General features: G+C 71.5%; 49 protein-coding genes, 1 tRNA gene and 2 pseudogenes (1 of these 52 cut by a window edge). 21 read left to right on the forward strand and 31 right to left on the reverse strand.

Going from position 1 to position 56218, the window contains the following annotated elements:
- A partial coding sequence (clpB, locus tag ACFO0B_RS15670; protein WP_378613175.1) for an ATP-dependent chaperone ClpB occupies positions 1 to 2489 on the reverse strand: 2489 nt, incomplete at its 3' end.
- Between the two features lie 203 nt (positions 2490 to 2692).
- Between clpB and ACFO0B_RS15675 the strand changes: the two genes are divergently transcribed.
- Positions 2693 to 3853 (forward strand): FAD-binding oxidoreductase, encoded by a 1161-nt coding sequence (locus tag ACFO0B_RS15675; protein WP_378613176.1) that lies wholly within the window; start codon positions 2693 to 2695, stop codon positions 3851 to 3853.
- 12 nt (positions 3854 to 3865) lie between these two features.
- Positions 3866 to 4657 carry an FAD-binding oxidoreductase gene (locus ACFO0B_RS15680; RefSeq protein ID WP_378613177.1) on the forward strand — a complete coding sequence of 264 codons (792 nt, stop codon included), beginning with the start codon at positions 3866 to 3868 and terminating at the stop codon, positions 4655 to 4657.
- 4 nt (positions 4658 to 4661) lie between these two features.
- Here the strand turns inward: ACFO0B_RS15680 and ACFO0B_RS15685 are convergent, their stop codons facing one another.
- The 5 genes from ACFO0B_RS15685 to dnaK all read right to left on the reverse strand — a co-directional run bounded on the left by ACFO0B_RS15685 (position 4662) and on the right by dnaK (position 10267).
- Positions 4662 to 5831: a globin domain-containing protein gene (locus ACFO0B_RS15685; protein WP_378613179.1), complete on the reverse strand. Its 1170-nt coding sequence runs from the start codon at positions 5829 to 5831 to the stop codon at positions 4662 to 4664.
- 313 nt (positions 5832 to 6144) lie between these two features.
- Positions 6145 to 6549 (reverse strand): heat shock protein transcriptional repressor HspR, encoded by a 405-nt coding sequence (locus ACFO0B_RS15690; RefSeq protein ID WP_378613180.1) that lies wholly within the window; start codon positions 6547 to 6549, stop codon positions 6145 to 6147.
- On the reverse strand, positions 6549 to 7718 hold the full coding sequence (gene dnaJ, locus ACFO0B_RS15695; protein WP_378613181.1) for a molecular chaperone DnaJ: 1170 nt from the start codon (positions 7716 to 7718) through the stop codon (positions 6549 to 6551). The genes ACFO0B_RS15690 and dnaJ overlap by 1 nt, the downstream gene beginning before the upstream one ends.
- A gap of 24 nt (positions 7719 to 7742) precedes the next feature.
- Positions 7743 to 8423: a nucleotide exchange factor GrpE gene (gene grpE / locus ACFO0B_RS15700; RefSeq protein WP_378613182.1), complete on the reverse strand. Its 681-nt coding sequence runs from the start codon at positions 8421 to 8423 to the stop codon at positions 7743 to 7745.
- Entirely contained in the window at positions 8420 to 10267 is a 1848-nt protein-coding gene (gene dnaK, locus ACFO0B_RS15705) for a molecular chaperone DnaK (protein ID WP_378613183.1), read from the reverse strand. Before dnaK ends, grpE begins: the two co-directional genes overlap by 4 nt.
- A 234-nt stretch (positions 10268 to 10501) precedes the next feature.
- On the opposite strand from dnaK, the gene ACFO0B_RS15710 reads away from it, so the two are divergent.
- Positions 10502 to 11134, forward strand: a complete 633-nt coding sequence (locus ACFO0B_RS15710; RefSeq protein ID WP_378613184.1) for a maleylpyruvate isomerase family mycothiol-dependent enzyme — start codon at positions 10502 to 10504, stop codon at positions 11132 to 11134.
- Positions 11135 to 11218: 84 nt separating this feature from the next.
- A complete protein-coding gene (locus ACFO0B_RS15715; protein ID WP_378613185.1) occupies positions 11219 to 11668 on the forward strand; it encodes an SRPBCC family protein in 450 nt (149 codons plus the stop codon).
- On the opposite strand, the gene ACFO0B_RS15720 is transcribed toward ACFO0B_RS15715, so the two are convergent.
- From ACFO0B_RS15720 to ACFO0B_RS15735, 4 genes and pseudogenes are all read right to left on the reverse strand, one after another.
- The gene (locus tag ACFO0B_RS15720) at positions 11665 to 13191 is read right to left on the reverse strand and encodes a dynamin family protein (protein WP_378613186.1); all 1527 of its coding nucleotides are present in this window, start codon (positions 13189 to 13191) and stop codon (positions 11665 to 11667) included. The genes ACFO0B_RS15715 and ACFO0B_RS15720 overlap by 4 nt on opposite strands.
- Before the next feature lie 4 nt (positions 13192 to 13195).
- Entirely contained in the window at positions 13196 to 15043 is a 1848-nt protein-coding gene (locus tag ACFO0B_RS15725) for a dynamin family protein (protein WP_378613187.1), read from the reverse strand.
- Between the two features lie 73 nt (positions 15044 to 15116).
- On the reverse strand, positions 15117 to 15599 hold the full coding sequence (locus ACFO0B_RS15730; protein ID WP_378613862.1) for a hypothetical protein: 483 nt from the start codon (positions 15597 to 15599) through the stop codon (positions 15117 to 15119).
- A gap of 2232 nt (positions 15600 to 17831) precedes the next feature.
- A pseudogene (locus ACFO0B_RS15735) lies at positions 17832 to 17930 on the reverse strand (hypothetical protein); the annotation flags it as partial.
- A 276-nt stretch (positions 17931 to 18206) separates the two neighbouring features.
- Here ACFO0B_RS15735 and ACFO0B_RS15740 point away from each other — a divergent pair.
- The 5 genes from ACFO0B_RS15740 to ACFO0B_RS15760 all read left to right on the forward strand — a co-directional run bounded on the left by ACFO0B_RS15740 (position 18207) and on the right by ACFO0B_RS15760 (position 26938).
- Entirely contained in the window at positions 18207 to 19985 is a 1779-nt protein-coding gene (locus ACFO0B_RS15740) for an Hsp70 family protein (protein ID WP_378613188.1), read from the forward strand.
- Complete coding sequence (locus ACFO0B_RS15745; protein ID WP_378613190.1) at positions 19978 to 22734, forward strand: LuxR C-terminal-related transcriptional regulator; 2757 nt, start codon at positions 19978 to 19980, stop codon at positions 22732 to 22734. The genes ACFO0B_RS15740 and ACFO0B_RS15745 overlap by 8 nt, the downstream gene beginning before the upstream one ends.
- A gap of 50 nt (positions 22735 to 22784) precedes the next feature.
- Positions 22785 to 23936, forward strand: coding sequence for a hypothetical protein (locus ACFO0B_RS15750; RefSeq protein ID WP_378613191.1), 1152 nt, complete (start codon positions 22785 to 22787; stop codon positions 23934 to 23936).
- Positions 23937 to 24139: 203 nt separating this feature from the next.
- Positions 24140 to 25495, forward strand: a complete 1356-nt coding sequence (locus tag ACFO0B_RS15755) for a S1 family peptidase (RefSeq protein ID WP_378613192.1) — start codon at positions 24140 to 24142, stop codon at positions 25493 to 25495.
- 111 nt (positions 25496 to 25606) lie between these two features.
- Positions 25607 to 26938 (forward strand): S1 family peptidase, encoded by a 1332-nt coding sequence (locus tag ACFO0B_RS15760; protein ID WP_378613193.1) that lies wholly within the window; start codon positions 25607 to 25609, stop codon positions 26936 to 26938.
- 326 nt (positions 26939 to 27264) lie between these two features.
- On the opposite strand, the gene ACFO0B_RS15765 is transcribed toward ACFO0B_RS15760, so the two are convergent.
- On the reverse strand, positions 27265 to 27996 hold the full coding sequence (locus ACFO0B_RS15765; protein ID WP_378613194.1) for a hypothetical protein: 732 nt from the start codon (positions 27994 to 27996) through the stop codon (positions 27265 to 27267).
- Between the two features lie 468 nt (positions 27997 to 28464).
- Between ACFO0B_RS15765 and ACFO0B_RS15770 the strand changes: the two genes are divergently transcribed.
- On the forward strand, positions 28465 to 31824 hold the full coding sequence (locus ACFO0B_RS15770; RefSeq protein ID WP_378613195.1) for a (Fe-S)-binding protein: 3360 nt from the start codon (positions 28465 to 28467) through the stop codon (positions 31822 to 31824).
- Positions 31825 to 31888: 64 nt separating this feature from the next.
- Here the strand turns inward: ACFO0B_RS15770 and ACFO0B_RS15775 are convergent, their stop codons facing one another.
- From ACFO0B_RS15775 to ACFO0B_RS15785, 3 genes are all read right to left on the reverse strand, one after another.
- The gene (locus ACFO0B_RS15775; protein WP_378613196.1) at positions 31889 to 33034 is read right to left on the reverse strand and encodes an acyl-CoA dehydrogenase family protein; all 1146 of its coding nucleotides are present in this window, start codon (positions 33032 to 33034) and stop codon (positions 31889 to 31891) included.
- Positions 33034 to 34263 (reverse strand): acyl-CoA dehydrogenase family protein, encoded by a 1230-nt coding sequence (locus ACFO0B_RS15780; protein WP_378613198.1) that lies wholly within the window; start codon positions 34261 to 34263, stop codon positions 33034 to 33036. Before ACFO0B_RS15780 ends, ACFO0B_RS15775 begins: the two co-directional genes overlap by 1 nt.
- A gap of 78 nt (positions 34264 to 34341) precedes the next feature.
- Positions 34342 to 34887, reverse strand: a complete 546-nt coding sequence (locus ACFO0B_RS15785) for a YdcF family protein (protein WP_378613199.1) — start codon at positions 34885 to 34887, stop codon at positions 34342 to 34344.
- Between the two features lie 231 nt (positions 34888 to 35118).
- Here ACFO0B_RS15785 and ACFO0B_RS15790 point away from each other — a divergent pair, with 231 nt between their 5' ends.
- Both ACFO0B_RS15790 and ACFO0B_RS15795 read left to right on the forward strand, forming a co-directional pair.
- Positions 35119 to 36441, forward strand: coding sequence for a UDP-glucose dehydrogenase family protein (locus tag ACFO0B_RS15790; protein ID WP_378613200.1), 1323 nt, complete (start codon positions 35119 to 35121; stop codon positions 36439 to 36441).
- Between the two features lie 147 nt (positions 36442 to 36588).
- Positions 36589 to 37926, forward strand: coding sequence for an Hsp70 family protein (locus ACFO0B_RS15795; protein WP_378613201.1), 1338 nt, complete (start codon positions 36589 to 36591; stop codon positions 37924 to 37926).
- A 188-nt stretch (positions 37927 to 38114) separates the two neighbouring features.
- Here ACFO0B_RS15795 and ACFO0B_RS15800 read toward each other — a convergent pair whose 3' ends face one another.
- Both ACFO0B_RS15800 and ACFO0B_RS15805 read right to left on the reverse strand, forming a co-directional pair.
- On the reverse strand, positions 38115 to 38555 hold the full coding sequence (locus ACFO0B_RS15800) for a hypothetical protein (protein ID WP_378613202.1): 441 nt from the start codon (positions 38553 to 38555) through the stop codon (positions 38115 to 38117).
- On the reverse strand, positions 38552 to 38755 hold the full coding sequence (locus ACFO0B_RS15805) for a hypothetical protein (protein ID WP_378613203.1): 204 nt from the start codon (positions 38753 to 38755) through the stop codon (positions 38552 to 38554). Before ACFO0B_RS15805 ends, ACFO0B_RS15800 begins: the two co-directional genes overlap by 4 nt.
- 206 nt (positions 38756 to 38961) lie before the next feature.
- Between ACFO0B_RS15805 and ACFO0B_RS15810 the strand changes: the two genes are divergently transcribed.
- Positions 38962 to 40257 (forward strand): hypothetical protein, encoded by a 1296-nt coding sequence (locus tag ACFO0B_RS15810; RefSeq protein WP_378613204.1) that lies wholly within the window; start codon positions 38962 to 38964, stop codon positions 40255 to 40257.
- On the forward strand, positions 40254 to 40820 hold the full coding sequence (locus tag ACFO0B_RS15815) for a GNAT family N-acetyltransferase (protein ID WP_378613205.1): 567 nt from the start codon (positions 40254 to 40256) through the stop codon (positions 40818 to 40820). Before ACFO0B_RS15810 ends, ACFO0B_RS15815 begins: the two co-directional genes overlap by 4 nt.
- 461 nt (positions 40821 to 41281) lie before the next feature.
- On the opposite strand, the pseudogene ACFO0B_RS15820 reads toward ACFO0B_RS15815, so the two are convergent.
- The 3 genes and pseudogenes from ACFO0B_RS15820 to ACFO0B_RS15830 form a co-directional block, all read right to left on the reverse strand.
- Positions 41282 to 42541, reverse strand: a pseudogene (locus ACFO0B_RS15820) (YibE/F family protein); the annotation flags it as partial.
- Between the two features lie 315 nt (positions 42542 to 42856).
- Positions 42857 to 44104 (reverse strand): pyridoxal phosphate-dependent aminotransferase, encoded by a 1248-nt coding sequence (locus tag ACFO0B_RS15825; protein ID WP_378613206.1) that lies wholly within the window; start codon positions 44102 to 44104, stop codon positions 42857 to 42859.
- Positions 44105 to 44191: 87 nt separating this feature from the next.
- Positions 44192 to 45199, reverse strand: coding sequence for an XRE family transcriptional regulator (locus ACFO0B_RS15830; RefSeq protein ID WP_449289793.1), 1008 nt, complete (start codon positions 45197 to 45199; stop codon positions 44192 to 44194).
- Here ACFO0B_RS15830 and ACFO0B_RS31525 point away from each other — a divergent pair.
- The gene (locus ACFO0B_RS31525; protein WP_449289794.1) at positions 45185 to 45589 is read left to right on the forward strand and encodes a hypothetical protein; all 405 of its coding nucleotides are present in this window, start codon (positions 45185 to 45187) and stop codon (positions 45587 to 45589) included. The two genes, ACFO0B_RS15830 and ACFO0B_RS31525, sit on opposite strands and share 15 nt — an antisense overlap.
- A 191-nt stretch (positions 45590 to 45780) precedes the next feature.
- On the forward strand, positions 45781 to 46239 hold the full coding sequence (locus tag ACFO0B_RS15835) for a hypothetical protein (RefSeq protein WP_378613208.1): 459 nt from the start codon (positions 45781 to 45783) through the stop codon (positions 46237 to 46239).
- On the opposite strand, the gene dcd is transcribed toward ACFO0B_RS15835, so the two are convergent.
- On the reverse strand, positions 46240 to 46803 hold the full coding sequence (dcd, locus tag ACFO0B_RS15840) for a dCTP deaminase (RefSeq protein ID WP_378613209.1): 564 nt from the start codon (positions 46801 to 46803) through the stop codon (positions 46240 to 46242).
- A gap of 143 nt (positions 46804 to 46946) precedes the next feature.
- Between dcd and ACFO0B_RS15845 the strand changes: the two genes are divergently transcribed.
- Both ACFO0B_RS15845 and ACFO0B_RS15850 read left to right on the forward strand, forming a co-directional pair.
- Positions 46947 to 47720 carry an SDR family NAD(P)-dependent oxidoreductase gene (locus tag ACFO0B_RS15845; RefSeq protein WP_378613210.1) on the forward strand — a complete coding sequence of 258 codons (774 nt, stop codon included), beginning with the start codon at positions 46947 to 46949 and terminating at the stop codon, positions 47718 to 47720.
- Positions 47720 to 48571 carry a deoxyribonuclease IV gene (locus tag ACFO0B_RS15850; protein WP_378613211.1) on the forward strand — a complete coding sequence of 284 codons (852 nt, stop codon included), beginning with the start codon at positions 47720 to 47722 and terminating at the stop codon, positions 48569 to 48571. The genes ACFO0B_RS15845 and ACFO0B_RS15850 overlap by 1 nt, the downstream gene beginning before the upstream one ends.
- On the opposite strand, the gene ribH is transcribed toward ACFO0B_RS15850, so the two are convergent.
- Positions 48543 to 49013: a 6,7-dimethyl-8-ribityllumazine synthase gene (gene ribH / locus ACFO0B_RS15855; RefSeq protein ID WP_378613212.1), complete on the reverse strand. Its 471-nt coding sequence runs from the start codon at positions 49011 to 49013 to the stop codon at positions 48543 to 48545. The two genes, ACFO0B_RS15850 and ribH, sit on opposite strands and share 29 nt — an antisense overlap.
- A 283-nt stretch (positions 49014 to 49296) precedes the next feature.
- Between ribH and ACFO0B_RS15860 the strand changes: the two genes are divergently transcribed.
- A tRNA-Gly gene (locus tag ACFO0B_RS15860) sits at positions 49297 to 49370 on the forward strand.
- Positions 49371 to 49610: 240 nt separating this feature from the next.
- Here ACFO0B_RS15860 and ACFO0B_RS15865 read toward each other — a convergent pair.
- From ACFO0B_RS15865 to ACFO0B_RS15875, 3 genes are read right to left on the reverse strand one after another with little or no spacing between them, the layout of a single operon-like run.
- On the reverse strand, positions 49611 to 49796 hold the full coding sequence (locus ACFO0B_RS15865; RefSeq protein WP_378613213.1) for a hypothetical protein: 186 nt from the start codon (positions 49794 to 49796) through the stop codon (positions 49611 to 49613).
- A 41-nt stretch (positions 49797 to 49837) separates the two neighbouring features.
- On the reverse strand, positions 49838 to 50257 hold the full coding sequence (locus tag ACFO0B_RS15870) for a nitroreductase family deazaflavin-dependent oxidoreductase (protein ID WP_378613214.1): 420 nt from the start codon (positions 50255 to 50257) through the stop codon (positions 49838 to 49840).
- Between the two features lie 2 nt (positions 50258 to 50259).
- Positions 50260 to 50664, reverse strand: a complete 405-nt coding sequence (locus ACFO0B_RS15875) for a VOC family protein (RefSeq protein ID WP_378613215.1) — start codon at positions 50662 to 50664, stop codon at positions 50260 to 50262.
- A gap of 109 nt (positions 50665 to 50773) precedes the next feature.
- Between ACFO0B_RS15875 and ACFO0B_RS15880 the strand changes: the two genes are divergently transcribed.
- A complete protein-coding gene (locus ACFO0B_RS15880; RefSeq protein ID WP_378613216.1) occupies positions 50774 to 51082 on the forward strand; it encodes a hypothetical protein in 309 nt (102 codons plus the stop codon).
- Here the strand turns inward: ACFO0B_RS15880 and ACFO0B_RS15885 are convergent.
- The 5 genes from ACFO0B_RS15885 to ACFO0B_RS15905 all read right to left on the reverse strand — a co-directional run bounded on the left by ACFO0B_RS15885 (position 51079) and on the right by ACFO0B_RS15905 (position 55086).
- Entirely contained in the window at positions 51079 to 51576 is a 498-nt protein-coding gene (locus tag ACFO0B_RS15885; RefSeq protein ID WP_378613217.1) for a flavin reductase family protein, read from the reverse strand. The two genes, ACFO0B_RS15880 and ACFO0B_RS15885, sit on opposite strands and share 4 nt — an antisense overlap.
- Positions 51569 to 52084 (reverse strand): NADPH-dependent FMN reductase, encoded by a 516-nt coding sequence (locus ACFO0B_RS15890; RefSeq protein ID WP_378613218.1) that lies wholly within the window; start codon positions 52082 to 52084, stop codon positions 51569 to 51571. The genes ACFO0B_RS15885 and ACFO0B_RS15890 overlap by 8 nt, the downstream gene beginning before the upstream one ends.
- Before the next feature lie 19 nt (positions 52085 to 52103).
- Positions 52104 to 52310 (reverse strand): hypothetical protein, encoded by a 207-nt coding sequence (locus ACFO0B_RS15895; RefSeq protein ID WP_378613219.1) that lies wholly within the window; start codon positions 52308 to 52310, stop codon positions 52104 to 52106.
- A 124-nt stretch (positions 52311 to 52434) separates the two neighbouring features.
- A complete protein-coding gene (sfnG, locus tag ACFO0B_RS15900; protein ID WP_378613220.1) occupies positions 52435 to 53547 on the reverse strand; it encodes a dimethylsulfone monooxygenase SfnG in 1113 nt (370 codons plus the stop codon).
- Between the two features lie 147 nt (positions 53548 to 53694).
- Complete coding sequence (locus ACFO0B_RS15905) at positions 53695 to 55086, reverse strand: styrene monooxygenase/indole monooxygenase family protein (protein WP_378613221.1); 1392 nt, start codon at positions 55084 to 55086, stop codon at positions 53695 to 53697.
- 97 nt (positions 55087 to 55183) lie between these two features.
- Between ACFO0B_RS15905 and ACFO0B_RS15910 the strand changes: the two genes are divergently transcribed.
- Positions 55184 to 55672, forward strand: a complete 489-nt coding sequence (locus ACFO0B_RS15910; protein ID WP_378613223.1) for a GAF domain-containing protein — start codon at positions 55184 to 55186, stop codon at positions 55670 to 55672.
- On the opposite strand, the gene ACFO0B_RS15915 is transcribed toward ACFO0B_RS15910, so the two are convergent.
- Positions 55662 to 55817 (reverse strand): hypothetical protein, encoded by a 156-nt coding sequence (locus ACFO0B_RS15915; protein ID WP_378613224.1) that lies wholly within the window; start codon positions 55815 to 55817, stop codon positions 55662 to 55664. The genes ACFO0B_RS15910 and ACFO0B_RS15915 overlap by 11 nt on opposite strands.
- Positions 55814 to 56218: the end of an acyl-CoA dehydrogenase family protein gene (locus tag ACFO0B_RS15920; RefSeq protein WP_378613225.1), read on the reverse strand. Its footprint extends 804 nt past the window's final position; only the last 405 of its 1209 coding nucleotides appear in the window; its start codon lies beyond the right edge, outside the window — the gene reads right to left on this strand; its stop codon occupies positions 55814 to 55816. The genes ACFO0B_RS15915 and ACFO0B_RS15920 overlap by 4 nt, the downstream gene beginning before the upstream one ends.

A 56218-nucleotide genomic window follows, 5' to 3' on the forward strand; every position in this document is an offset into this window, starting at 1 on the left:
GCGACCTCGCCGGCGAGCAGCTCCTTGGCGAGCGTGTCGCCGATGGCCTGCTGGATCAGCCTGCGCAGCGGCCGCGCGCCGTAGACCGGGTCGTAGCCGCGCACCGCCAGCCAGAAGCGGGCGGAATCGGTGACCTCCAGCGTGAGCCTGCGCTGGGCCAGCCGCTTCTGCAGCTGCTCCAGCTGGATGTCGACGATGTGCTGCAGCTGCACCTCGTCCAGCGCGTGGAACATGACCACGTCGTCCAGCCGGTTCAGGAACTCCGGCTTGAACGCGGAGCGCACCGCGTTCATGACGAACTCCCGCTCACCGCCGGCACCCAGGTTGGAGGTGAGGATGAGGATGGTGTTGCGGAAGTCCACCGTGCGGCCCTGGCCGTCGGTGAGCCTGCCCTCGTCCAGCACCTGCAGCAGGATGTCGAAGACGTCCGGGTGCGCCTTCTCGATCTCGTCGAAGAGCACCACCGTGTACGGCCGCCTGCGCACCGCCTCGGTGAGCTGGCCGCCCTGGTCGTACCCGACGTAGCCGGGCGGCGCACCGACCAGCCTTGCCACCGCGTGCTTCTCGCTGTACTCGCTCATGTCGATCCGGATCATGGCCCGCTCGTCGTCGAACAGGAAGTCCGCCAGCGCCTTCGCGAGCTCGGTCTTGCCGACGCCGGTGGGGCCCACGAACAGGAACGAGCCGGTGGGGCGGTCCGGGTCGGCGACGCCTGCCCTGGCGCGGCGCACCGCGTCGGAGACGGCCTGCACCGCGTCCAGCTGGCCGACGACCCGCCTGCCGAGCTCGTCCTCCATCCGGAGCAGCTTCTGGGTCTCGCCCTCCAGCATCTTCCCGACCGGGATGCCGGTCCACGCGGAGACCACCTCGGCGATGTCGTCCGGGCCGACCTCCTCCTTGAGCATCAGCTCACCGGTGCCCGCCGCGGAGCTCTGCTCGGCCTCGATCAGCTCCTTCTCCAGCGCCGGGATCCGGCCGTAGCGCAGCTCGGCGGCCTTGCCGAGGTCGCCGTCGCGCTCGGCCCGCTCGGACTCGCCGCGCAGCGACTCCAGCTCCTCCTTGAGCGTGCGCACCCGGTCGATGGCGTTCTTCTCGTTCTGCCACCGGGTGGTGAGCTGGTTGAGCTTCTCCCGGTCGTCGGCGAGCTCGGAGCGCAGCTTCTCCAGCCGCTGCTTGGAGGCCTCGTCGGTCTCCTTGCCCAGCGCGACCTCCTCGATCTCCAGGCGCCGCACCGCGCGCTCCACCTCGTCGATCTCCACCGGGCGGGAGTCGATCTCCATCCGCAGCCGCGATGCCGACTCGTCGACCAGGTCGATCGCCTTGTCCGGGAGGAACCGGGAGGTGATGTAGCGGTCGCTCAGCGTCGCCGCCGCCACCAGGGCGGAGTCGGTGATCCGGACACCGTGGTGCACCTCGTAGCGCTCCTTGATGCCGCGCAGGATGCCGACGGTGTCCTGCACCGACGGCTCGCCGACCAGCACCTGCTGGAAACGCCGCTCCAGCGCGGCGTCCTTCTCGATGTGCTTGCGGTACTCCTCCAGCGTGGTCGCGCCGACCAGCCGCAGCTCGCCGCGGGCGAGCATGGGCTTGATCATGTTGCCCGCGTCCATGGCGGACTCGCCGGTCGCGCCCGCGCCGACGATGGTGTGCAGCTCGTCGATGAAGGTGATGATCTGGCCCGCGCTGTTCTTGATGTCCTCCAGCACGGCCTTGAGCCGCTCCTCGAACTCGCCGCGGTACTTCGCGCCTGCGACCATGGCGCCGAGGTCGAGCGAGACCACGGACTTACCGCGCAGCGACTCGGGGACGTCGCCCGCGATGATCCGCTGGGCCAGCCCCTCGACGATGGCGGTCTTGCCGACGCCGGGCTCGCCGATCAGCACCGGGTTGTTCTTGGTGCGGCGGCTGAGCACCTGGACGACGCGCCGGATCTCGGTGTCCCGGCCGATCACCGGGTCGAGCGTGCCGGAGCGGGCCAGCGCGGTGAGGTCGGTGGAGTACTTCTCCAGCGCCTGATAGGTACCCTCCGGGTCCGGGCTGGTGACGCGGGCGCTGCCACGCACGGCCGTGAAGGCCTCGCGCAGCGCCTCCGGGGTGGCGCCGCGGCCGGTGAGCAGCTTGCTCACCTCGGAGTCGCCGGAGGCCAGCCCGACCAGCACGTGCTCGGTGGAGACGTACTCGTCGCCGAGCTCGGTGGCGAGCCGCTGCGCCGCGGTGATCGCGGCCAGCGCCTCCCGCCCGAGCTGCGGTGCGGTGGTGGCGCCGGTCGCCCGTGGCAGCCGGTCGACGATCAGCTGCGCCTCGCGCCGCACCCCGGCCGGGTCCACCCCGACCGCCTGCAGCAGCGGGGCGGCGATACCGTCGGTCTGGTCGAGCAACGCCACCAGCAGATGCCCCGGACGGATCTCCGGGTTGCCCGCGGCGGATGCGGACTGCAGCGCGGCGGTCAGCGCGGCCTGGGTCTTGGTGGTGGGATTGAACGAGTCCACGGTCACCTTCCTGCCTGTAGTTCTGAGGTTGCCTGGTTCAACGCGCAAAAGGTTGAGTCTGTTCCGCTCAACTCTAGATTTTTCCGCGGCTGCGCGCATCCCCCGCTGGCCGCATCCGCCTGCCGCCGCCCGCCCGGCACACCGATGACCGGTTTTCGGGGATACTCGTGGCGAGACAGTTCGAAGAAAGGACTCCCCACGTCGTGGATGCGCGTTCTGCTGCGCTGGTCCGCGCCAACTTCCGGGCGGTGCTCGACGCACCGCACGGTGCCGAGCGGTTGATCAGCGCGTTCTACGGTCACCTGTTCGCGGAGAACCCCGCGCTGCGGGAGCTCTTCCCGCCGACGATGGAGATGCAGGCCAAGCGCGTCACCACCGCCGTGCTGTTCGTGCTGGACAACCTGGAGCACTGGGACCGGGCCCAGGCCTTCCTGGAGCAGCTGGCCAGGGACCACAGGAAGTACGGCGTCGAGGCCGCGCACTACGACCTGGCGGGCCGCGCGCTGCTCGCCGCGCTGCGCACCTACCACGGCCGGGACTGGACCGTCGGGCTGGAGGAGGGCTGGACCGACGTCGCCATCCTGATCTCCGCCTCGATGGCGATCGGGGCCAACTCGGACAAGTCGCAGCCGTACTGGGAGGCGACCGTGGTCGGGCACCGGCGGGTGCTGGAGGACCTGGCCATCGTGCGGCTGCAGTCGGACAGCCCGATCCCGTACCTGGCCGGGCAGTACGTCCCGGTGATGCTGCCGCAGCGGCCCAAGATGTGGCGCTACCTCTCCCCCGCCATCCCGTCGAACCCGTACGGCGAGATCGAGTTCCACGTGCGCAAGGTGCAGAGCGGCTGGGTCAGCACGGCGGTGGTGAACGAGACCGCGGTCGGTGACCGCTGGCAGATCGCGGGCCCGCTCGGCAACCTGCACATCGACCGGGAGAGCGGCCGCGACGTGCTGCTGATCGGCGCGGGCACCGGCATCGCGCCGCTGCGCGCGCAGCTGATCGAGATGAGCCGCAGCGGGGTGAACCCGCGGGTGCACTTCTTCATCGGCGGCCGCTACCCGTGCGACCTCTACGACGTGGAGAACATGTGGCAGCTCTCGCAGAGCAACCCGTGGCTCACCGTCGTCCCGGTCTGCGAGCAGAAGACCAATCCGTGGTGGTACCCGCACGCGCCGAGCGAGGAGCCGTACGGCATGCACCGGCGGCTGATCGGTAACCTCGGGGCGGTCGTGGCGAGCTTCGGCGCGTGGGCCGATCGGCAGATCCAGATCGCGGGCTCGGCCACGATGATCGCCGACACCCGCCGCGCCCTGATGGCCGTCGGTACCCCGGAGTCGATCATCCAGAGCGACCCCGTCGGCTAACGGAAGAGAGACATGGACATCGATCCGAGCCCGCTGGACGGCCCCGACCCGCGCGCGGTCGGCGACGGTGAATGGTCGGCGACCGTGGTCGGGCACCACCGGCTCCGGCACGACGTCGCGGTGATCCGGCTGATCGGCGAGTTCGTCCCCTTCCGGGCGGGGCAATCGGTGCAGCTCCGGGTTCCGCAGCAGCCGACGGTGAGCAGGCGGTACTCGCCCGCGCTCCCGCCCTCGCTCGACGGCAAGCTGGAGTTCCACGTGCGCACCGTGCCCGGCGGCTGGCTGAGCGGGTCGATCGTCGCCGACACCCAGCCCGGCGACGAGTGGCGGATCAGCGCCCCGATGGGCAGCTTCACCGTCGACCCGGCGGGCGACGAGGTGGTGATGATCGCTGGCGGCACCGGGCTGGCCCCGATGCGCTCGCAGCTGCTCGAGCTGGCGCGCGCCGAGCAGCCGCCGCGCACCTACCTGTTCGTCGGCGGGCGCTCCCCGCGCGACCTCTACGCCGACGACATGCTCTTCCTGCTCGCCACCGAGCTGCCCTGGCTCACCGTGATCCCGGTCGTCGAGCGCCCGGACGACCCGAGCTGGCCGGACGAGTGGTTCGAGCGCTCCCGGGTCGACATCGGCTTCCCGGCCGAGGAGCGGCTGCACGGCACGCTGGCCGACGTGATCGGCTCGCACGGCGCCTTCGACCGGCATCAGGTGCTGGTCTGCGGCTCGCCGGGGATGACGAGGGCGACCGTGGAGAAGCTGATCGACATCGGCACGCCGGTGGAGCGCATCCAGTACGAGGGGCTGTAGCCGCTCAGAAGAGCGGGTCGTGCCGGATGTGGTCGGCCGGGGTGCCCGCCGCCATCAGCCGGAACTTGCTGGTCTGCACCATCGAGGGCGGGCCGGCGATCTGCACGTCCCGGTCGGTCCACAGGGTGTAGTTCGCCACCACCTTGCCCACCTGACCGGTGAGCCGCGGCTCCAGCCCGGGCAGGTCGCGCTCCGGGTCGGTGGGGCCCTCGTACCACCAGGGGTTCTCGTCGCTCTCGGTGATCGGGGTGACGGTGAGCCACTTGTTCGCCATCGCCAGCTGGCTCAGCGTCTCCAGGTCGTAGAGATCGCACGGGTGGTGCCCGCCGACGAAGAGGTGCACCTTGGGGTTGGTGCGGCGCTGCGCCATCGCCATGAGCTGGGCGCGCAGCGGGGCCAGCCCGGTGCCGCAGGCCACCATGAGCATGGCGCGCTTGGTGTTGCGCGGCAGCCCGAGCCCGCCGAGCGGGGAGCCGAGCAGCCACTGGTCGCCGACCGCGGTGTTGGTCACGATGGCCGGGCTGACCCAGCCGCCGGAGACCGAGCGCACGTGGAACTCGACCTCGCCGCTCGCGTTCGGCGGCACCGCGGGCGAGAGGTAGCGCCACATCCGCGGCCGGGAGGGGATCTGCACGCTCAGGTACTGCCCCGCCGCGTACTGCATGGGCTGGTCGAGCTGCACCCGGACAACGGCGAGGTTGCGCAGCACCTCGCGGCGCTCCACAACGACCCCGCGCCAGGCCGACGGCGTCGTCTCCTTGGCGGCCGCGCCGATCATCGTGTTCGCGATGACCTCGAGCCCGCCGTCCCAGGCCTGCTCGACCTCGTCGGTCCACAGCTCGGTGCCGGTGTACTGCCGCAGCGCCTTCTTCATGGAGTAGCCGACGGCGATGTAGTGCTCCGGCCGGACCCCGTACTTGCGGTGGTCACGACCGAGCTGAGCGAGGAACGGCTGGAGTTTCTCCGGCTCGTCCAGTTTGTCCAGGGCATAGGTGATGGCCTGTACCAGGCGGTCGCGCTGGGCATCCATGGCGGCCGGGAAGAAATCGCGGATCTGCGGGTAATCGGTGAACAAGATCGCGTAGAAAGTCCGCGCGAGCGCCTCTCGGCCCCCCTCTTCCGCGGCAACCGCCTTGAACGTCGTCCTGACCAGCGCGACGGTCCGCGAATCCATTTGTGTCACAACCCCATTTCGCACGTTTACTCTACCGGGGAACACTTCGGCAGCCGATGGAAACGAGTCTAGGTGCAAGTTTGCCAGCGCGGGAGCGATGCGCCGGAATATCACGAGCTTATTTCATAAAATACTGGATGGCCTGTTCAAAAAGCGCAATAAACCGACCGTAAGTTTGCCTATCGGGGTGAATTCTGTCCAGCATCCGCGGAAAGGGGCCGAAATGCCAACAGCCCTCGACGGGCACCGCTGCGGGAGCGAGTGCGCCGTCGAGGGCTGTTGATTTGCTGGCGAATTCCGAAATTCGCCGCGGCTACCGCGCGTGTCTATTGCGCGGCTGCCAGACCACCAGTGCGGTACTGCGTTGCTGGGGCGCCAGATCCGGCCGGTAGCCCGCCCGCAGGCGTTCCACCTCCGCCGAGAGCTCGGCGACCTGTTCGCGCAATTCCTCGACCTGGTTGGTCAATTCGATGATCCGTTTGATACCGGCGAGGTTGACGCCCTCGTCCTGGGAGAGCCGCTGCACCTCGCGCAGCAGCTCAACGTCCCTGGCCGAGTAGCGCCTACCGCCACCGGATGTCCGCTGCGGCGTGACCAGGCCGAGCCGGTCGTACGTGCGCAGGGTCTGCGCATGCATGCCTGCCAGCTGGGCCGCGACCGAGATCATGAAGAACTCGGCCCGCGCCGCGTTGGACACCTGTTTCGGATCGTCGGACATTACGCACCTGCCCATCCCGCACGAGGATCGAAGCCGCTGAGCTTCTCCGCCTCCTGATACCGCTGCAGCGCCTGGACGGCATTGTCGTCCAGCTTCGGCGGCACCGCGACCTTGACGGTGACCAGCAGGTCGCCCGCGCCGCCGCTGCGTTTCGGAACACCGCGCCCGCGCACCCGCAGGATCCGGCCGTCGGCGGTGCCCGGCGGCACCTTGACGCCGACCCGGCCGTCCAGCGTCGGCACCGAGACCGTGGTCCCGAGCACCAGCTCCGCGTAGCTCACCGGAAGCACCAGGGTCAGGTCGTCGCCGTTGCGGCCGAAGACCTTGTCCTGGCTGACGTGCACGGTGACGAACAGGTCGCCCGACGGCGCACCGCGCAGCCCGGCCTCGCCCTGTCCGGCCAGCCGGATGCGCTGCCCGTCGCCGACGCCGGGCGGAATCCGCACGGTGATCGTGCGGGTCCGGTTCTGCACGCCGGTGCCGCGGCAGTCGACGCACGGGTCGTCGATCAGCGAGCCGGTGCCACGGCACTCGTCGCAGGGTTCGCTGAAGCCGAAGGCACCCTGGTTCCGGCTGACCACACCGGCGCCGTTGCAGTTCGGGCAGGTGCGCGGGCTCGTCCCCGGCTTGGCACCGCTGCCGTGGCAGGTGGTGCACGGCGCCGGGCTCGTCATCCGCAGCGGGACCGTGACGCCCTGGGCCGCCTCGCGGAAGCCGAGGGTGGTCTCGGTCTCGACGTCGGCCCCGCGCCGCGGCCTGCTGGCCGCCCCGCGCGGGCCGCCGCCGCGGTTGAAGAGCCCGCCGAGCAGGTCGCCGAGGCCACCGTCGCCGGCGCCGCCCGCGCCGCCGCCGAAGATGTCGTTGATGTCGAAGTTCTGGGAGAACCCGCCACCGGCGCCCGGCTGGAAGCCGCCGCGGCCGAAACCGCCGCCCGCGAACAGCTTCCTGGTCTCGTCGTACTCCCGGCGCTTCGCCGGATCGGAGAGCACGGCGTGTGCCTCGCTGACGGCCTTGAACCGCTCCTCGGCCCGGTTGTCACCGGGCTTGGCGTCCGGGTGATTATCCCGGGCCAGCCTGCGATACGCCTTCTTGATCTCGTCCGGCGTGGCGTCGGCGGAGACACCCAGCTCCTTGTAGAAGTCCTTTTCGATCCACTCCCGCTGGCTCACCGAGCATCTCCTCCTCTCGCGTCTCTATCGTCCGGTCGTCTCGGCATCAGCTGCTCCCGATGCCGCGTCGCTCTCGCCGGTCGTGGAATCCGCTGCCTCACCGGTCTTCTCACCCGATTCTGCCGTGTCTTCCGGCACCGCGTCGGTGACTCCGACGAGCGCGTGCCGCAGCACCCGCTCCCCGAAGCGGTAACCCTTGCGCATGACAAGGCCGAGCACCGGGTCGGCGCCACCGCCCTCGTGCTGCACGGCCTCGTGCAGGGTCGGGTCGAAGGACTCGCCCACCGCGCCGAACTCCTCCAGCCCCTGCTTGCGCAGCGCCTCGGCGAGCTTGTCGGCGACCGCCTTGAGCGGGCCGGACTCCAGGTCGCCGTGCGCGCGCGCCCGGTCCAGGTCGTCGAGCACACCGAGCAGTTCGGTGACGACGGCGGCCTTCGCCGAGTCGGTGGCGGCCTTGCGGTCGCGCTCGACCCGGCGCCGGTAGTTGGCGTACTCGGCGGTCAGCCGCTGCAGGTCCGCGGTCAGCTCGGCCTCCTTGCCCGCGGCGGGGGCCGCCGCCGCGGGGTCGGAGCCGTTGCCGTTCGACTCGCTGCCGTTCTCGGCGCCCGGCTCGGGAGCCTTGTCGGGCTCCCGCACCTCACCGGACTCCGGATCGATCTTGCGCTTGTCGACGAAGGTGACCGGCTCCTGCTGCTCCGAGCTCACTTCTTCTCCGTGTCGACCGGCTCGTCCACGACCTCGGCATCGACGACCTGGTCGTCGGCCTGGCCCTGCTGGGGCTGGCCGTCACCGGCCGCGCCCTCGGCGGCGGCGGACTCGTAGATCGCCTGGCCCAGTGCCTGGGACTCGGTGGCGAGCTTCTCCACCGCGGCCTTGACCGCGGCGATGTCGGTGCCCTTCAGCGCCTCGTTCGCCTCGGCGATGGCCGCCTCGACCTTGGACTTGATGTCCGCGGGCACCTTCTCCTCGTTGTCCGCGATGAACTTCTGGGTCTGGTGCACCAGCGACTCGGCCTGGTTGCGGGTCTCCGCCTCCTCGCGCCGCGCCTTGTCCTCGGCGGCGTGCGCCTCGGCGTCCTTGACCATCCGGTCGATCTCCTCCTTGGACAGGCCGGAGCCGTCCTGGATCTTGATCGTGTTCTCCTTGCCGGTGCCCTTGTCCTTCGCGGTGACGTGCACGATGCCGTTGGCATCGATGTCGAAGGTCACCTCGATCTGCGGCACGCCGCGCGGAGCCGGCGGGATGCCGGTCAGCTCGAAGGAGCCGAGCAGCTTGTTGTGCGAGGCGATCTCGCGCTCACCCTGGAACACCTGGATCTGCACCGAGGGCTGGTTGTCGTCGGCCGTGGTGAAGGTCTCCGAGCGCTTGGTCGGGATGGTGGTGTTGCGCTCGATGAGCTTGGTCATCACGCCGCCCTTGGTCTCGATGCCCAGCGAGAGCGGGGTGACATCGAGCAGCAGGACGTCCTTGACCTCGCCCTTGAGCACACCGGCCTGCAGCGCGGCGCCGACGGCGACGACCTCGTCCGGGTTCACGCCCTTGTTGGGCTCCTTGCCGCCGGTGAGCTCGCGGACCAGATCGGTGACCGCGGGCATCCGGGTGGAGCCGCCGACCAGCACCACGTGGTCGATATCGGCGACCTTGACCCCGGCGTCCTTCACGACCTGCTGGAACGGCGCGCGGGTGCGATCGAGCAGATCACTGGTGATCCGCTGGAACTCGGCGCGGCTCAGCTGCTCGTCCAGGAAGAGCGGGTTCTTGTCCGCGTCGACCGTGATGTAGGGCAGGTTGATCGAGGTGCTCTGCGAGGAGCTGAGCTCGATCTTCGCCTTCTCCGCTGCCTCGCGCAGCCGCTGCAGGGCCATCTTGTCCTTGGTCAGGTCGATGCCCGCGCTGCTCTTGAACTTCTCGACCAGCCAGTCGACGACGCGCTGGTCCCAGTCGTCACCACCGAGGTGGTTGTCGCCGGAGGTGGCGCGGACCTCGACGACGCCCTCGCCGATCTCCAGCAGCGAGACGTCGAAGGTGCCGCCGCCGAGGTCGAAGACCAGGATGGTCTGCTCGGTCTCGCCCTTGTCCAGGCCGTAGGCCAGCGCGGCCGCGGTGGGCTCGTTGACGATGCGCAGCACGTTCAGCCCGGCGATCTGGCCGGCTTCCTTGGTGGCCTGGCGCTGGGCGTCCTCGAAGTACGCGGGGACGGTGATGACCGCGTCGGCGATCTCCTCGCCCAGGTAGGCCTCGGCGTCGCGCTTCAGCTTCATCAGCGTGCGCGCGCTGATCTCCTGCGGGGTGTAGTTCTTGCCGTCGATCTCCACGTTCCAGTCCGTGCCGATGTGGCGCTTGACGGAACGGATGGTGCGGTCGACGTTGGTGACGGCCTGGTTCTTGGCGGGCTGGCCCACCAGCACCTCACCGTTCTTCGCGAACGCGACGATCGACGGAGTGGTCCGCGATCCCTCCGAGTTCGCGACGACGACCGGCTCGCCGCCTTCGAGCACGGCGACTACCGAGTTCGTGGTCCCGAGGTCGATTCCGACCGCACGAGCCATAGTTGGTTCCTCCTTGTTGACGTACCGAGCTGTGTAACGCTGAGCGTGGTCGGCTCAATCCTGCACCCATCTCCGACGGGCGTCAACCGAAACTTGAGCTTGCCCCACTCAATCTTGTCGAATGACCACAACCGGGGGCCGGGTGGATCTATTCCCGGACCTGGCCGTCGCCACCGATCACTTTCGGCGGCCCGGACCGTCGGCACTGCCGAGACGACCACGAGGAGGAACGGGATGGAGCGCGCCGAGATCATGGAGTGGACCCGGGAGGTGCGGCTGGCGGTGGCCGGACTGCTGGCGACGCTGGAGCCTGCCGAGTGGCAGGTGGAGTCGCTGTGCCCGGCGTGGACCATGCACGAGCTGGCGGCGCACTTGACGCTCTCCACCAGGGACACGCTGCGCGGGGCGCTGCGGGCGGCGGTCCGCGCCCGCTTCGACTTCGACCGGATGACGGCGGAGCAGGCGAAGGAGCGGGCAACGCGGTTCACCTCCGCCGAGCTGGTCGCGCAGATCAGGGAGGACGCCGGCTCCCCGCGCCGCGCGCCCGGCGCAGGCCCGCTGGACCCGCTCGCCGACTTCCTCGTGCACAGCCAGGACATCGCCCGCCCGCTGGGCCGCGGCCACGCGGTGCCGCTCGCGCCCACCCTCGCCGCGCTCGACCACGTCCGGACCAGCATGTTCTGGGGCGCCCGCACACGGCTGCGCGGCATCAGGCTGGTCGCCACCGACTGCGACTGGACCGGTGGCGACGGGCCGGACGAGCTCCGCGGCACCGCCTGCGACCTGCTGCTGGTCGCCAGCGGGCGGCCCGCGGGGCTGGTCGGAATGGCCGGGCCCGGGGTGCAGCGGGTGGCGGCGGCGCTGTAGAACCCCGCGATCGGAATCCGCGCGGCGAGCGGGTCGGCGTGCAAAGCTGGTGATCATGAACGGGTTCCGGGCCGGGGCGCGCCGATGACGTCGGATGCCGGGCTCGATCCGGCTGCCGTCGAGATCGGCACCTTTCTGCCGCGAGCACCGGAGCAGGTCTGGCGGGCGCTCACCGAACCGGCGCTGCTGGAGCGCTGGCTCATGCCGTCGGTGGGGTTCGCCGCGGCCGAGGGCACGCACTTCCTGTTCACCCTTCCGGCCGGTTCGCCCGGCGAGATCGCCTGCGAGGTGCTCACCGTCCGCGCTCCCGAGCAGCTGACTCTCGCCTGGGTCGACGTGCGGGCGCCCCGGCCCGCGCGCTGGCCGCTCGACCTGACCGTCCGGCCGCAGGGCCGCGGCACCAGGCTGCTGCTGACCCAGACCGGGTTCGACATCGCCGACCGGCGGCAGAAGATGGCCCGCAACGCCATGGAGCGCGGCTGGCGCTCCGGCCTGGCCCGGCTGGCGGACCTGCTCGACGAGGTGGATCCCTAGCTCGGCTGGAGCAGGCTGAGGGCGCCCTCGGCGCTGCGCGCGGCGGTCAGGCAGGCGGTGCTGGTGGCCTGGTCGGCCAGCGGGTGCCTGGCCCGGGAGCGCCACTTGCGCACGGCGTCGAGCGCGGCGGCGCGGATGGCGTCGGGGGCGGCGTCCGGCGGCAGCCCGAGGCGCAGGTGCGGGGCGATGCCGGTGCCGCCGACCAGGCGGTGCAGCTCGGCGAGATCGGGTGCGGGGAGCGGGAGTTCGTCGGTGCGCAGCCGGCCGAGCAGCCGGAGTTCGGCGAAGCCGTGCACGTCGGCCAGCAGGGTGCGCACCCGGGGCAGCAGCCGGTCGGCCTCGGTACCGGGGTAGCCGCGCAGCACCCGGTCCAGCGCGGTCAGCGCGGAGTGCGCCTTGAGCTGGTCGGCGCGCTGGCCGAACTGGGTGTCGAGCACGGTGCGCAGCTCGTCGACACCGCTGCGCGCGGTGAGCTCGGCGGCGAGCGCGGCGGAGTCCCTGATCCCGAGCCGGATCAGCGTCACCGCCATCCGGATTCCGAAGAGCCCGAAGCGCTCCGCGATCTGGAAGCGGAGCTCCGGCGGCACCGGCAGCGGGATGTCGGGGCGGGCGAAGCGATCCGCGGAGAGCAGCGCGGCGCTCAGCTCCGCGGCCGGTACGGCGGCCAGCGCCTCGAAGGCCGCGTACTCCTGCTGGCGCAGCGTGGCGGCGGCGAAGGCGAGCAGCCCGGCGACCGGGATCACGGCCTGGCACAGCCCGGTTCGCTCCAGTTCACCGGCGAAGCGGGCGGCGACGTCGCGCGCCGAATGCAGCGCGTCCAGCGCGCCCGCGCCGATCTCGTCCGCCCTGGAGACCACGCCGATCACGCCGAGCGGCCCGGTGCCGCCCGCGGTGCCCGCGCCGACCCGCTCCAGGAAGCGCACGTCGGCATCGTCCAGCCTGCGCAGCAGGTAGACCACGGCATCGGCGCCGGGCAGCGCGACGGCGGCGTCGTCCTCCGGGGTGAGCAGCCGCGCGGTGCGGCGGGAGACCTCGCGGGAGAGCGAGGAGGTGCCGGGCGTGTCGATGATGGTGGTGGCGGCCAGCGGCGCGGCGGGCCACTCCACCTCCAGGTGATCGATATCCCGCGGATGGCCGCTCTGCCAGCGCAATCCGTCCAGGTCGAAGGTGAGGCCGTGCGCGCCGCCGCCCCGGCGCACCACCACGTTGGCGCGGTCGCCGTCCGGCGCGAGCGCGGTGACGCTCGGCGTCGGGCCGTTGCGGTACCAGGTGACCACCCGGGTGCACTCGGTGGCGTCCGTGGGCGCGATGTCCTGCCCGACCAGCGCGTTCAGCAGCGTCGACTTGCCCGCCTTGATCGAACCGGCGAGCGCGACCCGCAGCGGCTGCTCCAGCCGGTGCGCGCAGTCGCCGAGCAGCGCGCGCGGCCGGGCGTCCCTGGCGAAGGCGCGGCGCGCGGTCTCGATCAGCGCCTGCGCCTCCGGCACCAGGCCGACGGCGCCACGGGTGGTTCCTGACGTCATCCGGTTACCGTACCGGCGGATTGCCCGGCAGTTGCGGGGTGTCCGCGGGTGCCATGGCGATGGCGTGGCGGCGCAGCTCCGCGACCACCCGCAGCTGCCGCTCCAGCTCCGCGCAGCGCTCGGCGCGCCGGGAGGATTCCATGCTGGCGGCGTCCTGGGTGGCGCGCAGCGAGTCCTCCAGCGAGCGCAGCGCGCGCTCCGCGACGCCCGTGTAGTGGTCGCGCAGTGCGCGGTGGATGCGGTGCAGCCGATCCTTCGATTCCTTGCTCGCCTGGAACGCGACATCGTCGACGAAGCGGCGCACCGCCGTCTTGGCCTCGCTCCGGCGGCGCGCCAGCCTCGCCTGCTTGTCGTCCCGGAAGGCCTTGCCGCCGACCAGGACCCCGGCGCCGAGCGAGATCGGGTTCAGCATGGCGAGCCCGGCGAAGGTGCTCGCCAGCCCGACCATCAGCATGCCGCCATAGGACCCGCGCATGCCGACCAGCAGTTTGCTGCCGAGGCCGATGTCCTTCTCCAGATCGGCGAGGGTGCCGGAACCCGCTCGGTTGTCGCCGGATTCGAGCGCGCCGCGCACGTCCGGCAGCTCGACCGCGCCCAGCTCGGCGAAGTGCTCGGCGACCCGCTCGGCCAGCCGGGCCGCGCGCTCGTGGGTGAAGAGCAGGTTGTCGCCGAGCGCGCTGTCCACGCTCAGCCCGAGCCACTCCGCGATCCGCTCCCAGTGCCTGCCCGGGTCGTGGTCGTCGATCCACTCCTCGCCCTCGCGGGCGATGGCGCGCAGACGTTCGCGCAGGTCGTGGTCGGTGTCGCCGGCCAGGTCGGTGATGCCGTCGCCGAGCGTCTGCTGCCAGGACGCGGTGCGGCGGTGCAGCTCCTCGGCGGCGGTCTTCGCCGTGCGCAGTTCCTGCAGTGCCGCGGCGCCCCTGTCCGGGTCGCGCAGGGCGACGAGCTCGCTGCCGAGCGCGAGCGCGAGATGTTCGGCGGCGGCGGCGATATCGCGGGCCACCCCGGCGCGCACGGCGGCCTGATCGCGGGCGACGACCTCGTCGCGCAGGTACTGATAGAGCTGGCCGAAGCCGGATTCCCGGCCCAGCTGCTGGTCCCTGGTGCGCATGGCGTGCTCGCGGAGCAGCGCGGAGACCGGGATGATCGGCAGCTCCAGCCCGGCGCGTTCGAGATGGTTCTCGTCGGCTTCGTGCACCCGGCGCCAGTGCGGGTAGAGGTCGGTCTTGGTGAGCAGCAGCGCGACCGTCGGGCACAGCTCGCGCACCTGGCGCAGGAAGGTGAGCTCGGGCTCGGTGAGCTCGGTGGAGGCGTCGGAGACGACGAGCACCGCGTCGGCGGTCGGCACCATGCCCAGGACCGTCGCCGCGCCCGGGCCCGAGCCGCCGACGCCGGGGGTGTCGACCAGCACGATGCCATCCGCGAGCAGCGGGTTCGGGGCATGCAGCTCCAGCCGGAGCACCCGGCGGCCGGCGGCCAGCGGGGTGCGCGCGTCGATGCCTGCGACGGCGTCCGGCGGGACCGGTACCCGGACCTCCGGCGACCCCGGCTCGGTGCCCGCGAGCACCAGGTCCGCGCGCGGTTCGGCGCCGTGCGCGAGCAGCATCGGGAGCGCGGTACCGCCGCCGTCGCCGACCGGGCACAGCTCCGCGTTCAGCAGGGCGTTCACGAACCGGCTCTTGCCCTGGCCGAGCTGGCCGGCGATCACGATCCGGCGGCGCGGGTCGCGCATCCGCTCGGCCGCCGCGTGCAATCGGTCCACCAGGTCGGAGCGGTGCGCGGCGCGCGCCACCGCGATGGTCTCGGTGAGCACCGGGAGCAGCGGGACAGCGGGGGCCGTCGGTGCGGTCATCGGGTCGCCTTTCGTCGCGCGGACGGGCTGTCCGCCCCGGCCGGGACGGACAGCCCGTGGATCATCGCGTGGATCAGGGGAACAGGCCGTGATCCGTGTCGGTGTCGAGGTGCGCGTCGCTGCCGCTCTGCGAGCTGCCGAACAGCGAGCTCTCGCCGGTCACCGAGCTCGCCCCGGTCGCGCCGCCGCTGCCGCCGCCGGTGAACGAGGTGTCGCCGAAGGCGCTGGAGACGTCGACCGAGTGCCAGGCGCTGTTCGCCGACGAGGCGGCGCCGGAGAGGGAGCCGCCGAGCGCGCCCGAGGCGCTGCCCGCCGCGGAGCCGCCGAGTTCGGCGCCGGTCTGCACGGTGGAGCCGATGGAGGATCCGGCGTCGGCGGCGCCGGTGAGTCCGGTGCCGAGTTGGCCTGTCGCGGAACCTCCGAGGTCGGTGGCGCCGGTGAGGGTGCCGCCGAGTCCGGTTTCCAGGCCCGAGGTGAGTTGACCGCCGAGGTCGGTGGTGCCGTTCAGGGCGCCGCCCAGGTTGGTTTCCAGGCCGGAGGCGAGTTGACCACCCACGCCCGCCGCGCCGCCGAGGCCGGACTCCAGTCCGGTGCCGAGCTGACCGCCCACGCCCGCCGCGCCACCGAGGCCGGACTCCAGTCCGGTGGTCAGCTGGCCGCCGAGGCCCGCCGTTCCGTCAACCGCCCCGCCGAGGCCCGCGGCCACTTGGCCACCGAGATCGGCGGTGCCGTCCACGGCGCCGCCCAGGCCGGACTCCAAGCCCCCGGTCAACTGGCCGCCGAGGCCGGCGCCCAGGCCGCCCGCCAGCTGGCCGCCGAGGCCCGCTGTGCCGTCCACCGCGCCGCCGAGCCCGGTTTCCAGGCCGCCGCCCAGCTGGCCGCCGAGGCCTGCGGTGCCGTCGAGCGCACCGTCGAGGCCGGTGACCAGGCCGCCGGTGACGCCGGAGAGTCCGGTCTCGAGTCCGGCTGCGGTTTCGCCGCCCGCGGCGAGTACGCCGCCGACGGTGCCGGCGAGGCCGGTCTCCAGCTCCGCGCCGGCCTGTCCGCCCGCGTTCAGCGCGCCGTCCAGGCCGGCGCTCAGGTCGCCACCGAGTCCGGCGGCGGAGGTCAGGGCGCCATCCAGCGTCCCGCCGAGGTCCGTCGTCGCGTCGACCGCGCCGCCCAGACCGGCACCGAGACCCGCAGCCGCATCGACCGCGCCACCGACGCCCGCACCGAGACCGGCAGCCGCGCCGACCGCACCGCCGAGACCCGCTTCGAGGTCGGCGGCGGAATCCACCGCGCCACCGACAGCACCGACAGCACCGGCACCGAGACCGGCGGCCGCGTCCACCGCGCCACCCAGACCGGCTCCCACGCCGGCAGCACCATCCACAACGCCACCGAGCGCACCACCGACACCGGCCGCCGCGTCCACCGCGCCGCCGACGCCCGCACCGAGACCCGCAGCCGCATCGACCGTCCCGCCGAGAGCACCACCCAGACCGGTGGCCACATCGACAGCGCCACCGAGTCCGGCGCCAAGTCCGGTGCCGACACCAGCGGCACCGCCGAGCGCGCCACCGAGGCCCGCGCCGACACCCGCCCCCAGGTCGGCAGCCGCGTCCACCGCACCACCGAGGCCGGCGCCGACACCGGCGGCCGCATCGACCGTCCCGCCGAGGGCGCCTCCGAGCCCGGCGCCGACACCGGCGACACCATCCACCGCGCCACCGAGGGCGCCACCCAGACCCGCGCCGACACCGGCAGCGGCATCCACAGTTCCGCCGAGGGCACCACCCACGCCGGCGGCCGCATCGACCGCACCGCCTACGGCACCACCCAGACCGGCGCCGAGGCCAGCGGCGGCGTCGACTGCGCCGCCGAGACCGGCGCCGACACCCGCGGCAGCGTCCACGGCTCCGTCGAGAGCACCGCCCAGACCGGCTGCGGCATCCACCGCGCCACCGACAGCGCCGCCAAGGCCGGCACCGAGGCCCGCAGCGGCATCGACCGCGCCACCTACGGCGCCGCCAAGGCCGGCGGCCGCGTCTACGGCTCCGCCGAGACCGGCACCGAGGCCCGCGCCGACACCCGCAACACCGTCCAGCGCGCCACCGAGGCCCGCGCCGACGCCGGTCGCGGCGTCGACCGCACCGTTCAGGGCTCCGCCGAGCCCCGCACCGAGACCCGCCGCCGCATCGACGGCACCACCGAGACCCGCGCCGAGACCGGCAGCCGCATCGACCGCGCCGCCGACAGCACCACCCAAACCGGCGCCCAGACCTGCCGCTGCGTCCACCGCTCCGCCAACGGCACCACCGAGACCCGCGCCGAGCCCGGCAGCCGCATCGACCGCGCCGCCGACAGCACCACCCAAACCGGCACCGAGACCGGCCGCGGCGTCGACGACCCCGCCGGCGGCACCACCGAGGCCGGCACCGAGACCGGCGGCCGCATCGACAGCTCCGCCCAGACCCGCACCGAGACCGGCCCCGAGCCCCGCCGCGGCATCCACGGCCCCGTTCAACGCACCCCCGAGCCCGGCAGTCAGATCGACCCCGGCATCCACGGCCCCACCCAGCCCGAGATCGATATCCGTATCGACCGACCCCCCCAACCCGAGATCGAGATCAGCGGCGGCCCCGACGGCAGCCGACCCCGCCGCACCGATGACAGCGGCCGCGGCCGCCTGAGCCCCCACCGCCACGATGGCCGACAACTGCGACCCGCCCGCGACGAACGCCGACTCCGCGACCATCGGCGCGACGGCGGCGATGTCCTCGGGGCTCACGTCGGAGAGCCCGGCGGCGGCGAGCGCGCCGGTCGGGTTGTTGCAGTACCCCACCGCGGCTTCACGATCACGCAGCAGGTCGAGGATGAACTCGAGGATGGCGTTCGGGGTCATGGGGATCGTCTCCTGGTTTCGGCGGGGCCGATCGGCCCGCTGCAGTCGGAATGACTTTCACGCTAGGAGCGCGTGGCGTTACGCCGAAACGGGGCGCACCCCCAATGCTTGCGGGAGCATTTCGTTAGGGGTTCGGAGCGCATTAGGGGAATTTCCCCGAACCTGCCCGGAATCGGTAACGGCGCTCCCCCAGCAACCGACAGAGCTGGTGCGCCGGGTGCGCACGCAGTAGGACAGCGACACATCGGACCAACAGTTCTCGAACGGGGTTCTCGCATGACACAGCGTCTGGCGCTCGGCATCACCGTCGGTGCGTACCGGTCGGCCGTCGCGGCCGCGGCGGCCGACGATCGCGACGGTGAAACCGCCCGGGTCACGGCGCATCCCAGCGTGCTACGGCTGACGCCCGACGCCGCGCCCGCGTTCGGCACGGCGGCGGCGCCGCGCGGCAGGCACTCCGGCGACACCGTGCTCGAGGGCTTCCTCGCCCGCGTCGGCGACCCGGTCGCGATCCTGGCCGAAGACGGATCCGAGCACGTCGCGGAGGATCTCGTCGCCACATCGGTGGCCTGCCTGATCGAGGAGGCCGCCGGTTACGCCGACCCGGTGACGGTCGCCTGCCACCCGGCCAGGTGGTCGAGACACACCGTCGAGGCGCAGCGCGCCGCGCTCGCGCGGGCCGGGCTGGACGACGTCACCCTCGTCCCCGAGCCCACCGCCGTGCTGCGGCTGCTCGACACCGCCCGCGCCCCTGGCGAGGACGGCGCGGTCGTGGTCTACGACCTCGGCGCCACCGGCCTCACCGTCTCGGTGCTGCGCACCGGCGCGCAGTCCGGCCTGCTCGCCGCCCCGGTCCACAGCACCGAGGTCGCCGGCGCCGAATTCGATCTGCTCACCATGCGTTACGTGTTGGCAAATGCCATGGGTGAAAACGATTTCGACCCCTTCGATCCGGTGGTGGAACGGGAATTGTCGGCGCTGCGGGAACGGTGCCGGAAAGCGAAGGAAACCCTTTCCCTGGACACCGCCACCGTCGTCGAGGTCCGGCTGGACGCGGCGGGGCCGCAGCGGATCCGGCTGGTCCGCGGCGAGGTCGAGGACCTGCTGCGCGCCCCGCTGCTGACCTCCGCCGAACTCGTCCGCGACGCGCTGCACCGGGCCGGAGTCGAGCTCGGCGATGTCCGCCGAATCGTGCTCACCGGCGGCGGCGGCGCGATTCCGCTGGTCACCGAGGTGCTCTCCTCCGAGTTCGGGTTGCCGGTCGCGGCCGCGGGCGATCCGGAGAACGCCGCCGCGCGCGGTGCCGCGCTGCTCGCCGCCGATCTCGCGAGCGCCGAGGTGCAGAACACCCCCGCGGTCGCCGTGGCGGCCGACGACACCGCGACGACCAGGATCCCGGCGCTACTCCCCGATCTACCCGACCCGCCGCAACCGCACGGGCGGTTCACCGGGCGGCAGCGGGCCGGAATCGTGGCAGGCGCGGTGACCGCGCTCGCCCTGCTCGCCACCGGCACGCTCGCGCTCGGCACCGGCACCTTCAGCGGCGAGTCGACCCCGCCCACGTCGGTGCAGAACGCACCGCAGGGCCCGGGAGCGGCCGGTGTCGCGGCCACCGACGCCCCGGCCGCCCCCGGCGTCGTCACCGTCGACTCGACCGGCCGGCCGGTGCCCGCGGCCCCCGGCACCGTCGCGGGCTCCGGCGGGTCCCCCGCTGCCCCGGTCGCGCCGGGCACCCCCGCCGCGCCCGGCGCCGCCACCCCCGACGGCCGGCCTGTGCAGCAGGCCGGTAACCCGGCCCCCGACCAGCCCGCCCCCCAGGCCCCCGCCCCGGCGAACAACGGCGGCGCGCCCCAGCCCCCCGCGAACAGCGGCGGCGCACCCCCGCAGACCGTCGTGATCCAGCCCCCCACCGTGCCGAGCCTGCCGACCCGCGTGCTCACCGACACCATCGACGGTGTCGGCGACGGTGTCGGCGACGGCGTCGGTGGCGTGCTCGGCGGCGTCGGCGACGCGGTCGGCGGCGTCGGCGAGGTACTGGGAGGCTCCGGTGGCTGAGGCTGCCTTCGACACCCTCCCGATCGCGCGCGAGATCCTGCGGGAGCTCGAGACCGCCTCCGCGGAGCCGACGGTCTACCTGGTGCGCGGACGCTCCGGCACCGGCAAGTCCACGCTGCTCGCCGCCATCCGCGCGCAGTTGCGCGCCGCCGGGGTCCCGGCGCGGGACACCGTCTCCGGCCACGCCAGGCCCGCGCACACCGCGCCCCGCCCCACCCCGGCGCGAACGGGTGCTTCCGCGCCGAACCGCCTTCCGCTGCCGGGGCGCCCCGCGCCCCGGCTTCCGGTGCCGAACCGGCAGCCACCGCCTGCCCGCCGCCCCGGCTCCCCCGCGGTGGTCGGTGCCGCCCGTCCGCAGCAGGTCGCGCAGCGCGAGGCGGCGCTGGTGATCGACAACGCCCACACCCTCGGCGACGCCGAGCTGCTCGCGCTGTGCCGGGCGATCGACGCCGGGCAGCGCACCGTGGTGATCGCGGCCCAGCCGCGCCCGCACGACCAGCGGCTGCGCCGGCTCGCCGACACCGTCGCGCGGCGCGGCCGGGTGGTCGAGCTGCGCGCGCTCGGCGCGGCCGAGATCGTCCCGTTCGCCCGCGAGCTCGGCATGGTGGTGCCGCGCTCGGTGGCCAAGCACATCCACCAGCTGACCGCGGGGAACCGCGGCGGCGTCGTCGCGGCGCTGACCGCGGCCAGTTCGGCCCGGCTGGACGCGGGGATCGCCACCGTGGACGCGGCCGTCACCGAGTGGGCCCGCAGCCTGCTCGGCGCGGTCGAGCCGGACCTGCTGGAGACGCTCGCGGTGGCCACCACCGGCACCGGGCTGGACTCCAGCGAGCTGGTCGAGGTGCTCGGCGTCCCGGTCGGCGCCGCCGACGCGCTGATCGACCGGGCCAGGGCGAGCGCCCTCGTCACCGACGCCGACCTGCTGCTCGACCCGGCCATCGCGCCGCTGCGTACGCTGCTCGGCGACCGCCGCTTCGTCGCGGTGCAGCGCAGGCTGCTCTCCGCGCGGCTGGACGCCGGGCTGCTGCGCGACCACACCGCGCTGCTGCTCGCCGAGTCCGGGGTCCGGGACGCCCGGCTGGCCGAGTTCCTGTGCCATGCCGCCGAGAAGGCGGGCGCGGAGGCGGTCCGCTACTACCGCGCCGCCGTGGCCGCTGGCGCCGACCCGGACGGCATCGCGCTGCCGTGGGCCGAGGCCGCGCTGCGCGCGGGCGACGGTGAGACCGCGCTGCGGCTGGCCGAGCCGGTGCTGGCCCGGCTCGGCGGCGCCGACCCGGGCGCGCTCGACCCGGCCGACGCCGCCCCCGATCTCGCCACCGCCGTCCGGATCTGCGCGACGGTGCTGGTCCGGCGCGGCCGCACCGCACGCGCCGCGCAGCTCTACGGCTGGCTGGGCCCGCACCGGGCGGGCGCGGACTGGGCCACCGGCGCCGCCGTGCAGTACCTCGCCGGCGACGCGGCGGGCGCGGCCACCATGTCCGCCTCGGCGCGGCAGTGGCCGCCGACCGAGGCGAACGCGCACGCCCGCCGGATCGTGGAGGCGCTGGCCCGCACCGTCACGCCGCGCCCCGACCCCACCGGCCGGGGCCGGATGGCCCTGCTGGAGGACGGCGAGGCGGGCACCGCGGCCGCGGTCTCCGGGCTGATCGGGGTCGCGCACGCGGCCGCGGCCACCGAGCGGCTGCTGCCGTGCGCCGCCACCACCATCGCCACGCTGCTCTGCCTGAGCATCGGCGAGCCGCGCCGCGCCATCGACGCGCTGCGCCGCTCCGAGGCCGACGGCAACGCAGGCCCGCAGCCCGCCGTGCTCGCGGCCTGGGCGGCCATGCTCGGCGGCGACGAGCGCACCGCCGCCGACCGGGTCGCCGCGTTCGACCACGCGGTCCTGGCTCCGCGGGACCGGCTGCTCGCGCACGGCGTCACGATCGGGCTGGCCCGCCGCTCCGGCGATCACACCGCGCTCACCCTGGCCTGGGAGGCCGCGGTGCCGCTCTTCGACGAAGTCGACGCCGACCTGCTGACGCTGCTGCCGATCGGCGAGCTCTGGCTGGCCGGGATCCGGCTACGCGACGAGCGCCGGATCGCCCCGCTGGTCGCCGCCGGTTACGGTGTGCTCCGCAGGCTCGGCGAGCCGCCGGCCTGGGCCAACGCCTTCCACTGGTACGGCGTGCAGGCCGCGCTCGCGCAGGAGCGCCCGGACGACCTGCTGCCGCACGCGGGCCAGCTCAGGGCCGCCGCCGAGGCGGGCGATCGGCACGCCGCGGTGCTCGCGCAGGCCGGCCGCACCTGGGTGCTCGTGCTGCGCGGCGAGGTGGCCGCGCCGGAGGTCGAGGCCGCGGTCGCGCAGCTGGCCGCGCTCGGGCTCACCTGGGACGCCGCCCGGTTGGCCAGCGAGGCCGCGCTCGCCGCGAGCGACCCCGCCGCGGCGACCGCACTGCTCAAGCTGGCCCGCACGGTCCGCTCGGACGCCAGACCCGCCGACCCCGCGCCGCGGCCGCGCGCGGGCACACCCGCCGCGAATCCGGTGGCGGGCGCCGACCCGGCGGCCGTGCTCAGCGAGCGCGAGCGCGAGGTCGCCGAGCTGGTCCTGCTCGGCCTGACCTACCGGGAGATCGGCGCGCGGCTCTACATCTCGGCGAAAACGGTGGAGCACCACGTCGCCCGGATCCGGCGTCGAATCGGTGCCCAGTCCCGTTCGGAGTTATTGTCGATGCTCCGCGCCATGGGACACGGCTCGCTGCTGGTGTGACGCCTGGTCGGGAAACCTGTCCGGGTGCGCGTCGAAGCGAGGTAAACAGGATGGCCACTGGTGTGGGCCTGCGCATTGCCGACGACGAGTGCGTCGCGGCGATCGCGACCGACAGCGGGGCGGAGGGGGATCTTCCGGAGGGCGAGCCGCACTACATCGTCCGCACCTGTGTGCTGCACATGTCGGACGACGGCGACGCCGCGCTCGGCGGCGAGCCGCCGGACGGCTACACGCACTCGATCCGGCACTTCGTCGGCGCCATCGGCGACCCGAACGGGGTCACGGTGGACGACGGCGAGGCGTACCGGGCCGAGGATCTGGTTGCGACCGCGCTGTTCTGCCTGATCAACCTCTCCGCCGACTACCTGGTCGGCCCGGCAGAGTTCTACGCCACGCACCCGAACAGCTGGCCGCCGGAGCACGTGCAGGGGCTGCGCGAGGCGCTGGACTACCTCGGGCTGCGCTCGGTGGTGCTGGTCGACGAGGCCGATCTGCCGCCCGCCGCCGGGCTGGACCGCGGCCGGACCCTGGCGCACCACGCGGCCCGCTCGGCGCTGGCCGCGGTGCTCGCCACCCCGGCGGGCACCACCCCGCCGGACCCATCGGAGCCGCCGGTGCACGCGCTCGAGGTCACCGACGTGATCCCGAGCGTCGACGCCGACGGGGCGCGGCCGCAGGCGTACTCCGCCGCCGTTCCCGCCGCCGAGCCGATGCCGATCGAGCCGGAGGCGGATGCCGACAAGCCGGCCGCGGCGGTGCCTGCCACCGTGCCGGCCGCGAAGCCGGTGCGCCGCACGCGCAATCGGATCGTGCTGCTGATCGCCGCCGCGGTGGCGCTCGGCACGGTGCTCGGCGGGATCGGGATGGCGCTGATCTTCCGCGAGTCGTCGGACCCGAAGGGGCCGCAGCTGCCGGATGCGCAGTCGTCGCTGCCGCCGGTCACCTCGACCACGGCGCCGCCGCCACCGCCGCCGCCGCCGATCAGTACCGAGCCGCCGGTCGTGATCACCACGACCGGCACCGAGCCCGAGCCGGCGCCGGAGCCACCGCCACCCCCGCCCACCAGCGAGGAAACGACCACTCCCGCCCCGACGAGCACCCGGACCACGACCAGGCGGACCACGACGACGAGGGCGCCGTGGCCGCAGCCGTGGCAGCCGACCTACCCGCCGGGATTCCCGACCTGGAACATGCCCGGGTAGCCGGTGAACAGGCCGACCGCCCGGTTCTCCGCGGTAGATCATCCCGCTCGACGATTGCCCACGACCGATACGCATTCGTGCCCTAGAGTGTTGCGCTGACCGGACTTTCCCTGTCGGGTGGTCCGCTGAATGAGGATTTTCGTGGGTGCGGTTCGCCCGTTCCCCACTGATGGCTGGCACGTGGGTGCCGACGAAGGGACTTCATGCGCAAGCTGGTGGCGCGTCGCGCCGCGGTCAGGGCAGCCGGCATCGCCGCCGCGACGACCGTCATTCTCGCTCCCCTGCTCTGCTCCGGCGCCGCCACCGCGGCACCGGACCAGCTCGCCGCCGACGCACTCCCCGCCGAACTGGTGCAGGCCATCGCGCGCGATCTGCAGCTCACCCCCACCGAGTACCTGGACCGCGCCGCCCGGGCCCAGGAGCTGCGCACCTACGCCAGTGACTTCCGCGCCGAGCGCCCCGGCGATTTCGCGGGCGCCTGGATCGGCCAGGACGGCAATCCGGTGGTCGCGGTGACCTCACCCGAGGCCGCGCGGATCGCCACCGCGGACGGCTACCAGACCAGGCTGACCCCGGTGAACGCCGACGGTCTCGAGGGCTCGCTGCAGCAGTTCGGCCAGTGGGTCAACACGCTGCCGAGGGAGGTGTCGCAGGCCATCCAGTCGGTCGCGATCGACTTCCTGAACAGCCAGCTGGTGGTCAGCATCGCCAACACCCCCACCGGGCACATGCTGAACGTGCCGACCCTGATCGCGAACGTGAAGGTCATCCTGACCCCCGGCGGCGGCGGGCCGGTGGAGCGCAGGCCGATGGCGGGCGACACCTACATCACCTCGAACCTCTCGCTGCAGGACAGCAACCTGCAGGGCGTCGATGTCTGCTCGTTCGGCTTCAACAGCGTCGACGCCGCGGGCCGGGCGCTGAACATCAGCGCCGGGCACTGCGACCCCAAGCTGGACCAGGGCGACCAGCGCGCCACCGTGTACCAGCCGAACGTCAGGGACATTCCGAACAGCCCGGCGCTCGGCTCCTTCGCCCAGGCCAACCTGGGCGGCGCCAGCGGCCTCGACTTCTCGCTCATCGAGCTGAACGAGCACGCCGTCGGGCTCGGCATGGACCAGCCGTCGGTGCGCGGCTCCAACGGCACCACGCTGCACATCACCGGCGTCGGTGACCCGATCACCGGCGCGCCGATCTGCAAGTCGGGCCAGTCCTCCACCTTCACCTGCGGCTACGTCGTCGCGGATCGGGTGGAGACCCAGCTCTACACCGCAGAGGGGGAGAGCCGCACCATCCGCGGCTTCGCCAGCTCCGCCTGCACCCTCGGTGGCGACAGCGGCGGGGCGATCGTCTCCGGCACGCTCGCCCTCGGCATCACCAGCGGGTCGAACGCGGCCGACGCACCGAGCTGCAACGAGGCCAATGTGGCGCTCGCGCAGTACGGCGGCACGGCGACCCTCGGCATCCCGATCCGGCCCATCCTCGCCGAGATCGACGCCGCCTCAGGCGGTGGCACCGGCTCCGGGATCACCGTCCGGACCAAGCCGGTCACCAGCTGAAACTCGGCAAACCGTCGGTGACCGCCGACACTCGCCGGATCTGTCCGAATCGCAACCACGCAGCACAGGGGACGAGTAGTGATAGCGGACCGCACACCATATAGTCTGGGCATGCTTCTGCCACGCAACGGCCGCCGCCGACCGGCCGCCCGCTCCGGAACATTCCGAAAGACCGTGATCGCGGCCTCGGCAGCGGTCCTGCTGTTCGGCCCCACCGCGGCAGTCGCCTCCGCCGACCCGGCTGCTGACGCCGGTGCGCTGCCCGCCGATCTGATCGCCGCCGTGCAGCGCGACCTGAAGATCTCCGCGGACGAGTACCTGAACCGCGCCGACGTGGCGCAGCAGGTCGCCGCCTTCGCCACCAATGCCCAGCGGCAGTTCCCGCAGGTGTTCGGCGGGGCGTGGCTGGACGACGCGGGCCGCGCGGTGGTGGCGCTCGCCCAGGGCCCCGGTGCCGACGAGGCCAGGCAGGCCGCCGAGTCCGCCGGCTTCGAGGTGCGCAACGTCGCCAAGAGCGAGGCCGCGCTGCGCGGCGAGAAGAGCGCCTTCGAGCGCTGGCTGGACGGCCAGCCCGCCGAGATCGCGAACCTGGTGCGCGGCGTCGTCATCGACACCGTGAACAACAGCATCGCGGTCCGGGTGGACCAGGTCGGGCTGCCCATGCCGAGCTTCGTCGACCCGTCCCGGGTGATCGTGATGGCCCCGCCGATCGCGGGCGAGCAGGCCCCGAAGCCGCAGGCGGCCGAGATCGCGGAGGCCAATGGCCAGCTGTCCGCCGGTGACGGCTACGCCTCGGTGGCAGGCGACACCTCGCTGCGCTGCTCGCTCGGGTTCAACGGCACCGACCGCAACGGCAACGTCGTGAACATCACCGCGGGCCACTGCAACCCGGACATCCCGTCGGCGGGCGCAGGCAACGCGGCGGGCGTGTACGAGGTGGCCCGCGGCGACCGCCTCGGCGCGCAGCTCGGCAGCTTCCAGAAGTCGGTCCTCGGCAACCAGGACTACTCGATCATCCGAATCAACGACCAGGTGGCCGGGCGCTTCGCCAACAACACCGTGCGCGCGGGCGGCGCCGCCCCGATCGCCATCGACGGCGTGGCCAGCCCGGTCGTCGGCGCCCCGGTCTGCAAGTCCGGTGCGCGCACCGGCTTCAGCTGCGGCGTGGTGAACGCGATCGACCAGACCGTCCAGGTCGGCGACCGGGAGCTCACCCAGAGCTTCTCGGCCACCATCTGCGCGCTGCCCGGCGACTCCGGCGGCCCGCTGGTCTCCGGCCGGATGGCGCTCGGCATCTCCAGCGCCTCGTCGGTCGCCGACTACCCGGTGTGCGAGATCCCCAACCTGATCGGCGCGCTGACCGGCAATGTGCCGCAGCTCTTCGCGCAGCCGGTGAGCGTCGTGCTCTCGGACAACCCGGGGCTCCGGGTTCGTACCGGCTAGTAGATACCGGGCAGTAGCAACGAAGGCCGGGAGCGCTCACGCTCCCGGCCTTTTCGCTGTTTCAGAGCCGGTAGGTATGACCGGAGGCGCCGAAGTGCAAGTCGGCGCAAAACGTCACTGTGCCGCCACGGTTTCCGGCCCGCTACCCCCTGAGCCGGAGGATTTTCGACGTGCTGAGCGCCACGCTGCCGCATCGGACTGCCCGTCCGAGGGGCCCGGTACCTCGTGGCACGGAGAACGCCCCACAGCCCTCCCGCTCCCGGAACGCGAAACGGCCCGGACCTCGCATTCGAGGTCCGGGCCGTCCCGGAATGTCGACTCCGTGCTTACTTGGGCTGGTCGGCCGGCTTCGGCTTGTCGGCCCACTTGGAGGTGCCCTCGGGGGCGCTGATGGTGTTCACCAGGTCGATGGCGGCGATGGCGAGCGCGGGGCCGCCGATGGCGATGGTGCCAAGGATGCCGCCGATGCCCGCACCCGCGATGGCGGCCGGGATGCAGCCGACACCGAAGAGCGGGAGGCCCATGATGCAGCCGGTCACGCCGCCCGCGATGGCGCCGACGGCGGTGCCGAGGAAGCTACCGACCGCGGTCGCGATGCCGAACTGGCTGGCGAACTCGTTCTGCGCCCGCTGGTTCTCGATCGGCGAGGCGATCGGCTTGACGTTCACGTTGACCGTGTTCGCCTTCTCCTCCGGCACGACCGGCTGGGTCTCCGGGGTCAGCTCGAGGACCTTGCCGTCCTCCTTGACCACGGGCTTCACCGGGACCGAGATGTCACCGAGCGAGAAGTCGACCGGCAGCGTCATGACGACATTGCCCGCGCCGTCCTTGACGCTGTAGTACTCGACCTCGTCGGTGCCCTGGGTTTCCTTGGTGAGCTCGAAGGTGCCACCCTTGAGGGTGGTGACGACCGTCTTGTCGACCAGCTTCACCGAGTAGTTGATCGGGTCCGCGGACGGCTCGGCGGCCGGCGCGGGATTCGCGTACGCGGTGCCCGCCCCCACGGTCAGCCCGCCGACGACCAGCGCGGCAGCCGCGGCGGTTCTCCGGAGATTCAATGCAGTGTCCAATCCATTCTGGGGTTGTTCGCGGCCCGCTCTCTCCATACGCGAGAGCTCGTCATCCCGGAGCACAGGCGACCCGGGACCTCCCCGAGCGGTGTGGAAATCGGGCACGGCGAACAGAACGTCGTGAGCCTAATGGAACCGGCCCACGGATGCGAGATTCCTTACTCTTGCTAGCTAGTTAGCGTGCCCTTATCGAGCTGGGCCTTCGCCACGGCATTTACCGTGATCATTGCTCCCGCACGGGGTGCGCGCGCAAAATTTCCCGTGACGCTCATCACAGGTGTTTTTCTGGTCAAGCCCCAGTAAGACGGGGCAAACACCCGACGGACGATCGTACGATGGACAGGGTAAGTTACTGGCGGGTAACTTACCTCGGGTTAGGATACGAGCCATTCGAGTACCGGCGGGTCACCGCTCGGCTCGACCCTGCTCGTGTTGCTTCTAAAGAAAGGTCGCGACATGAATGCCCTGACACTGACGCTGGGCACGATTGGAGCAGCGCTCAGCCTGTTGTGCTGGGCGTCGTTCTTCGGCGGCGTCCGGGACATCGTCCGCGCCATCATGCTCGGTCAGTCCGCCCCCGATCGCTGGCGGCCGTTCTTCCCGCGCTTCAAGCAGATGCTCATCGAGTTCCTGGCGCACACCAGGATGAACAAGTTCCGCACCGTCGGCTGGGCGCACTGGCTGGTGATGATCGGCTTCATGGGCGGCGCCATCCTGTGGTTCGAGGCGTACGGGCAGACCTTCGACCCGGCCTTCCACTGGCCGATCATCGGTGACACCGCCGCGTACCACCTGTGGGACGAGCTGCTCGGCATCGGCACCATCGTCGGCATCGTGACGCTGATCGTCATCCGGCAGCTGAACCACCCGCGGGTGCCCGAGCGGCTCTCCCGCTTCAGCGGCTCCAAGTTCGCCCCGGCCTACGTCATCGAGACCATCGTCCTGCTCGAGGGGCTCGGCATGGTGCTGGTCAAGGCGGGCAAGATCGCGACCTACGGCCACGCCAACGCCTACACCGACTTCTTCACCATGCAGGTGGCCAAGCTGCTCCCGGCCAGCCCGAACATGGTGTCGATCTTCGCCTTCGTCAAGCTGATGTCCGGCATGGCCTTCCTGTACTACGTCGGCCGCAACATCACCTGGGGCGTGGCCTGGCACCGCTTCTCGGCCTTCTTCAACATCTACTTCAAGCGCGAGGCCGACGGCGGCGTCGCGCTCGGCGCGGCCAAGCCGATGATGTCCAAGGGCCGCGCCCTCGACATGGAGAACGTCGACCCGGACACCGACACCCTCGGTGCGGGCCGGATCGAGGACTTCTCCTGGAAGGGCTGGCTGGACTTCACCACCTGCACCGAGTGCGGCCGCTGCCAGAGCCAGTGCCCGGCCTGGAACACCGGAAAGCCGCTCTCGCCGAAGCTGCTCATCATGTCGCTGCGCGACCACGGCAAGGCGGTCGCGCCGTACCTGCTGGCCGGTGGGCGCAAGGATCCCGGCGGCGACGAGGTCGGGCTGGTCGATGCCGACGGCAAGCCGGACGAGGCCGCGCTGGCCCGGATCTCCGATGCCGCCAAGGCCGAGGCCGAGCGGCCGCTGATCGGCGACCACGAGGCGAACGGCATCATCGACCCCGAGGTGCTGTGGAGCTGCACCACCTGTGGCGCCTGCGTCGAGCAGTGCCCGGTGGACATCGAGCACGTCGACCACATCATCGACATGCGCCGCTACCAGGTGCTGATCGAATCGGAGTTCCCCTCCGAGCTCGCCGGGCTCTTCAAGAACCTGGAGAACAAGGGCAACCCCTGGGGTCAGAACGCCAAGGACCGGCTCAACTGGATCAACGAGATCGAGTTCGACGTCCCGGTCTACGGCAAGGACGCCGAGAGCTTCGACGGCTACGAGTACCTGTTCTGGGTCGGCTGCGCCGGCGCCTACGAGGACCGCGCCAAGAAGACCACCAAGGCCGTCGCCGAGCTGCTCGCCACCGCGGGCGTGAAGTTCATGGTGCTCGGCCAGGAGGAGACCTGCACCGGTGACTCCGCTCGCCGCGCGGGCAACGAGTTCCTCTTCCAGCAGCTCGCCATGCAGAACATCGAGACGCTGAACGCGGTGTTCGACGGCGTCGAGGACCGCAAGAAGAAGATCGTCGTCACCTGCGCGCACTGCTTCAACGCGCTCAACAACGAGTACCCGCAGGTCGGCGGCACCTACGAGGTCGTGCACCACACCCAGCTGCTGAACCGCCTGGTCCGGCAGAAGAAGCTGGTCCCGGTCGCTCCCGTCGCACAGAACATCACCTACCACGACCCCTGCTACCTCGGGCGGCACAACAAGGTCTACAACGCCCCCCGCGAGCTGATGGCCGCCTCCGGCTCGACCCTGGTCGAGATGCCGAGGCACGGCGAGCGCTCCATGTGCTGCGGCGCCGGTGGCGCCCGCATGTGGATGGAGGAGCAGCTCGGCAAGCGGGTCAACATCGACCGGGTCGACGAGGCGCTCTCCACCTCGCCCACCAAGATCGCGACCGGCTGCCCGTTCTGCCGCGTCATGCTGCACGACGGGGTGACCGCGCGGCAGGAGAGCGGGCAGGGTGAGGGTGTCGAGGTCATCGACGTCGCGCAGCTCATGCTCGATGCGATCGAGCGGGTCGATGCGGCGGTGCTCACCGAGAAGCTGACGGTGGTGCAGGAGCCCAAGGTCGAGGAGGAGGCCGAGCCGGAGCCCGTCGCTGAGCCGGTCGCCGAGGTCGAGGCCGAGCCGGAGTCGAAGCCCGCGGCCGCGAAGCCCGCCGGTGGCGGGCTCGCCATGAAGGGCGGCAAGGCGCCCGGCGGCAAGGGTCTCGCCATGAAGGGTCCGGCCAAGGCACCCGGCGCCAAGGCAGCGGCTCCGGCCGACACCGCCGGCGCGGACGCAGATACCTCGACCGCCGAGTCGGCGGCAGCGGCTCCGGCCGCAGCACCGGCGAAGCCGGTCAAGGGTCTCGCCATGAAGGGTGCGGGCAAGGCGCCCGGCAAGGGTGCGCCCAAGCCGCCCGGCAAGAAGGCACCGGCCACCGACACCTCTGCCGAGGCGGACACGTCATCGGACGCGGCAGCGACCTCCGCGCCTCCTGCCGAAGCCGAGGCGACCTCCGTGGCGCCTGCCGAGGCGACCGAGACCAAGCCCACGGTCGCGGCCAAGGGGCTGGCCATGAAGTCCGGCTTCAAGAAGGCCGGGCCGAAGGCACCGGGCGCCCCCGAGCCCGCTGCCTCGACCGAGGCGAAGGCACCGGCGGAGTCCGCCACGCCGGCCGAGACCTCGGCTCCGGCCGGGACTTCCGCTCCCGATGGGACTTCAGCGCAGGCAGAAGCCCCGGCTCCGGCCGACGCGCAGGCCGGCGCCACCGCGACGGCGGAAGCCGAGGCACCGGCACAGGCGACCGAGAGCAAGCCCACGGTCGCCGCCAAGGGCCTCGCCATGAAGTCCGGCTTCAAGCGCCCCGGCCCCAAGGCCCCCGGCGCCCCCAAGCCGGCCGAGCCGGAGAAATCGCCCGCCCCGCAGGCGGAAGAATCCGCCGCTCCCGAGGCTGCGGAAACCCCGGGGCCCAAGGCTGCGGAGACTCCCGAGCCGAAGGCCGAGGAGACCCCCGCGCCCGAGGTCGAGGAAACCTCCACACCGGAGCCCACAGAGCCCGAGACCGCCGAACCGGAGACCACGGCATCCGCCGAGTCCACCAACGGCACGAACGGCAACGGGTCCGCCGGCACACCCCCGCCGACCGCCAAGCCCGGCGGCCTCGGCTTCAAGTCGGGAGCCAAGTCCCCCGGCCGCAAGGCCTGACCCCACCCAGCGAAAAGGCGCCCGGATCACACGATCCGGGCGCCTTTCGCGTGGCTACGCGACCTCAGCGGGTGAGTTTCGCGTACCGCGCGAGATGCTCGTCGGCGGTGCCGAACTCCCGCTGAATCGCCGTGAGCCGCTTGAAGTAGTGCCCGATGGCCAGCTCCTCGGTCATCCCCATGGCTCCGTGCAGCTGCACCGCGTTCTGCCCGATGAACCGCGCCGCGCGGGCGATCGTCACCTTGGCGGCGGAGGCGGCGCGGGCGCGGGCGGCCGGTTCGGCGTCCAGAGCCGCGGTCACCAGGTGCGAGGCCGCGATGGCCTGCTCCAGCTCCATGTACATGTCGACCATGCGGTGCTGCAGCGCCTGGAAGCTGCCGATCGGGACACCGAACTGCTGTCGCTGCTTGGCGTACTCGACGGTGTCCGCGAGCACCTTGCCCATCGCCCCGACCGCCTCGGCCGAGACCGCGGCGATGGCGCTGTCGATGGTCGGCGCGATCACCTCCCACGCGGCCCCCTCGACGCCGAGCAGCGCGTTCGGCGGGAGCCGCAGCCCGGTGAGGGTGAGGTCGGCGCCGACGCGGTCGTCGATGGTGCGGTAGGAGTGCACCTCGACCCCGGCGGGCGGGTTCGCGGCGTCGAACTCCAGCAGGAAGAGCGAGATGCCGTGCTCGTCCCTGCGCTCGCCGGAGGTGCGGGCCGAGACGATCAGGTGGGTGGCGAGCGGGGCGCTGGTCACGACCACCTTGGCGCCGTCGAGCACCCAGTCCTCGCCGTCCCGGCGCGCGGTGGTGCTCACGTCGTGCAGCACGTGCCCGGCGGTCGACTCGGTGGCCGCGAAGGCGATCCTGGCGTCACCGGCGACGATCTGCGTGAGCACCTCGTCGGCCCGATCGCCGCCTGCCCGGTCCAGCAGCCCGGCGCCGACCACGACGGTGTCCAGGAACGGCTCGACGACCAGCGCGCGGCCGAGCTCCTCGGCGATCACCCGCAGCTCGACGGCGCCGCCGCCGGAGCCATCCACCCGCTCGGGCAGCGTGGCGCCGAGAATTCCCAGCTCATCGGCGAATCCGCGCCAGACGGCCGGCTGCCAGCCCAGATCGGATTTGGCCGCCGCACGACTCTTCTCCAGGTCGTAGCGCGCACCGAGGTACGCGGCGAGCGCGGAGCGGAGCATCTCCTGCTCCTCGGTCAGGGTGAAGTCCATCAGAGCCCCAATGCTGCTTTGGCGAGGATGTTTCGCTGAATTTCGTTGCTGCCCGCGTAGATCGAGCCCGCGCGGTCGTTGAAGTAGCGCAGCGGCGCGACTGCCTGCCACTCGGCACCGCTGTGGTAGCCGTCGGCGGGCGGGGTGTAACCCGCGACCGGGCCGCCGGGCATGGCCGCGTGCGGCTGGTAGACCCGGCCGCGCGGCCCCGCCGCCTCCAGCGTGAGTTCGGTGAGCTGCTGGCTCAATTCGGTGCCGAGCACCTTGAGCATCGAGGAGGCCGGGCCGGGGTTCTTGCCCGTGGCCATGGCCGCGAGCGTCCGGTACTCGAGCACCTCGAGCACGTCGATGCGGATCCGCACGTCGGCGAGCTTGGCGGCGAAGGCCGGGTCGTCGATCAGCGGGCGGCCGTCCGGGCCGGGCTGCTCGGCGGCGGCATCCGCCAGGTCGTGCGCCAGCACCTGCAGCCACGGCGCCGCGGCCCCGCCGCGCTCGTGGACGAGCAGGTACTTGGCGACGGTCCAGCCCTCGTCGATCTTGCCGAGCACATTGCTCTTCGGCACCCGGACACCGTCGAAGAAGACCTGGTTCTGCACCTCTTCACCGGAGCTCATGACCAGCGGGCGGATCTCGATGCCCGGCTGGTTCATGTCGATCAGCACGAAGGTGATGCCCTCCTGCTTCTTCTTGCCGCGCGTGGTGCGCACCAGGCAGAAGATCCAGTTGGCCTCGGTGGCGTGCGTGGTCCAGATCTTGCTTCCGGTGCAGACGAAGTCCTCGCCGTCGTCGACCGCCGCCATACTCAGCGAAGCCAGGTCGGAGCCTGCCTCCGGCTCGGAGTAGCCCTGGCAGAAGAAGACCTCGCCGGTGAGGATGCGCGGAAGGAAGAACTCCTTCTGCTCCTTCGTGCCGAAGGCGATGATCGCCGGCGCCACCATCCGGATGCCCATCGGCGAGAGCGCGGGCGCGCCGGCCAGCGTGGACTCGCTGGCGAAGATGTGGTGCTGGGTCAGAGTCCAGTCCTGCCCGCCGTGCTCCACCGGCCAGTGCGGCGCCGCCCATCCCTTGCGGTGCAGGATGTGCTGCCACTCCATGCTGGCCTCGTGGTCCGGGTAGACGCTGGTCGCCAGCCGGCCGGCGCGCCGGATCTCCGGCGTCAGCTCGGCGTCGAGGAACGCCCGCACCTCGTCTCGGAAGGCCAGGTCGGCCTCGGACCAGTCGTATTCCATCTGTCCTCCCGGAGGGTTGTCGCTTCCCGCACTCTAGAGCAAAACTGATGGCGTCCGCCAGCAGATGTTTTTCGCTGGTCAGCAGCCGTGCAGTGTGAGTTCGGTGAACGCCTTGGCGTACCCGGCGGACTGGTAGAGAAAGTCCCAGGCCCAGCGCGCCGGGGAGAGCCGCGGGCGGGGGTCGGCGAAGAGCAGTTCGCCGGGCCAGCACTGCCCGAGGATGTAGCGGGCGCGGGAGATGTGCGGGGTGAAGGTCACCACGATCACCCGGGTCCAGCCGTGCTCGGCGGCGAGCCGGGCGAGTTCCCGGCCCTCGCCGCGCGTGGTGCGCGGGCTCGGGTCGAAACAGCGGACCTCGAAGCTGTAACCGCCGTGGCAGATGCGGTTGACCAGCGGGCTGCCGTCGTACGGGTCGGAGAAGAGGACGAGCGGGGCGTAGCCGTCGCGGGCGAGCCGAAGCCCGAGCTCCTCGCGGCCGTCGTGCGCGCCGCCGAGCACCAGGATGGCATCGGCCGGGGCGGGGGCGTCACGCTGCGGGGTCACGTAGACGGGCCGGAGTGCGACGGTGACCACCGCGGCCGCCGCACCGAGGAGCAGCGCCGCGCGGCGGGCGAACCTGGGCACCGCGCGATGCTAGCCCGAGCAGGCCGGGCGCCGGGCGGACCGGGTCTCGGGCGAGCCGGGCACCGGGGTGGCCGCGCGGCGAGGCGCGGGCCGCAGCGTGTGGCCGGCCGGACCGCGCCGACCTGGGACGACGCGCCGGAAATCGCGATGTCTCCGCATGTACATCTACTGTTGCCACCCACCTTGCCTCGCTGACGCGACGCGGCCACAGTCGCGGCTTACCAATCGATCATGCGATGCACAGTCTTCGGAACCGGGTACCTGGGCGCGACGCATGCGGCGTGCATGGCCGAACTCGGACACGACGTGATCGGCGTCGACGTCGACCCGGGCAAGGTCGCCAAACTCTCCGACGGTGTGACGCCGTTCTACGAACCCGGCCTGGAGGCGGTGCTGCGCCGCAACCTGGACGCGGGCAGGCTCAGGTTCACCACCTCCTACGCCGAGGCGGCCGCACACGCGGACGTGCACTTCCTCGGCGTCGGCACCCCGCAGAAGAAGGGTGAGTACGCCGCCGACCTCGGCTACGTGCACGCCGTCGTCGACGAGCTGGCCCCGCTGCTGGAGCGGCCGTCGGTGATCGTCGGCAAGTCCACCGTCCCGGTCGGCACCGCGGCCGCGCTCGGGGAGCGGGCCCGCGCGCTCGCCCCGGTCGACGTCGAGGTGGCCTGGAACCCGGAGTTCCTGCGCGAGGGCTTCGCGGTGCGCGACACCCTGCGCCCGGACCGCCTCGTCCTCGGCGTCGATCCCGCGCGCGGTGCATCGGAATGGGTAGAGCAGCAGGTCCGCGAGCTGTACGCCGATCTGCTGAACGCAGACGTCCCCTTCCTGCTGACGGATCTCGCCACCGCCGAGCTGGTCAAGGTCTCGGCGAACGCCTTTCTGGCCACGAAGATCTCGTTCATCAACGCGGTCTCCGAGGTCTGCGACGCCACCGGCGCCGACGTCACCGTGCTCGCCGACGCACTCGGCTACGACGAGCGCATCGGCCGCCGATTCCTCAACGCCGGAATCGGTTTCGGCGGCGGCTGCCTGCCCAAGGACATCCGCGCCTTCATGGCCCGCGCGGGCGAGCTCGGTGCCGGGCACGCCGTCGCCTTCCTGCGCGAGGTCGACAACATCAATATGCGTCGCCGCACCAAGGTGGTCGACATGGCCGCGCAGGCCGTCGGCGGCTCGCTGCTCGGCGCCAACGTGGCGGTGCTCGGCGCGGCCTTCAAACCGGAATCCGACGACGTGCGCGATTCGCCCGCGCTGAACGTCGCCGGAATGATCCAGCTCAACGGCGCCGTCGTCACCGTCTACGACCCCAAGGCGCTGGAGAACTCGCGCCGCGTCTTCCCCACCCTCAACTACGCGACCTCGGTCGTCGAGGCGTGCGAGCGCGCCGACGTGGTGCTGGTACTGACCGAATGGGACGAATTCACCGCGCTGCGTCCAGTTGACCTCGAGTCCGTGGTGCGGGCCAGGCGCATCATCGACGGCCGTAACTGCCTCGATCGTGACGTTTGGCGGAAATCCGGGTGGGTATACGCGGGCCTCGGCACGTCGTAGCATTGACCTCGGGCAGGAGCGACTGCCGGACGACCAGTCCTGCCGCCGGCAACGTCGGACGACGACGGTATGTTCGAGAGTGGGCTTACCGTCGGCAACCCGGCGTGGGCTCGCAAGTCGTGCGGTATTCGACGAGATGGGCAGCTGATGAGTTCGGTGCTGGGAGTTTCGGTGGGGGCAGGGGCCGTCCGTCTGGCGCGCCCGCACGCCGGATCCGTCCCGCAGACCGGCCCGGCCTATGACATCCAGACCATCCCGGTCGGTCGCAAGCCCGTCGAGGAGTTGACCGCCGAGGCCATCGGCGTCACCGCCGAGGCCACCCCCGACATCCACGCCACCGCCATCTCCTACCGCAGCGAACAGCAGGCGCGATCCCTGCGCGAGGCCATGGCGCGGCAGCAGCTGACCAATTACGAACTGGTGCCCGAGGTCGTCGCCGCGCTGGAGTGGGTGCACCGTACCGGCGAGATCCGCGGCATCTCCTCGCTGGTCGTCTACGACCTGGGCAGCTCCGGGCTCACCGTCAGCGTGGTCGACGCGCAGAACCGCGAGGTCAGGCACAGCGAGCGCACCAGCGATATCAGCGGTGACTACCTGGATTCGCTGATCCGCGAGCAGCAGATCGCCTCCGGGCGCATCGCGCACCCGCAGGACCCCGCCGGCCTCGCCGCGCTGGACGCGCTCTGCCGCGAAGCCAAGGAGCAGCTCTCCAGCAACACCGCGGTCGCGCTGCCGAGCGAGCAGGGCCTGGTCCTGCTGGCGCAGGAGAACTTCGAGGCTTTGATCATGCTGGCGATCGAATCGTCGGCGCGGATGGCGCGGGACGTGATCGTGCGCTCCGATCGGCCGGTGCACGGGATACTCGCCATCGGCGGTTGCGCGCGGATTCCGCTGGTGGCGAAGGTGCTCGAGCGGTGGATGGGTGTACCGGTGATCGTGCCGGAGGAGCCGGAGACCGTGATGGCGCGCGGCGCCGCGCTGCTCGCCCGCCCGGTGCGGCCGGTCGCGCCGCCGCCTTCTCATCCCGGGCACCCGCTCGTCGCGGTGCCCGGTCAATCCGGTTTGGACGACGCCGATCTCGCGCCCGCCTGGCTTTCGGCGCCCGCCGCGCGCGGGGAGCGGCGCGGGGTCAGCGGCGCGGTGCTCGCGGTGAGCGCGCTCGCCGTCCTCGCCGCTATCGGGCTCGGGTTGGGGTACGGGCCGCAGGTGCTCGAGCGTGACTCGAATCAGCAGGGGGAAGGGGACACCGCGGTGCCAACCAGCAGCGTTCCGCGCACCACAACGCTGGACCCGTCGATCGCGGTCGCGCCCGCCACCACCACTGAGACGGTGCACGAGTCGGTGGCGGTCCCGCCGAGGCGCACCGAGACCACTGAGGACCAAGCTCCGGCTCCCGCTCCGCCCGGCCCCAATACGTTCGTGGTCCCCGGCCTTCCGCCCATCGTCGTCCCGACGATCCCGCCCCTCTTCCCACCTCCGCGCTAGCGAAGATCGCGGCCTCCGCGAGCCGCCGCCGAGTGGGCGAGGCTGCCCCGGTCAACTCGACGGCTCCAAATCCAGGGCCGAGGAGGCGAAGCTGCCGCCGTTCATGCGCTGGAGCGAAGACGACGACCCGCCGGGAGAGTGCAGCCGAGGCCAGGTCGTCGTAGCACGACTCCGGTTGCGCAACAGGATCACCGGCGCTCCAGCGGCCACGGCACCGGAGGCTGCCCGTCCACCACCTCGGCAACCAGGTCCGCCCAGCGCCCCGCGAGGTAGCCGACATCGAACCAGGCAGAATGCAGCTGCTCCGCGCTGACCGGCGGCTCGGCGAACAACATACGCTCGGCGGTGACGTGTGCCGCGGCCATGTCGTCGATGACGCGCGCGCAGGCCGCGGCGTCGGCGGGGCGGGCACCGTTGTCGCCACTGATCCATTCTGCGATCTCGTTCCTGAGCGCCGCGCGGCTCGCTTCGAAGAGCGCGTCGCGGCCGGAGTAGAGCTCGCGCACTCGGTGTACCGAGGCCAGCATCCGGGCGCGCCGCAACAGGCCGGTGTCATGCTCGCCGACCGGGGTGCGGAATACCGCGGTGAGCTCGCGCCAGTGTGGAAGCCCTCGGCGCGCGGTGGTCACGCCAGCGGGGTGGACAACCGGGCGAGCGCGGCGGCATAGGGCAGGCAACGTGCCGGGTCGTCTCCGGCGTGCTGGCTGAGCACGCTCGAGGCATCCCAGCGATGCAGAGCTGGAGGGGCCTCGGTGCACCGGTAGGTGCGCGTCGCGTCGCCCTGGCTGTCGCGGCGCGCTCGCTCGGCGCCGTCCGGCTGGTTTTCCATGGCTCTCTCCCCTGCGTCGAGCACCCGGCGCCGATGGCCCGGAAGGAAGGGCGGGCCGTGCGAACCGGAAGCGGGTGTCGGCCGCGAAGTCTCGGTGCCGGGTGCGTTCTCAGACTCGCTGCCCGACCTGTTCGAACCCAGGCACCGGACCGCTGGCAAACCGCTAGGGTTCCGTTGGAGACGAGCCGACGTGGGGGAGGCACCGGATGATCGTCGAGAAGTGGACAGCCGTCGAGGTCAAAGCGCTTCGGACAGCGGCACTTCGGGAGACTCAGGAGCAGTTCGCCGAGCGACTCGGCTGGGGCCCCTCGACCATTCGGGCATGGGAGCGATCAGCCGTCGGGCGCACCGTGCGCGCGAGCCGGGCCGAAGACCTCGACACCGTGCTTCGCAGGCTCACCCCGGAGCAGGCGCAGCGCTTCGCCGTCGCGCTCTCCACGTCCCATCCCGGCCCGCTGGTGCATCCTGGAATCGCGACCGGTCAACACGAGGCCGTGACCGAGGAGGATGCTGACGTGAGACGCCGTGAATTCGGCAAGGTCGCCGCCGTCATGGCGACGCTGCCCGCATTGGGCCATCCTGCGCAGGCGCGCATCGGCGCCGAGGACGTGCAGCGCCTCGCCGCCGCCGTTGCCGAGCTGATCGCCGCGGACCAACAGGTCGGCGGCGCGCCGCTCGTCGAGGCGGCCGTCGCCACTCTCGATCGCACCCTCGCCCTGCTCGACAGCACCGCTTACAGCGACGCGACCGGCCGCGCACTCATGTCCGCCACCGGCAACCTCGCTGTACAGACGGGGTGGCTCGCCTTCGATGCCGACCGCCACAGCCTCGCCCGCCGCTGCCACGCCGATGCCTTCGCTCTCGCGTCCGGTTCGAACGACGAGGAACTGACCGCCCACGTGTGCCTCAACGCTGCGAACCAGGCCATCGCGCTCGCACGCCGAGGCAGCGGATCTCCCTCTTACGCAATAACTATGATCGGCCGCGCCCGCGACCTCATGCGGGGCAGGCCACCCGGCCGCATCCACGCGCTCATCTCCGTGCGGGCCGCGCAGGCGCACGGCGTGGCCCGAGACCGGCATGGCTTCGGCCGCGCGATCACGACCGCATGGCGAGAGCTCGACGCCGCGCGGGAGTTCGAGTCGGTCGACGACTGCCCGGAGTGGCTGCGGTTCGTGTCTCCGTCCGAGGTCCGAGCGCACGAGGCACGCGGCCACCACGATCTCGGCGACCCGGCCCGCGCGGTCGAGCTGTACGAGGTCACATGCAGTGAGCCCGCTCAGCCGCGCAACGCGCTCAACGACCGCGCGTGGCTGGCCGCCACTCGGGCCGTGCTGGGCGACACCCGGGGGGCGCTGGAGGAGGGCGCGGCGGTACTCGCGACGCTGGAGGAGTCTGTGCGCTCGCCGCGCACGCTGAAGGCGCTCGCTCCGGTGCGCGCCACGGGCGATGCGGACTTCGCTGCGAGATTCGACGCTCTCGTAGCGGAAGGCATTGTATGACAGTTCAATTCGACCGATACGCCGCCGCAGAGGCCCGTGAGCGGCGCGACATCGTGCAACGCGTCTACGAGCACGCCTACACCGATGCCATCGCCGGCGGCGACCCATTCGACCAGGTGTCCGCCTTCATGGGCAGGTTCGATGCCTACACCGACCCGGCCCGGTCGGCAGGCTTCGACCTGGTTACAGCCACCGACGATGGTGAGCCGGTCGGCCAGACGTGGGGCTGGCCGCTGCGCCCCGGCGCCGCGGGCTGGGAGGGTCTGGTGCTCGACGAGGGCGACGTCGACGAGTTCACCGAGGAGGACGGCAGGCGCACGTTCGCGCTGAGCGAGATCATGGTTGTGAAATCGCATGTCGGCCAGGGTATTGCACGGGCGTTGCACGACCAGTTGCTGGCGGCCAGGCCGGAGCAGCGCGCTTCGCTGTTGGTGATCCCGGACAACCGGCGCGCCTACGACCGGTATCGCCGGTGGGGCTGGCGTCGGGTGGGGACGCTGCGCCCGAGCTGGCCGGATGCTCCGACTTTCGACGTGTTGGATCTACCGCTGCCGCTCGGCTGAGCAAACCGGCGCGAGCAGGGCCGCACTGCCTGAAGCGGACTACGACAAGCCGGCGGCGATCCAGCAGTACCGCGAGGCGTTCGATCGCCTCGTCGCCGCCGGCTTGTCGACAGCAGACAGCAAGCAAGCGATCCGGCGCATAGCGAGGAGTACGAGCAGCAACAGCGCCCCGAACCTACAGCTTGGTTCGGGGCGCTCGGCGTTGGTGGGCCGCGACCCTACTCCCGTGAGTGCCGCGACCTGGGAGGTTCATCATTGCGCGGCCACCCCTGCGGCGGCGGCACCGGCGCTCGCGTCCCCTGCGGGGGCGTCGGCGCATCCGCCCACGACGAACTCGGCTTCATGGGCCGCCGTTTCCCGGACTCGTCCGCCCGGGAAGAACCGGCCGGACGCCGGACCCGTTCGGTCCCCTGCCCAGGCGTGCGCGAACCGGCCCGCGCGGGCTTCCGCGCATCGACCGGCCGACGCGATGAACGAACCCGCTCCTTCGCCTTCCCGCCGAACGGCCGCGCCAGCACCGTCGCGATGATCGTCGTGAGCGGCACCGACAGCGCCAGCGCGATACCACCGACCGCCGACCGCGCGATCTCGATCGCCACCGCATCCCCGACCAGCACATCCCTGATCGACCGCCCCGCCACACTGAACAGCAGCAGCAGCGGCAACGCACCACCGGCGTAGGCGAGCACCAGCGTGTACACGGTGCTGGCGATGTGATCCCGCCCGACCCGCATGGCAGCGGCGAAGATCTCCCGCCGCGTTGCCTTCTCATCCAACGCGGCCATCTCGAAGGCAGCCGCCGCCTGCGTGATGGTGACGTCGTTGAGCACGCCGAGCGAACCGATGATGAACCCCGCCAGCAGCAGCCCGGTGATACTCACGTGCTCCAGATACGTGGCGACGTTGGTGTTCTGTTCCTCGGAGAGCCCGGTGATCCGGGTCATCTTGATGACGACCCAGGAGAGCACCGCCGCCACCACCATCGAGGTCAGCGTGCCGAGCAGCGCCGAACTGGTCCGCAGGTTCACCCCGTGCGCCAGATAGAGCACGGAGTAGAGGATCAGCGAACCCGCGACCAGCGCGACCGGGATCGCGGGCTTGCCGTCGAGCAGCGCGGGCAGCATGAAGACCACGAGCACGCCGAAGGCGAAGCCGAGCCCGAGCAGCGCCCGCAATCCGCGCCAGCGCGCGACCACGATGATCACCACGACGAACGCGATCACGATGAGCGTCAGCGGGAACCCGCGCGCGTAGTCGTCGAACGAGTACATCGGCGTGCCCGAGGGATCCGCCTGCCTGACCATCCGGATCTCGTCGCCGACCCGCAGATCCGGCTGCCCCGGCCCCGGCGCGATCTCGAAGAGCGTGCGATTGCCCTGGTGCACACCGGAGTCGATGGTGATCAGCGAACGCTGGCATTCGTAGGCATTGGTGCGCGGCGCCTCGGGGGCGTCGGCGAAGACCTTGCCGATCGAGGGGCTGCCGCACGGCCCGATGTCCTGCTGGACCACCGTCCCGGCCTCGGTCTGCACCGCGCCGCCGCCCGCGTTCTGCATGGGCAGCGGGATCTCGACGTGCTGCTTGCTCGGCCAGAGCAGAACCGTGCCCGCCACCACCAGGATGCCGATCACGGCGAGCAGGCCGACGACCACCCTGGCCGCGGTCGCGCCGATCGCGATGGGACCGGAGTGGTCGTGATGGTGGTGGTGATGATCGCTCACCGGGCGAGCTTAAAGGATGTGGTTGTCATGTCCGCGAGTGCGCGGGAGGGTTGCCGCGAGGGCGGCGGGAAGGGGAATTCGGGAAGGGGCGGCGGAGAGCAGGGGGATGTCTCCGCCGCCCGCGAGCCGACGGCCCAGGGGGGTAGGCGGCCGGACCCGATGATCGGATTGTCCAGGGGGGGTAGACAATCCGACCGGGCACTCGAAAGTGCCGAGGCCCACTGTACACAAACGTCCTCGTTTTGCGCTAGTCAGTCTTCAAAACTCGGATGTATCCATACATAGGGTTTGTTTCACCCCGCTTAAACAGGGGCTTTACTGCCTGTAGGAGGAGAGAAAGTTCCCGAAGCGCTCGATGGCGACGGCCAGATCGCGGGCCCATGGCAGCGTCACGATGCGCAGGTGGTCGTGGTTCGGCCAGTTGAAGCCGGTGCCCTGCACCACCAGGATCTTCTCCTGGAGCAGCAGGTCGAGCACGAGTTTCTGATCGTCGTGGATCTCGTGCACCTCGGGGTCGAGCCGGGGGAAGGCGTAGAGCGCGCCCTTCGGCTTCACACAGGAGACGCCGGGGATCATGTTGAGCCGCTCCCACGCGACGTCGCGCTGCTCCAGCAGCCTGCCGCCGGGCAGGATCAGGTCGTCGATGCTCTGGTGCCCGCCGAGCGCCACCTGGATGGCGTGCTGCGCGGGCACATTCGGGCAGAGCCGCGAGGAGCAGAGCAGGTCGATGCCCTCCAGGAAGCCGGCGGCGTGCTCCTTGGGGCCGGTGATGGCGAGCCAGCCGGAGCGGTACCCGGCCACCCGGTACGCTTTGGAGAGGCCGTTGAAGGTGAGACAGAGCAGGTCCGGGGCCATGGTGGCGAGCGAGATGTGCTTGGCGTCGTCGTACAGGATCTTGTCGTAGATCTCGTCGGCGAGCAGCAGCAGCTGGTGCCTGCGGGCCACGTCGGCGAGCTGCTGCAGCACCTCGGCGGAGTAGACCGCGCCGGTCGGGTTGTTCGGGTTGATCACCAGCAGCGCCTTGGTGCGGTCGGTGATCTTCGATTCGATGTCGGCGATGTCGGGCTGCCAGCCGTTGGCTTCGTCGCAGAGGTAGTGCACCGGGGTGCCGCCTGCCAGGCTGGTCATGGCGGTCCAGAGCGGGTAGTCCGGCGCGGGGATGAGCACCTCGTCGCCGTTGTCGAGCAGCGCCTGCATGGTGATGGTGATCAGCTCGGAGACGCCGTTGCCCAGGTAGACGTGGTCCACGTCGAGCTCGGGGAAGCCGGGGACCAGCTCGTACCTGGTGACGATGGCGCGGCGCGCGGGCAGTATCCCCTTCGACTCCGAGTACCCCTGCGCGTTCGGGAGCGCGGCGATGATGTCGCGCATGATCACGTCGGGGGCCTCGAAGCCGAACGGCGCCGGGTTGCCGATATTGAGCTTGAGGATGCGGTGCCCCTCGGCCTCCAGCCGTGCCGCCTGCGCGTTCACCGGTCCACGAATCTCGTAGACGACGTTCTGCAGTTTCGTGGACTGCTCGAGCACACGCTGGGCGGGATGACTGGGGCTCACCCGCTCCATGGTGCCACCAACCGCAACCGGATATCCGGCCCGGCTACCCTCCGGTAGCGAAAGGGGCCGGTTTCGCCGGACTGGACTCCTCGCAGGTCAGCCCTGGCCCCCGGGAATGCGGCGGACCGCCGTGCTCGCGCAGAACTCCTCGATCCGCTCGTCCAGTTCGCGCGCTCCGGCGGCATCCCGGAAGTGCGGCGCGGCGATCCGCCTGCGCACGCCGCCGAGCCGCTCCTGCAGCTGTTTGATCCGCTTGTCCTCATCCAGCGCGAGAACAGGCAGCAGTGCCTCGGCGGCGCCGTCCAGGCTGCCGTTCACCAGGTGCGCGGTGGCATTGTCGACGCGGGCCAGCGACTCGGCGCCGTACGAGCGCTGGTGCGAGGGGCCGCTGGCGTAGAGCTCGATGGCCTGCTCGGTGGCTGCCAGCGCGGGATCGGCGCGGCCGAGGTCGATGAGCGTCGCTCCGGCGTAGTACTTGGCCTTGGCCGCGCCGAAGCCGAAGACCCCGCCGATCTCGTCGTGCAGCAGATCGGCGGCGCCCGCGCTCGCCCTGGCGTCCTCGGCGGCGTGGATGCAGCGTTCGACGTCGTCCACGCTGCCGAGCCGGGACCAGATCCGGGCCTCGATGTTCAGCAGCCGCACCCGCGCGGTCGGCGAGTCGGCGTAGTCCAGCCCGCTGCGGGCGAGCTCGACGCCGCGCCGCGGGCGGTCCGACCAGTACTCGATGAGCGCGTGCATGCCCCTGGTCCAGGCGCGCAGCCCGTTGTGTCTGCTCAGCTCCCCGTAGGCGAAGGCCGCGCGCACCTGGTCGCCCGCCGCGTCGTAGTGCCCGAGGTCGGTGCTGGCATTGGCGAGCAACCCGGACAGGATGCCTGCCAGCAGATACAGGTGGCTGGTGTCGGCGGGCTGCTGGCGCCCCTCGAGTAGTCGGTAGACGCGGCGGCGCACCCGCATCATCTCGACCGCCATCGGTATCGGCGGGATGTGCACGTAGTCGTTCGCGATCCGCGACACGTCGGCGTCGAGCTGTTCCAGCGTGGTCGAGCCCACATTCGTGCTCTCGGCCCGGCCCGCGTGTTCGCTGGCCTCATGGGCAGCAGCCATGATCAGATCCCTCTCCGAAACCGCAGTCAGCGCATCGCCCCTCAGTGCGCCGGTGTCTACCAGCGCAAGCAGATCCGCGTCGCTGGAATACCCGATGCGCGCTCCGGCGCGAGCGCGCTGCTGGTTGTCGGGCTGCTGGGGATCGGGCGGCGGAACGGACGGGCGTTCCTCCTGTGCATGCTCGATCAGCGCCGCGAAACGTGCCCGCACGACATCGTCGGACCTGGCGAGGGATGTATCCAGAGCGGCTTGATTGATCGGTCGTGGGCGGACCCGGGCGCCGCCCGCCTCCCACTTCGACACCAGGCGTTCGTGCACGCCGAGATGGGCGGCGAACTCCCGGATACTCATGCGCTTGGCATCGCGAAGGGCCCGGGCCTCTCTTCCTGACCAGTGCCGGACCACGATGACATCCCTTCCCGCACGAACTCTCCATCCCAGGGTACGGGCGGTTTGTGGGTGCGGCCACAAGGAATTCGCAATCGCTATCAGTGGCAGTGCCGGTGGGGCAGCGCAGGGGCAGCGCTCCGCTGGCGCGGGTGCGCTGCCGAGGCCGGGCGAAGCACGCCATGCTTGGGTCCATGGCAGGCGAGGAGGTGGCCGTGGGCATCGACGAGCCGATCACCGTGCACGACTGGGTGACCCACTACCGCGACGAGTACGGCCTACCGGTGGCCGAGCGCGGGGGCTACCTCATGCTGCCGATCACCGGGCGGCTCGGGGTGGTGCACGTGCCCGCCGTGCGCGCGCACCGGGTGCGCGCCGCGCTGGATCGGCACGGGTCGAGGGGTCCCGTGCTGGCCAGGCAGATTCGCTGGAGCTTCCTCGCCGAGCCGGATATCGCGCCGGGGCCGCAGGTGCTGGAGTCGCTCGGCCGCAGCGGCATCGGGCTGCCCGGCATCGGCAGCGCGGTCATGCTCCCCACCGGGTTCGGGCGCTGGACCCGGGAGGGCTGCCACTGGGTGATCCCGCCGGAGCGCGACGCCGAGCTGCCCGCGCTCTCCACCGTGCTGCGCACCGCGCTGGCCGCGACCGCCTAGCTAGGAGAAGTTCAGGTAGGAGCGGGAGGGAGTCGGGCCGCGCTGGCCCTGGTACTTGGAGCCCGCGGTCGCGCTGCCGTACGGGTGCTCGGCCGGGCTGCTCAGCCGGAACAGGCAGAGCTGGCCGATCTTCATTCCCGGCCAGAGCGTGATCGGCAGGTTCGCCACGTTGGAGAGCTCCAGCGTGATGTGCCCGCTGAAGCCGGGGTCGATGAAGCCCGCGGTGGAGTGCGTGAGCAGTCCGAGCCTGCCCAGGCTCGACTTGCCCTCCAGCCGGCCGGCCAGGTCGTCCGGGAGCGAGCAGACCTCCAGCGTGGAGCCGAGCACGAACTCGCCGGGGTGCAGCACGAACGGCTCGCCGTCGGCCGGTTCGACCAGGCTGGTCAGCTCGTCCTGGCGCTTGGCCGGGTCGATGTGGGTGTAGCGGGAGTTGTCGAAGACCCGGAACATGCGGTCGAGGCGGATGTCGATGCTCGACGGCTGGATGGCCTTCTCCAGCAGTGGCTCGACGCCGAGCCGGCCGGCGGCGATCTCGGCGCGCAGGTCACGATCGGAGAGCAGCACGGGGTGAGCGTATCGTCCGGCCGATCCGGGCGGCTCGCCCCGGGTGCGATGACGAGGCAGATATCCTCGCACCTGTTCACCGAACCGGCGGGTCGGCGCGCCCGTCCGGTGCCGGTATTCGCCAGCGACCGGAGGTTGTGCCGATGACCGACTCGAACCCGTTCGACCTGACCGGCCATGTGGCCGTGATCACCGGCGGTAATTCCGGGATCGGGCTCGGCTTCGCCCGCGGGCTGGCTCGTGCGGGGGCCGCCGTCTGCGTGATCGGGCGGAATGTGGAGCGCAACGAGGCCGCCGCCGAGGAACTGCGCGGCTTCGGCGGGCAGGTGCTCGCACTCGCCTGCGACGTCGGCGAGGAGCAGCAGGTCGTCGATACCATCGGCCGGGCCGCGGACGAGCTCGGCCGGATCGACTCCTGCTTCGTGAACGCGGGCGTTCCCCAGACGAGCACTCCGTTCCTGGAGACCAGCCTCGCCGACTTCCGCTCGGTGACCGCGATCAACCTGGACGCCGCGTTCGTCACGCTGCGCGAGGCCGCCAAGGTGATCGTCGCCCAGGGCGAGGGTGGCAGCCTGGTCGGGACGGCCAGCCTCGCCGCTCGGCAGGGTCCGGCGCGCGGGCAGTCGTACGCCGCGAGCAAGGCCGGGCTGATCGCCATGATGAACTCGATCGCCGTAGAGCTCTCCCGGCACGGGGTGCGCGCCAACTCGGTGCTGCCCGGGTGGGTCGAGACGCCGATGACCGAGGGGCTCTTCGCCTGGGACCGGTTCCGCGAGCGGGTGCAGCCGCGCGTCCCGGTCGGGCGCTGGGGGAAGACCGGGGACTTCGAGTCCGTGGCGGTGTACCTGGCGAGTCCCGCCAGCGCATTTCATACTGCTGACACGCTGCTCATCGACGGCGGATACAGCGTCTTCTGATGGCTCCGATCGGTGCGGCGATCCGGGTGTCCGGTGGGTTGATGAAGACCGGGGTGCGGGAGACTCGGGAGATCGGGGCGGAGGTGGTGCAGTTCTTCTCCGGGAATCCGCGGGGGTGGAGGGCGCCCGCTCTCGATGTCGCGGACGCCTCCGCTTTTCGCGACTACTGCGGCGAGGCCGGGATCTCTGTCTTCATCCACGCGCCGTACCTCTTGAACGTCGGCTCACCCGACCCCGCTGTGCTCGCCAATACCGTTGCCGCGCTGACCGAATGTCTGCGGCGCGCCGCGCTGATCGGTGCCATCGGGGTGGTGCTGCACGCGGGCTCGTCCATCACCCCCGACTTCCGCGCTGAGGCGCTGCGGCGGCTCCCCGCCGTGCTCGGGCCGCTGCTCGACGCCGCGCCGGCCGGGCCGCGGCTGCTCATCGAGCCGACTGCCGGGGGCGGTGCCGCGCTCGCCTCCGACAGCGCGAGTACCGTCGAGTACTTCGCGGCGCTGGACGACGAGCGGGTCGGGCTGTGCCTCGATACCTGCCATCTGCATGCCGCCGGCGAGGATCTTTCGACGCCTTATCGGCTGGCCAAGGTGCTGCGTGGGCTGGCATCAGGGGTTGGGCGGCTGGATCTGTTGCACGTCAACGACAGCCACGATCCGCGGGGATCCAAGCGGGATCGGCACGCTCGGCTCGGCACCGGAAGCCTCGGTGCCGCCCCGCTGGCGGGGTTGTTCGGTTCGCCCGCGCTGCGCAAGGTTCCGATACTGGTCGAGACGGAGAATGCCGCCGCCGGGGTCGAGCTGCTGAAGGGGCTGCGGGCTTCGGCTACGCCAGCCCGCGGCGCCACGCGATGAACTCGACCGCCGCGGCGGCCGCCTCGATTCCCTTGTTGAACTCGTCCGGCTGCGACCGTTTGTCCAGGTCCGCCAGGTCGGTGATCGGCAGCACCTCGTTGATCACCGGCGTCAGGTACTCGCGCGAGACCTCCGCGAGGCCGCGGCCGCAGGCATCCATCACCATCTCGAAGTGGTAGGTGTCGCCCTTCAGTACCGCGCCCAGGCAGATCACCGCGTCCAGCGACGGGTCGCTCCGCAGAAGCAGTGTGACCGCCAGCGGCATCTCCAGCGCGCCCGGGACGATGTGTTTCGTCGGTTCCGCGCAGCTCGCGGCACGTAACGTCGCGCGGCAGGCATCGGCCAGCCGATCCACCCGCTCGCGGTACCACTTGGACTGCACCACGGCCACTCTCGCGCCGTTCACCGCGGGCAGCTCGGAAATATCGATGGCGATCCGCACCGCTGCACGCTATCCGCCGGCAGGGTGAGGGTGTCTCGGGAAGCGCTCGAGCGCGCCGAGCGGGTGGAGCTGCGCTGTTGACGATCGTCCGTGCCGAAGTCGTTGGCGGTATCCAGCCCGCGCCACCTGCACCGACCGTCCCGTGCTGCCAGCGGCGACGCGGGCGTCAGCACCACCGTGCCCGGTCGCCGCACCTCGGCACGGACTGCCCGCCTCGCGCAACCGGAAGATTTGCATCGTCCGCTGCCTGATCTGCTACGCTGACGGTCGCGCTCAGGCGCATGCCGATGTAGTTCAATGGTAGAACTTCTGCTTCCCAAGCAGATGGCGCGGGTTCGATTCCCGTCATCGGCTCCACCACGAAGACCAGGACTTTTGTCCTGGTCTTCGTGCTTTTCGCTAGTAGCGAGCGCGGGCAGGGGGTCGCTCGGATGTGGTCGAGGGTGATCTCGAAGTTCAGCCGGAGCCTGCCGATCGCAGGTGACACCTCGATGATCAACCGCTCCGCTGTCGGCTCGCCCTCCAGGCACATCAGCACCCGGGTGGAGACATCCAGAGCGAAGTTCGTGACCTGATCCTCGAAGCCCGTCGAGCCGGTCACTCGTCGCCGAGCAGGAAGTCGATCGACTTCAGCTCGTTCCAGGCCGCGGGCTCCTCCGGGGTGAGCATGTACTGCGCCGCGAGCTCGGTGATCTCGGGCAGGTTCAGGCCGACGCGGGCCAGGACGGCGGCCCGGCGGCGGTGTAGTTCGTCGGTGGTGACGTGTTCGATGGTGACGGTCATGAGTGATCCCCCTTCACTGCAGACGGCTCTCCGGCCTCCGACTATGCCCGAGCCGAGAGGCGGACCAGGGGATACTCGCGGTCCGACTTCTTCTGGTACTTGGCGTACCGCGGCTGCGCCTCGACGATCCGCGCCCACGCCTGCTCCCGCTCGGCCCCGTCGAGCCGGGTGGCGACGACGGGGGTGGCCGATGAGCCGTGCAGTTCGACGGCGACCTGCGAGGGATTCGCGCGCAGGTTGGCGTACCAGTCGGGGTTGCGGTCGCCGCCGCCGGAGGCGATCACCACACGATCCGAACCGTCGGCGAACCAGCTGAGCGGGGTTTCCCGCGGTTCCCCGGACTTGCGGCCGACGGTGTGCAGGATCAGCACCTCCATACCCATCATCGACCCGCCTTTACGGCGGATACGGGTGGCGGTGCGGGCGTTCATCTTGCGCTGGAACCAGAGGGAGACGGACATGGTCAGCCCTTCTGGTTGATGCGGACGAGGTTGCCCGCGGGGTCGCGGAAGGCGCAGTCGCGGACGCCCCACGGCTGGTCGGTGGGCTCCTGGACGACGTCGGCGCCCGCGGCCTGGACGCGGTCGAAGGTCGCGGCGAGATCGGGGGTGGCGAGGTGGATGCGGGCGTAGCTGCCCTTCGCCAGCATGGCGGCGATGGTGTCGCGCTCGGCGGCGGCGAGGTCGGGGTCGCCGTCCACCGGGTACAGCACGATCGAGGTCGCGCCGGGCGGGGCGACGGTGATCCAGCGCAGCGCGCCGGAACCGACGTCGTCGCGGACCTCGAAGCCGAGGGCGTCGCGGTAGAAGGTGAGCGCGGCGTCGGGGTCGGTGTGCGGGAGGAAGGTCTGGTCGATGCTGAGTTCCATGCGGTCAACGCTAGGAGCACGGCGCCTACCTGCGCTTCTCGATTCCTGACCGGTTCCGGCGACGCCGGGATTCGTGCGAAAACGATTCGACCGCTTAGTATTTCCGCCCATGAGGAAAATCGCGATGCTGGTGGGTACGGCCGCGGCCGCTGCGCTGACCGTGGCGGGCGCCGGATCCGCCGCGGCGGACCCGGCGATCGACGCCTACGTGCAGGCGGCCACGGCGGCGTGTGAGTCGCACGGCTACACCTACGACGCGCAGCAGGCCGCGGCAGGCTACCGGCCCGCCACCGTGCAGTGCGTCAACCGGAACGCGCTGTCGCTCGCGTTCGTGCCGATCGCCGACGGGACTCCCTGCAACATCCTCGAGGGGCTCAATTCCCGCGCGGGCCTCGCCGCGGGCGGCGTCTGCCGCTAACTGGCGAGCAACCGCCGGAACTTGCTGCCCTGGAACACGAGCGGCTCGACATCCGCCCTGGTGGCGATGCGGTGGATCCGCAGGATGACCACGCTGTGGTCGCCTGCGGGCACCTCCACCTCCGGCACCCCTTCGATCCAGGCCGACGCACCGTCGATGAAGATCGACTCGCCGGTGCCGCGGTGCAGCTCGGAGCCGCGGAAGCGGTCGCCGTCGCGGGTGCCGAGCGCTTTGGCGGCGGCCTGCTGGTCGGTGCCGAGCAGGCTCAGCCCGAGGTGGCCCGCCTTGGCCAGCAGCGGCCAGGTGGAGCTGGAGTTCTGCACGCAGAAGGAGACCAGCGGCGGGTCGAGCGAGACCGGGACGAAGGTGCTCACCGCGAGGCCGTACGGCGTGCCGTCGATCTCGGCGGCCACCGCGACCACCCCGCTCGGGAAGTTCGAGAAGGCGCGGCGCAGGCCGGAGCCGTCAGCGGGGAACTCGAAGAGTTCATGCATGATTCGTCACTCCCGTACCCAGGATGAGCGCGTCGACCACCGGTCGCCAGCGCTCGGTATATGCGGTCAGGACTCCGTCCTCGGCGAATGTGCGGTCGGCGAGGTAGAGCCCGGGTAGCGCGGTGGTCGCGCCGATCTCGGTCAGGACCGGCTTGAGCAGCAGGTCAGGGGCGAGCGCGTGGGTGGGCCCCGCGCCGAGCATGAGGGGAACCGCGACCACCCCGGCCAGGCCGGTACCGCCGTCGAACTGCTCCAGGAAGAGCTTGAGCAGCCCGGTGTAGGTGGCCTTGAAGGTCGGGCTGGCGAAGATCACCAGGTCGGAGGCGGCGGTCTGCTCCTTGGCCGCGGTGACGGCTGGATCTCCCCAGCCGAGCAACCCCGCGCCGAATTCGACCAGGTCGACGACGGCCGGCTCCTCGCCCGGCCGCAAGCCCTCGGCCAGCAGGGTCGCGGCGGTCAGGGTGCGCGAGGCCGGCTTGGGGTTGCCGACCACGACGGTGACGGTCATGTCCTCTCCTTCCGCACGTTCAGATGACGCCGTGCAGCGGTGGCGCCGTGCCCTGCAGCAGGGCACGGCCGATGTGTTGATACTTCCACCGCGCGGGGTCGTGCAGGGTGTGCGTGCGCGCGTTGCGCCAGAAGTGGTCGAGGTCGGTGACCACGCTCGCGCTGCGGGTGCCGCCCACCTCGAAGACGGCGGCGGCGACCTCGTTCGCGGCGCGGTCGGTGAGCACCTCGGCCGCGGCGACGGGCCCGGACGCCTCGGCATCGGTGCTGCCGGGGGCAGGGGTGTGGCCGGTGGCCCGGTCGACCGCGGCACCTGCGGCGGTCGGCGCCGCCTCGCGGCGACCGCGGTCATCAGCTCACCGCCACCGGCTGCTCGGCGGCCTCCAGCTCGCGCACCAGCGGGAGCACCTCGGCGCCGAAGTACTCGATCTCCTCCTGGAAGTGCAGGAAGCCGCCGAGGATCAGGTCGACGCCGAGCTTCTTGTAGGCGACGATGCGCTCCGCGACCTGCTCCGGCGTGCCGATCAGCTGGGTGCGGAAACCGTCGTTGTACTGCACCAGGTCCTCGAAGGAGGAGTCGGCCCACATGCCCTTGCGGTCGCCGGTGGCGGCGCCCGCCTGCTGCACCGCGTCCCGGAAGCCCTCGACGGCGGGCTTGTTCGCCTTGGCGATGATCTCGCGCAGCGTCTCCTTCGCCTCCTTCTCGGTGTCCCTGGCGATGATGAAGCCGTTGAGCCCGAACTTGACCTCGCGGTTGCGCTCGCGGGCGTGCCCGCGCACGTCGGTGAGCTGCTCGGTGACGCCGTCGAAGTCCTTGCCGTTGGAGAAGTACCAGTCGGCGTGGTAGCCGCCGTTGCGGCGGGCCGCGCTGGAGTTGCCGCCCTGGAAGAGTTCCGGATTCGGGCGCTCGGGGGTGTTCAGCGGCTTGGGCTTGAGGGTGAAATCGCGGATGCGGTAGAAGTCGCCGCCGTAGTTCACCTCGTCCTCGGTCCAGATCTTGCGGATCACCTCGAGGAACTCGCCGCTGCGGCGGTACCGCTCGTCGTGCTCCAGCCACGGCTCGCCGAGCGCCTTGAACTCGCCGGCGAACCAGCCGGAGACCACGTTGATGGCGAACCGGCCGTTCGAGAGGTGGTCGGCGGTGGCGCCGAACTTGGCCAGCACCGCCGGGTGCCAGAGCCCCGGGTGCACGGCGGCGATCACTGTGAGCCGCTCGGTGGCGCCGAGCAGCGCGAGGCTGAACGAGGTGGATTCGTGCTGGAACTCGGCGCCGTACGAGGCGGTGTAGCGGACCTGGGAGAGCGCGTAGTCGAAGCCGTTGTTCTCCGCGGTCTGCGCGAGCTTCTTGTTGTACTCGAAGTCCCAGCTGGTGCGCTGCTCGATATCGCTGGTGACCAGCCCCCCGCTGACATTGGGTACCCAGTAGGCGAACCGGACCTGCTCGGCGATCTTCTCGGTGGTCATACGTGTGCTCCCTGCGGTCGGCCGTGCCCAGCCGAGTCGGGGCCGGGCGGTCGGCGCCCGGCCGGGGTCTTCCTCCATGTCAGCACCGGCGACCGGATCGGCAGAGGTTTTGAATCCCCGCGATCCGATCGCCGGTTGCCTGAAACGTCAGGCCGAAGCGAGTTCGGCCTGGTACTCCGACCGCGCGAAACGGCCCGCGGGCGCGAACTTCGCCAACAGTTCACCCGCGTCCTCTCCCGTGATGCGGGAGATGTAGGCGACGGCGTCGTCCGCGGACTCGATCTCGGCGAAGGGCTGCGGCCGGTGCAGCAGCCCGACCAGCGCGGAGGCGAACTTCGGGTGCACGGCGGCGGCGGCGAAGAAGGCATTGCCGATCTCGCCGAACTCCGGGTCGCTGAGGAAGAGCCTGGTCACCTTGGCCGCGGCCTCGGCGCGGTAGGCCAGGAACTCCGCGTACCGCGCGCCCAGCCAGGCGGCGTCGAACGGCCCGTCGTGCACGGCGGCCGCGGCGACCAGCCGCTGCGCCTGCACCAGCCCGCCCTGCGCGCCCTGCCCGGCGACCGGGTCGTGCGCGACCGCGGTGTCGCCGAGCGCGCCGACGGCGTGCCCGCTCGCGGTGAACCCGACGCCCTCGCGCACCACCGGGCGGACGGCCCCCTTCAGCCAGGAGTGCGGGTCCTCGGAGAGGTGCCTGGTGGCGAGCACCTCGGGCAGATCCCACTCGAGGTAGTCGCGGTAGAGCTGCTGCACGATCCGGTGCGCCGATTCGGCCGAGTCGGCGGCGGCGAAGCGCTGCTCCCAGTCGCTGCCAGGGCGAGCCCAGCCGATGAAGGCCCAGGTCCACCCGACATCCTTGTGCAGGTACGGCCCCCACCACGCCTCGCCCTGGTCGGCGACGATGGAGAACAGGCTGTGCGCGCCGCCGGCCGGGCTGCGGTGCGCGAAGACCTCCCGCCCGGCGCCGAGCCCGCCGACGGTGAGCGCGAGCAGCCTGCGCTGCGGCTCGTCGTAGACGGTGCGGGCGCTGTCCACCCCGAAGAGGTCGACGAGCCCGGCCTTGCCGGTGGCGACCAGGGTGAGGTCGTGCTGCGCGGCGATGCCGTCCAGCGTCTCCGGGGTCACCGCCTCGACCACGAAGTTTCCGCCCCTGCGGCGGAACTCGGTGAGCCGCTCGTCGGCCTTGAGCCTGGTGTCGACCGCGACGCCGACGTAGCCGTCGAAGGTGCCGTCGAAACTGATGAGCTCGGGGCGCTCCGGGCCGGGGCCCGCGATGCGCACGCTGAGCCCGGTGTGCCGGGGCGCCCGGCCGGTGTAGCTGTCCAGCCCGAGCGCGGATTCGGCCTGCTGCACCTCGCCGAACTCCAGCGCGGTGCCGGTGGCCGGGACGTCGTCGCGCAGTGCGCGCTGGTCCCTTTCGCTGTAGAGAGTCACGTCGAACCCGGCGTCGAGCAGGCCGAGTGCCGCCGTGACACCGGTCTGTCCGGCGCCCACGATCGCCGCGCTGCGGGTGCCGGGGGTGGAGGAAGTAGTCGATGTCATACCGGAATGGTGCGGGCGGCGCGCACGGGGCTGGAGTATTGCGATCAGAGAGAATGGATTCCGGCTATTGCCCGGCGGTAGCCGTACCCTCGGCGGTATGTCGTTCGATATCACCGAACTCAGCGGCGACCGGTCCGAACAGTACCGTCAGCTGCGCGAACAGGCCGAATCGCTGCTCGCCGGAGAAACCGACCGGGTGGCCAATTCCGCGAATCTCGCGGCATTGATATTCCACGCCCTGCCGGATTTGAATTGGGCCGGTTTCTATTTCACACGGGGTGGAGAACTGGTCGTCGGACCATTTCAGGGCAAGCCGGCGTGCGTGCGGATCGCGTGGGGGCGCGGAGTGTGCGGGACCGCGGCGGCCACCGGGGAGACGCAGGTGGTGGCGGATGTGCACGCCTTCCCGGGCCACATCGCCTGCGATGCCGACAGCCGGTCGGAGATCGTGGTGCCTCTGCGGCATGGCGGTGCGGTGGTCGGGGTGCTGGATCTGGACAGCCCGAAGCCCGGCCGGTTCGACGAGGTCGACCGGGCCGGGCTGGAGGGGTTGGCGGCGGTCTTCGTCGAGACGCTCAGCGACTGAGCGTCTCCTGGCGGACCTCGGAGTCGGGCAGGGCGGTCGAGTCCGGGCCGCCCAGGCGGTAACTCGCGCCGCGGTGCTCGGGCGGCAGCCGGTCGCCGCGGCCGAAGAGGGCGTTCCGCGGGGTGCCTGGCACGTATCCGGTCATACGGGCTTCCGCTCCCCCGCGCTCCAGGCGAAGGGCAGCTCGGCGCCGTTCAGCAGGTGGTCGCCGATGGCCCGCGCCTTCTGGATGGCCGGGTTGTGCACCGAGACGGTGCGGGCATTGCGCCAGTGCCGGTCCAACCGCAGCTTCTCCGAGGTGATCGAGGCGCCGCCCACCTCGAAGAGCAGCGAGGTGGCGGGCAGCACGGTCTCGATCACGCCGATCTGCGCCTGCGCGGCGGAAAGCTCGACCGCGACCAGGTCCTGCTCGTCTTCGGCGCCCGCCGCGAGCACGCGATCGAGTTCGTCGGCGACGGCGAGCACGGTGGCCCGCGCGGTGAAGGCGGCGGCGGAGAGCTTGCCGATCACCTGCTGCACCAGCGGGTCGTGCCGCGGCAGGTCGCC

The organism is Nocardia jiangsuensis, assembly GCF_042650385.1.
Taxonomy (GTDB): Bacteria; Actinomycetota; Actinomycetes; order Mycobacteriales; family Mycobacteriaceae; genus Nocardia; species Nocardia jiangsuensis.

Coding starts and splice junctions, on each gene's coding strand:
- ACFO0B_RS15795 (WP_378613201.1), top strand. CDS start 36,589: ATGAGTTCGGTGCTGGGAGTTTCGGTGGGGGCAGGGGCCGTCCGTCTG.
- ACFO0B_RS15865 (WP_378613213.1), bottom strand. CDS start 49,796: ATGACCGTCACCATCGAACACGTCACCACCGACGAACTACACCGCCGC.
- ACFO0B_RS15850 (WP_378613211.1), top strand. CDS start 47,720: ATGGCTCCGATCGGTGCGGCGATCCGGGTGTCCGGTGGGTTGATGAAG.
- ACFO0B_RS15890 (WP_378613218.1), bottom strand. CDS start 52,084: ATGACCGTCACCGTCGTGGTCGGCAACCCCAAGCCGGCCTCGCGCACC.
- ACFO0B_RS15780 (WP_378613198.1), bottom strand. CDS start 34,263: ATGGAATACGACTGGTCCGAGGCCGACCTGGCCTTCCGAGACGAGGTG.
- ACFO0B_RS31525 (WP_449289794.1), top strand. CDS start 45,185: ATGGGCAGCAGCCATGATCAGATCCCTCTCCGAAACCGCAGTCAGCGC.
- ACFO0B_RS15835 (WP_378613208.1), top strand. CDS start 45,781: ATGGCAGGCGAGGAGGTGGCCGTGGGCATCGACGAGCCGATCACCGTG.
- ACFO0B_RS15680 (WP_378613177.1), top strand. CDS start 3,866: ATGGACATCGATCCGAGCCCGCTGGACGGCCCCGACCCGCGCGCGGTC.
- ACFO0B_RS15905 (WP_378613221.1), bottom strand. CDS start 55,086: ATGACATCGACTACTTCCTCCACCCCCGGCACCCGCAGCGCGGCGATC.
- ACFO0B_RS15810 (WP_378613204.1), top strand. CDS start 38,962: ATGATCGTCGAGAAGTGGACAGCCGTCGAGGTCAAAGCGCTTCGGACA.
- ACFO0B_RS15830 (WP_449289793.1), bottom strand. CDS start 45,199: ATGGCTGCTGCCCATGAGGCCAGCGAACACGCGGGCCGGGCCGAGAGC.
- ACFO0B_RS15880 (WP_378613216.1), top strand. CDS start 50,774: ATGAGGAAAATCGCGATGCTGGTGGGTACGGCCGCGGCCGCTGCGCTG.
- ACFO0B_RS15870 (WP_378613214.1), bottom strand. CDS start 50,257: ATGTCCGTCTCCCTCTGGTTCCAGCGCAAGATGAACGCCCGCACCGCC.
- ACFO0B_RS15690 (WP_378613180.1), bottom strand. CDS start 6,549: ATGTCCGACGATCCGAAACAGGTGTCCAACGCGGCGCGGGCCGAGTTC.
- ACFO0B_RS15815 (WP_378613205.1), top strand. CDS start 40,254: ATGACAGTTCAATTCGACCGATACGCCGCCGCAGAGGCCCGTGAGCGG.
- ACFO0B_RS15725 (WP_378613187.1), bottom strand. CDS start 15,043: ATGACCGCACCGACGGCCCCCGCTGTCCCGCTGCTCCCGGTGCTCACC.
- ACFO0B_RS15915 (WP_378613224.1), bottom strand. CDS start 55,817: ATGACCGGATACGTGCCAGGCACCCCGCGGAACGCCCTCTTCGGCCGC.
- ACFO0B_RS15775 (WP_378613196.1), bottom strand. CDS start 33,034: ATGGACTTCACCCTGACCGAGGAGCAGGAGATGCTCCGCTCCGCGCTC.
- ACFO0B_RS15720 (WP_378613186.1), bottom strand. CDS start 13,191: ATGACGTCAGGAACCACCCGTGGCGCCGTCGGCCTGGTGCCGGAGGCG.
- ACFO0B_RS15710 (WP_378613184.1), top strand. CDS start 10,502: ATGGAGCGCGCCGAGATCATGGAGTGGACCCGGGAGGTGCGGCTGGCG.
- ACFO0B_RS15740 (WP_378613188.1), top strand. CDS start 18,207: ATGACACAGCGTCTGGCGCTCGGCATCACCGTCGGTGCGTACCGGTCG.
- ACFO0B_RS15805 (WP_378613203.1), bottom strand. CDS start 38,755: ATGGAAAACCAGCCGGACGGCGCCGAGCGAGCGCGCCGCGACAGCCAG.
- ACFO0B_RS15825 (WP_378613206.1), bottom strand. CDS start 44,104: ATGGAGCGGGTGAGCCCCAGTCATCCCGCCCAGCGTGTGCTCGAGCAG.
- ACFO0B_RS15845 (WP_378613210.1), top strand. CDS start 46,947: ATGACCGACTCGAACCCGTTCGACCTGACCGGCCATGTGGCCGTGATC.
- ACFO0B_RS15760 (WP_378613193.1), top strand. CDS start 25,607: ATGCTTCTGCCACGCAACGGCCGCCGCCGACCGGCCGCCCGCTCCGGA.
- ACFO0B_RS15770 (WP_378613195.1), top strand. CDS start 28,465: ATGAATGCCCTGACACTGACGCTGGGCACGATTGGAGCAGCGCTCAGC.
- ACFO0B_RS15750 (WP_378613191.1), top strand. CDS start 22,785: ATGGCCACTGGTGTGGGCCTGCGCATTGCCGACGACGAGTGCGTCGCG.
- ACFO0B_RS15715 (WP_378613185.1), top strand. CDS start 11,219: ATGACGTCGGATGCCGGGCTCGATCCGGCTGCCGTCGAGATCGGCACC.
- ACFO0B_RS15885 (WP_378613217.1), bottom strand. CDS start 51,576: ATGCATGAACTCTTCGAGTTCCCCGCTGACGGCTCCGGCCTGCGCCGC.
- ACFO0B_RS15685 (WP_378613179.1), bottom strand. CDS start 5,831: ATGGATTCGCGGACCGTCGCGCTGGTCAGGACGACGTTCAAGGCGGTT.
- sfnG (WP_378613220.1), bottom strand. CDS start 53,547: ATGACCACCGAGAAGATCGCCGAGCAGGTCCGGTTCGCCTACTGGGTA.
- dnaK (WP_378613183.1), bottom strand. CDS start 10,267: ATGGCTCGTGCGGTCGGAATCGACCTCGGGACCACGAACTCGGTAGTC.
- ACFO0B_RS15755 (WP_378613192.1), top strand. CDS start 24,140: ATGCGCAAGCTGGTGGCGCGTCGCGCCGCGGTCAGGGCAGCCGGCATC.
- ACFO0B_RS15875 (WP_378613215.1), bottom strand. CDS start 50,664: ATGGAACTCAGCATCGACCAGACCTTCCTCCCGCACACCGACCCCGAC.
- ACFO0B_RS15790 (WP_378613200.1), top strand. CDS start 35,119: ATGCGATGCACAGTCTTCGGAACCGGGTACCTGGGCGCGACGCATGCG.
- ACFO0B_RS15910 (WP_378613223.1), top strand. CDS start 55,184: ATGTCGTTCGATATCACCGAACTCAGCGGCGACCGGTCCGAACAGTAC.